This window comes from Pseudomonas sp. NPDC087614 (assembly GCF_044743485.1).
GTDB classification, from domain to species: Bacteria; Pseudomonadota; Gammaproteobacteria; order Pseudomonadales; family Pseudomonadaceae; genus Aquipseudomonas; species Aquipseudomonas baetica_A.
In genome coordinates, this window is sequence record NZ_JBIUWN010000023.1 from 12503 (window position 1) to 61187 (window position 48685).

General features: G+C 54.2%; 40 protein-coding genes and 3 pseudogenes. 24 read left to right on the plus strand and 19 right to left on the minus strand.

What is annotated here, in order from left to right:
• Positions 1 to 72: 72 nt before the first annotated feature.
• The 7 genes from ACIOWA_RS11505 to gloB all read right to left on the minus strand — a co-directional run bounded on the left by ACIOWA_RS11505 (position 73) and on the right by gloB (position 9960).
• Positions 73 to 1683 (minus strand): ABC transporter ATP-binding protein, encoded by a 1611-nt coding sequence (locus tag ACIOWA_RS11505; RefSeq protein ID WP_401159843.1) that lies wholly within the window; start codon positions 1681 to 1683, stop codon positions 73 to 75.
• 1 nt (position 1684) lies between these two features.
• Positions 1685 to 2704 (minus strand): ABC transporter permease, encoded by a 1020-nt coding sequence (locus ACIOWA_RS11510; protein WP_339433732.1) that lies wholly within the window; start codon positions 2702 to 2704, stop codon positions 1685 to 1687.
• A gap of 1 nt (position 2705) precedes the next feature.
• A complete protein-coding gene (locus ACIOWA_RS11515; RefSeq protein WP_095190979.1) occupies positions 2706 to 3779 on the minus strand; it encodes a microcin C ABC transporter permease YejB in 1074 nt (357 codons plus the stop codon).
• Positions 3780 to 3783: 4 nt separating this feature from the next.
• Positions 3784 to 5625 (minus strand): extracellular solute-binding protein, encoded by a 1842-nt coding sequence (locus tag ACIOWA_RS11520; protein WP_401159846.1) that lies wholly within the window; start codon positions 5623 to 5625, stop codon positions 3784 to 3786.
• Positions 5622 to 7454, minus strand: a complete 1833-nt coding sequence (locus tag ACIOWA_RS11525; RefSeq protein WP_401159848.1) for an extracellular solute-binding protein — start codon at positions 7452 to 7454, stop codon at positions 5622 to 5624. The genes ACIOWA_RS11520 and ACIOWA_RS11525 overlap by 4 nt, the downstream gene beginning before the upstream one ends.
• Positions 7455 to 7629: 175 nt before the next feature.
• The gene (locus tag ACIOWA_RS11530; RefSeq protein WP_401159850.1) at positions 7630 to 9093 is read right to left on the minus strand and encodes a transglycosylase SLT domain-containing protein; all 1464 of its coding nucleotides are present in this window, start codon (positions 9091 to 9093) and stop codon (positions 7630 to 7632) included.
• 99 nt (positions 9094 to 9192) lie between these two features.
• Positions 9193 to 9960: a hydroxyacylglutathione hydrolase gene (gene gloB / locus ACIOWA_RS11535; protein WP_339495874.1), complete on the minus strand. Its 768-nt coding sequence runs from the start codon at positions 9958 to 9960 to the stop codon at positions 9193 to 9195.
• 66 nt (positions 9961 to 10026) lie between these two features.
• On the opposite strand from gloB, the gene ACIOWA_RS11540 reads away from it, so the two are divergent.
• Positions 10027 to 10785, plus strand: a complete 759-nt coding sequence (locus ACIOWA_RS11540; RefSeq protein WP_339433737.1) for a methyltransferase domain-containing protein — start codon at positions 10027 to 10029, stop codon at positions 10783 to 10785.
• A 94-nt stretch (positions 10786 to 10879) separates the two neighbouring features.
• On the plus strand, positions 10880 to 11341 hold the full coding sequence (gene rnhA / locus ACIOWA_RS11545; protein WP_123532078.1) for a ribonuclease HI: 462 nt from the start codon (positions 10880 to 10882) through the stop codon (positions 11339 to 11341).
• A gap of 545 nt (positions 11342 to 11886) precedes the next feature.
• Here the strand turns inward: rnhA and ACIOWA_RS11550 are convergent.
• The gene (locus tag ACIOWA_RS11550; protein ID WP_401159852.1) at positions 11887 to 12516 is read right to left on the minus strand and encodes a hypothetical protein; all 630 of its coding nucleotides are present in this window, start codon (positions 12514 to 12516) and stop codon (positions 11887 to 11889) included.
• A 528-nt stretch (positions 12517 to 13044) separates the two neighbouring features.
• Here ACIOWA_RS11550 and ACIOWA_RS11555 point away from each other — a divergent pair.
• Complete coding sequence (locus tag ACIOWA_RS11555; protein WP_401159854.1) at positions 13045 to 13221, plus strand: hypothetical protein; 177 nt, start codon at positions 13045 to 13047, stop codon at positions 13219 to 13221.
• A gap of 196 nt (positions 13222 to 13417) precedes the next feature.
• Positions 13418 to 17563, plus strand: coding sequence for an ATP-binding protein (locus tag ACIOWA_RS11560; RefSeq protein WP_401159856.1), 4146 nt, complete (start codon positions 13418 to 13420; stop codon positions 17561 to 17563).
• 212 nt (positions 17564 to 17775) lie between these two features.
• Here the strand turns inward: ACIOWA_RS11560 and ACIOWA_RS11565 are convergent, their stop codons facing one another.
• Together ACIOWA_RS11565 and ACIOWA_RS11570 are read right to left on the minus strand one after the other, a co-directional pair.
• Positions 17776 to 19026 carry a YcaO-like family protein gene (locus tag ACIOWA_RS11565; protein WP_401159858.1) on the minus strand — a complete coding sequence of 417 codons (1251 nt, stop codon included), beginning with the start codon at positions 19024 to 19026 and terminating at the stop codon, positions 17776 to 17778.
• 16 nt (positions 19027 to 19042) lie between these two features.
• Complete coding sequence (locus ACIOWA_RS11570) at positions 19043 to 19249, minus strand: hypothetical protein (protein WP_301556097.1); 207 nt, start codon at positions 19247 to 19249, stop codon at positions 19043 to 19045.
• 344 nt (positions 19250 to 19593) lie between these two features.
• Between ACIOWA_RS11570 and ACIOWA_RS11575 the strand changes: the two genes are divergently transcribed.
• Entirely contained in the window at positions 19594 to 19827 is a 234-nt protein-coding gene (locus ACIOWA_RS11575) for a hypothetical protein (RefSeq protein WP_401159860.1), read from the plus strand.
• Positions 19828 to 19900: 73 nt separating this feature from the next.
• Entirely contained in the window at positions 19901 to 20983 is a 1083-nt protein-coding gene (locus tag ACIOWA_RS11580) for an MvdC/MvdD family ATP grasp protein (RefSeq protein WP_401159862.1), read from the plus strand.
• A 544-nt stretch (positions 20984 to 21527) separates the two neighbouring features.
• Here the strand turns inward: ACIOWA_RS11580 and ACIOWA_RS11585 are convergent.
• Positions 21528 to 22307 carry a hypothetical protein gene (locus ACIOWA_RS11585; RefSeq protein ID WP_401159864.1) on the minus strand — a complete coding sequence of 260 codons (780 nt, stop codon included), beginning with the start codon at positions 22305 to 22307 and terminating at the stop codon, positions 21528 to 21530.
• 378 nt (positions 22308 to 22685) lie between these two features.
• Between ACIOWA_RS11585 and ACIOWA_RS11590 the strand changes: the two are divergent.
• The 7 genes and pseudogenes from ACIOWA_RS11590 to ACIOWA_RS11620 form a co-directional block, all read left to right on the plus strand.
• Positions 22686 to 22917: pseudogene (locus ACIOWA_RS11590) on the plus strand (catalase); the annotation flags it as partial.
• 216 nt (positions 22918 to 23133) lie between these two features.
• A complete protein-coding gene (locus ACIOWA_RS11595; RefSeq protein ID WP_301556103.1) occupies positions 23134 to 23937 on the plus strand; it encodes a hypothetical protein in 804 nt (267 codons plus the stop codon).
• A complete protein-coding gene (locus ACIOWA_RS11600) occupies positions 23928 to 24521 on the plus strand; it encodes a hypothetical protein (protein ID WP_401159866.1) in 594 nt (197 codons plus the stop codon). The genes ACIOWA_RS11595 and ACIOWA_RS11600 overlap by 10 nt, the downstream gene beginning before the upstream one ends.
• Before the next feature lie 261 nt (positions 24522 to 24782).
• A complete protein-coding gene (locus ACIOWA_RS11605) occupies positions 24783 to 26009 on the plus strand; it encodes a hypothetical protein (RefSeq protein ID WP_401159868.1) in 1227 nt (408 codons plus the stop codon).
• Positions 26010 to 26187: 178 nt separating this feature from the next.
• Positions 26188 to 27687 carry an IS21-like element ISPpu27 family transposase gene (gene istA / locus ACIOWA_RS11610; protein ID WP_100221057.1) on the plus strand — a complete coding sequence of 500 codons (1500 nt, stop codon included), beginning with the start codon at positions 26188 to 26190 and terminating at the stop codon, positions 27685 to 27687.
• A complete protein-coding gene (gene istB, locus ACIOWA_RS11615) occupies positions 27680 to 28483 on the plus strand; it encodes an IS21-like element helper ATPase IstB (RefSeq protein WP_401159870.1) in 804 nt (267 codons plus the stop codon). Before istA ends, istB begins: the two co-directional genes overlap by 8 nt.
• 617 nt (positions 28484 to 29100) lie before the next feature.
• Positions 29101 to 29244 (plus strand): annotated as a pseudogene (locus ACIOWA_RS11620) (hypothetical protein); the annotation flags it as partial.
• A gap of 1096 nt (positions 29245 to 30340) precedes the next feature.
• Here ACIOWA_RS11620 and ACIOWA_RS11625 read toward each other — a convergent pair.
• From ACIOWA_RS11625 to ACIOWA_RS11645, 5 genes are read right to left on the minus strand one after another with little or no spacing between them, the layout of a single operon-like run.
• On the minus strand, positions 30341 to 30766 hold the full coding sequence (locus ACIOWA_RS11625) for a hypothetical protein (protein WP_401159872.1): 426 nt from the start codon (positions 30764 to 30766) through the stop codon (positions 30341 to 30343).
• Positions 30744 to 31391 carry a hypothetical protein gene (locus ACIOWA_RS11630; RefSeq protein WP_401159874.1) on the minus strand — a complete coding sequence of 216 codons (648 nt, stop codon included), beginning with the start codon at positions 31389 to 31391 and terminating at the stop codon, positions 30744 to 30746. The genes ACIOWA_RS11625 and ACIOWA_RS11630 overlap by 23 nt, the downstream gene beginning before the upstream one ends.
• A complete protein-coding gene (locus ACIOWA_RS11635; RefSeq protein ID WP_401159876.1) occupies positions 31381 to 32823 on the minus strand; it encodes a hypothetical protein in 1443 nt (480 codons plus the stop codon). Before ACIOWA_RS11635 ends, ACIOWA_RS11630 begins: the two co-directional genes overlap by 11 nt.
• Positions 32816 to 34444, minus strand: coding sequence for a hypothetical protein (locus tag ACIOWA_RS11640; RefSeq protein WP_401159878.1), 1629 nt, complete (start codon positions 34442 to 34444; stop codon positions 32816 to 32818). The genes ACIOWA_RS11635 and ACIOWA_RS11640 overlap by 8 nt, the downstream gene beginning before the upstream one ends.
• The gene (locus ACIOWA_RS11645; protein WP_401159896.1) at positions 34441 to 35706 is read right to left on the minus strand and encodes a tyrosine-type recombinase/integrase; all 1266 of its coding nucleotides are present in this window, start codon (positions 35704 to 35706) and stop codon (positions 34441 to 34443) included. Before ACIOWA_RS11645 ends, ACIOWA_RS11640 begins: the two co-directional genes overlap by 4 nt.
• Positions 35707 to 35786: 80 nt before the next feature.
• On the opposite strand from ACIOWA_RS11645, the gene dnaQ reads away from it, so the two are divergent.
• From dnaQ to ACIOWA_RS11660, 3 genes are all read left to right on the plus strand, one after another.
• Positions 35787 to 36545, plus strand: a complete 759-nt coding sequence (gene dnaQ, locus ACIOWA_RS11650; protein ID WP_401159880.1) for a DNA polymerase III subunit epsilon — start codon at positions 35787 to 35789, stop codon at positions 36543 to 36545.
• Between the two features lie 116 nt (positions 36546 to 36661).
• Positions 36662 to 38917: an Orn/Lys/Arg decarboxylase N-terminal domain-containing protein gene (locus ACIOWA_RS11655; RefSeq protein WP_339466429.1), complete on the plus strand. Its 2256-nt coding sequence runs from the start codon at positions 36662 to 36664 to the stop codon at positions 38915 to 38917.
• 14 nt (positions 38918 to 38931) lie between these two features.
• A complete protein-coding gene (locus ACIOWA_RS11660; protein WP_339433741.1) occupies positions 38932 to 39546 on the plus strand; it encodes a GNAT family N-acetyltransferase in 615 nt (204 codons plus the stop codon).
• Here the strand turns inward: ACIOWA_RS11660 and ACIOWA_RS11665 are convergent.
• Together ACIOWA_RS11665 and ACIOWA_RS11670 are read right to left on the minus strand one after the other, a co-directional pair.
• Positions 39512 to 40405 (minus strand): LysR family transcriptional regulator, encoded by an 894-nt coding sequence (locus ACIOWA_RS11665; RefSeq protein ID WP_339495878.1) that lies wholly within the window; start codon positions 40403 to 40405, stop codon positions 39512 to 39514. The two genes, ACIOWA_RS11660 and ACIOWA_RS11665, sit on opposite strands and share 35 nt — an antisense overlap.
• Before the next feature lie 85 nt (positions 40406 to 40490).
• Positions 40491 to 40727, minus strand: coding sequence for a hypothetical protein (locus ACIOWA_RS11670; protein ID WP_221733433.1), 237 nt, complete (start codon positions 40725 to 40727; stop codon positions 40491 to 40493).
• A gap of 183 nt (positions 40728 to 40910) precedes the next feature.
• Between ACIOWA_RS11670 and ACIOWA_RS11675 the strand changes: the two genes are divergently transcribed.
• Positions 40911 to 41468, plus strand: a complete 558-nt coding sequence (locus ACIOWA_RS11675) for an NAD(P)H-dependent oxidoreductase (protein ID WP_339495879.1) — start codon at positions 40911 to 40913, stop codon at positions 41466 to 41468.
• 161 nt (positions 41469 to 41629) lie between these two features.
• Complete coding sequence (locus ACIOWA_RS11680) at positions 41630 to 42913, plus strand: arsenic transporter (RefSeq protein ID WP_401159883.1); 1284 nt, start codon at positions 41630 to 41632, stop codon at positions 42911 to 42913.
• Between the two features lie 61 nt (positions 42914 to 42974).
• Here ACIOWA_RS11680 and ACIOWA_RS11685 read toward each other — a convergent pair whose 3' ends face one another.
• The gene (locus ACIOWA_RS11685) at positions 42975 to 43925 is read right to left on the minus strand and encodes a DUF1853 family protein (RefSeq protein WP_401159885.1); all 951 of its coding nucleotides are present in this window, start codon (positions 43923 to 43925) and stop codon (positions 42975 to 42977) included.
• 115 nt (positions 43926 to 44040) lie between these two features.
• On the opposite strand from ACIOWA_RS11685, the gene ACIOWA_RS11690 reads away from it, so the two are divergent.
• The 6 genes and pseudogenes from ACIOWA_RS11690 to pepN all read left to right on the plus strand — a co-directional run.
• Positions 44041 to 44931 (plus strand): NAD(+) kinase, encoded by an 891-nt coding sequence (locus tag ACIOWA_RS11690; RefSeq protein ID WP_221733429.1) that lies wholly within the window; start codon positions 44041 to 44043, stop codon positions 44929 to 44931.
• Positions 44928 to 45902 (plus strand): metallophosphoesterase, encoded by a 975-nt coding sequence (locus ACIOWA_RS11695; protein ID WP_401159898.1) that lies wholly within the window; start codon positions 44928 to 44930, stop codon positions 45900 to 45902. The genes ACIOWA_RS11690 and ACIOWA_RS11695 overlap by 4 nt, the downstream gene beginning before the upstream one ends.
• The gene (locus ACIOWA_RS11700; protein ID WP_401159887.1) at positions 45899 to 46780 is read left to right on the plus strand and encodes a rhomboid family intramembrane serine protease; all 882 of its coding nucleotides are present in this window, start codon (positions 45899 to 45901) and stop codon (positions 46778 to 46780) included. Before ACIOWA_RS11695 ends, ACIOWA_RS11700 begins: the two co-directional genes overlap by 4 nt.
• Positions 46781 to 46801: 21 nt before the next feature.
• Positions 46802 to 47062, plus strand: coding sequence for a DUF1315 family protein (locus tag ACIOWA_RS11705; RefSeq protein ID WP_339466422.1), 261 nt, complete (start codon positions 46802 to 46804; stop codon positions 47060 to 47062).
• A complete protein-coding gene (locus ACIOWA_RS11710; RefSeq protein WP_339433748.1) occupies positions 47059 to 47889 on the plus strand; it encodes a DUF2797 domain-containing protein in 831 nt (276 codons plus the stop codon). Before ACIOWA_RS11705 ends, ACIOWA_RS11710 begins: the two co-directional genes overlap by 4 nt.
• Positions 47890 to 47899: 10 nt before the next feature.
• Positions 47900 to 48685, plus strand: a pseudogene (pepN, locus tag ACIOWA_RS11715) (aminopeptidase N); the annotation flags it as partial.

Here is a 48685-nt window from a genome sequence, read left to right on the forward strand (position 1 = left end):
AGCTTGCTGGAGACACCGACGATCAGTACGCGCTTACCGGCGAGAAAACCCATGTGTTGCTCCTCTTTCAGGTTATTGCGCAGTGGCTGGTGCCAAAAAAGCGGCTTCCAGCAACTGCTGTGTATACGGATGTTGAGGGGCGGCAAAGATACTTTGCGCGTCCCCCTGCTCGACCACTTGGCCATGCTTGACCACCATCAACTGGTGGCTCAGCGCTTTGACGACAGCCAGATCATGGCTGATGAACAAATACGTCAGGTTGTACTTGGCTTGCAGTGAACGCAAGAGCTCCACCACTTGCCGCTGCACCGTCCGGTCGAGCGCCGACGTCGGCTCGTCCAAAAGGATCAGCGCCGGTTTGAGCACCAAAGCCCGGGCAATGGCGATTCTCTGCCGTTGCCCACCGGAAAATTCGTGGGGGTAGCGGTGCCGGGTTTCCGGATCCAGACCTACCTCCTTCAATGCCGCAATAATCGCCGCTTCCTGCTCGGCGGCGGTGCCCATCTTGTGAATCCGCAGGCCTTCGCCAACGATGTCGCTCACGCACATTCGCGGGCTCAGGCTGCCAAACGGGTCCTGAAACACCACCTGCATCTCCCGACGCAACGGACGAATCTCGTTCTGCGTCAGGCAGTCTAGCTGCTTGCCTTCAAAGCGGATCGCGCCTTTGCTGCCGATCAGCCGCAAAATCGCCAGACCCAGCGTGGATTTACCTGATCCGCTTTCGCCAACAATCCCCAGCGTCTGCCCCTGAGGCAAGCTGAAATGGATACCATCGACTGCCTTGACGTAATCCACCGTGCGCTTGAGCAAGCCTTTCTTGATCGGGAACCAGACTTTCAGGTCCTCGACCTCAAGCAGCGGCGCCCCGATTTCATTGGTCGCCGGGCCTCCGCTGGGCTCTGCGCCGAGCAATTCCCGAGTGTACGGGTGCTGCGGCGAACGGAACAGCTCTTCGCACGATGCCTGTTCGACGATGCAACCGCGCTGCATGACACATACGCGATGCGCAATTCTTCGCACAAGGTTCAAATCGTGACTGATCAGTAGCAGCGACATGCCCAATCGCGCCTGAAGCTCCTTGAGCAAATCGAGGATTTTCAGCTGAACGGTCACGTCCAGGGCGGTGGTCGGTTCGTCCGCGATCAGCAGTTCCGGCTCATTGGCCAGGGCCATGGCGATCATCACCCGCTGGCGCTGGCCACCGGATAATTCGTGGGGCAGGGCCTTGAGGCGCTTGTGGGGCTCGGGGATGCCAACCATCTCCAGCAATTGCAGCGTGCGCTGGGTCGCGACTTTGCCGGTCAGGCCCTTGTGGATGCCCAGCACCTCGTTGATCTGCTTCTCGATCGAATGCAGCGGGTTGAGCGACGTCATTGGCTCCTGAAAGATCATCGCGATGCGGTTCCCGCGGATGTGACGCAGGGTCTTTTCGCTCAGGCTCAGCAGATTTTTCCCGGAGTAATTGATGCTGCCGGCCGGATGGCGGGCCATCGGGTAGGGCAGCAAGCGCAGGATCGAGTGCGCGGTCACCGATTTGCCCGAGCCGGATTCGCCGACCAAGGCCAGGGTTTCGCCGCGTTTGATGTCGAAACTCACACCTTCGACGACCCGGTGTACGCGCTCACCGAAACCGAATTCGACGGCGAGGTCGCGCACTTCGATCAGATTGTCCTGACTCATTTCACTTCCTCGGGTCGAAGGCATCGCGAGCGGACTCGCCGATAAACACCAGCAAACTCAGCATCAGCGCCAACACGGCGAAGGCACTGATGCCCAGCCACGGCGCTTGCAGGTTGGATTTGCCCTGAGCGACCAGTTCACCCAGCGACGGACTGCCGGCCGGCAAGCCGAAACCCAGGAAGTCCAGCGCGGTGAGGGTGCCGATGGCGCCGGTGAGGATGAACGGCATGAAAGTCATGGTCGAGACCATGGCGTTGGGCAGGATGTGGCGGAACATGATCGCGCCGTTCTGCATGCCCAGTGCCCTGGCTGCGCGCACGTACTCGAGGTTGCGGCCACGGAGGAACTCGGCGCGTACCACGTCGACCAGACTCATCCATGAAAACAGCAACATGATCCCCAGCAACCACCAGAAATTGGGCTGGACGAAGCTGGCGAGAATGATCAGTAAATACAGCACCGGTAAACCCGACCAGATTTCCAGAAAACGCTGGCCGGCCAGATCGACCCAGCCGCCGTAGAAGCCCTGCAGGGCCCCGGCAAGTACGCCGATGATCGAGCTGAGTACGGTCAACGTCAGGGCAAACAGCACCGAGATACGGAAGCCGTAAATCACCCGCGCCAGCACATCGCGGCCCTGATCGTCAGTGCCCAGCAGGTTGTCCGCCGACGGTGGGGCCGGGGCCGGGACTTTCAGGTCGTAGTTGATGCTTTGATAGCTGTACGGAATCGGCGCCCACAGCACCCAAGCCTTTTTGGCTTCGAGCAGTTTGCGGATGTACGGGCTCTTGTAGTTGGCTTCCAGCGGAAATTCGCCGCCGAAGGTGGTTTCCGGGTAGCGCTTGATTGCCGGGAAATACCAACTGTTGTCGTAATGCACCACCAGCGGTTTGTCGTTGGCGATCAGCTCGGCGCCCAGGCTCAGCCCGAACAGGATCAGAAACAGCCACAGCGACCACCAGCCACGTTTGTTGGCCTTGAACAATTCGAAGCGGCGGCGGTTGAGAGGGGACAGGTTCATCTCAATGCTCCCGGCTTTCGAAGTCGATGCGCGGATCGACCAGGGTGTAGGTGAGGTCGCCGATCAGTTTCACCACCAGCCCCAGCAGGGTGAAGATGAACAGGGTGCCGAACACCACCGGGTAATCGCGGTTGATCGCCGCTTCAAAACTCATCAGGCCCAGGCCGTCGAGGGAAAAAATCACTTCCACCAACAACGAGCCGGTAAAGAAGATGCCGATGAACGCCGACGGGAAACCGGCAATCACCAGCAGCATGGCGTTACGGAACACATGGCCGTAAAGCACGCGATGGCGGGTCAGGCCCTTGGCCTTGGCGGTGACCACGTATTGCTTGTTGATCTCGTCCAGGAAGCTGTTTTTGGTCAGCAGGGTCATGGTCGCGAAGTTACCGATGACCAGCGCGGTCACCGGCAATGCCAGGTGCCAGAAATAATCGAGGATCTTGCCGCCCAGGCTCAGCTCATCAAAGTTGTTCGAGGTCAGCCCCCTGAGCGGAAACCAGTCCAGATAACTGCCGCCGGCAAACACCACGATCAACAGAATCGCAAAGAGGAACGCGGGGATCGCGTAGCCGACGATGATTGCCGAACTGGTCCAGACGTCGAAATGGCTGCCGTGTCGTGTGGCCTTGGCGATCCCCAGCGGGATTGACACCAGGTACATGATCAACGTGCTCCACAGCCCCAGGGAGATCGACACCGGCATCTTTTCCTTGATCAGGTCGATGACCTTGGCATCGCGGAAAAAACTGTCGCCGAAGTCCAGCGACGCGTAGTTCTTGACCATGATCCATAGCCGTTCCGGCGCCGATTTATCGAACCCGTACATGTGCTCGATTTCTTTGATCAGTGCCGGGTCCAGGCCTTGCGCGCCGCGATAGGAGGAGCCCGCCACCGACACTTCGGCGCCACCGCCGGCAATGCGGCTGGTGGCGCCTTCGAAGCCTTCGAGCTTGGCGATCATCTGCTCCACCGGCCCACCGGGCGCGGCCTGGATGATCACGAAGTTGATCAGCAAAATGCCGAACAGGGTGGGAATGATCAGCAGCAGTCGCCGAAAAATATACGCCAGCATCTGATTACTCCGTGCCCGCAGGGTCGGCTTGCAGTTGGGTTTCGATTTCTACGGCTGGCTTCGTTTCCGGCTTGACCCACCAGGTATTAATGCCGATGTCGTACTTGGGGGAAACTTTCGGGTGACCGATGTGGTTCCAGTACGCCACGCGCCAGGTCTTGATGTGCCAGTTGGGGATCACGTAGTAGCCCCACTGCAACACGCGATCCAGCGCACGGGCGTGTGCGACCAGGCTTTTGCGCGAATCGGCATTGATCAGGCTCTCGACCAGTTGATCGACGATCGGATCCTTCAAGCCCATGGTGTTGCGGCTGCTGGGCCGGTCGGCGGCGGCGCTCATCCAGAATTCGCGCTGTTCGTTACCTGGCGAATTGGACTGTGGGAAGCTGCCGACGATCATGTCGAAGTCGCGCGAACGCACACGGGTGATGTACTGCGAAACGTCGACGCGACGGATCACCAGATCAATGCCCAGGTCGGCGAGATTGCGCTTGAACGGCAGCAGCACCCGTTCGAATTCGGTCTGGGCCAGCAGAAACTCGATCACCACCGGTTTTCCGGTGGCATCGACCATTTTGTCGTCCACGACCTTCCAGCCCGCTTCTTGCAGCAGTTGATAGGCCTCGCGTTGCTGAGCGCGAATCATGCCGCTGGCGTCAGTCTTGGGGTTTTCGAAGGCTTCGCTGAACACCTGGGCCGGCAGCTTGCTACGCAATGGATCAAGAATCGCCCGTTCTTCGGCGTCGGGCAGGCCGGTGGCGGCCATTTCCGAGTTCTCGAAATAACTGCGTGTGCGCACGTAGGCGCTGTTGAACAATTGCTTGTTGGTCCATTCGAAATCGAGCAAAAGGCTCAATGCACGACGTACCCGTATATCCTGGAATACCGGACGACGCAGGTTGTAGACGAAGCCTTGCATGCCGGTCGGGTTGCCGTTGGGGATCTGCTCCTTGATCAATCGGCCTTCGATGACGGCGGGGACGTTGTAGGCGTTGGCCCAATTCTTCGCGGTCATTTCCAGCCAGTAATCGAACTGGCCAGCCTTCAGCGCTTGCAGTGCGACGGTGTTGTCGCGGTAGTAGTCGGTGGTCATCGAGTCGAAGTTGTAGAAACCACGATTGACTGGCAGGTCCTTGCCCCAGTAGTTCTTGTCCCGTTCATAACGCACGGAACGGCCAGCGTTCACTTCGGCCACTTTGTAGGGGCCGCTGCCCAGCGGGATTTCCAGATTGCCCTTGGTGAAGTCGCGACCGGCCCACCAGTGTTTTGGCAGCACCGGCAACTGGCCGAGGATCAACGGCAATTCGCGGTTGTTGGTGTCCTTGAACTTGAACAGGACTTTGAGCGGGTCCTCGGCAATGACTTCGGCAACGTCTTTGTAGTAGCCGCGAAACAGCGGTGAACCTTCCTTGGTCAAGGTCTGGAAACTGAACACCACGTCGTCGGCGCGCACCGGGTGGCCATCACTGAAGTGTGCTTCGGGGCGCAGGTAGAAACGCACCCAACTGTTGTCCGGAGCCTTTTCGATCTTGCCGGCGATCAGCCCGTACTCGGTGAACGGCTCATCGAGGCTGTGCTTGGTCAGGGTGTCGTAGATCTGGCCGATGTCATCGGCCGGCACACCTTTGCTGATGAACGGGTTGAGGCTGTCGAAGCTGCCGAATCCGGCCTGACGGAAGCTTCCGCCCTTGGGCGCGTCGGGGTTCACATAGTCGAAATGCTTGAAATTGGCCGGGTATTTGGGCGGCTCGTTGTACAGGGTCAGTGCGTGTTGCGGCGCAGCGCAGGCCAGCCCGGCAAACAACAAGCCGCTGGCCTGCACGATCAGGGCGCGGAAAGGTTTCATTGATCTTTCTCCGAAGATTTCAGCCACCACGCGCTCAGGCCCAGGGTGTAGGGCGGCGTGGTGACGAAGGCCAACCGGCTACGGTAGGCCAAACGGTGATAATTGAGGTACCAGTTGGGAATGCTGTAGTGCTGCCACAGCAGCACACGGTCGAGTGCCTTGCCGGCGGCGATTTGTTCATCGCGGGTGCGTGCGGCGAGCAATTGTTCAAGCAGGTGATCGACCACCGGGTTGGCGATGCCGGCGTAATTCTTGCTGCCCTTGACCCCGGCCTGACTGGAGTGGAAATACTGCCATTGCTCAAGGCCCGGGCTGAGGGTCTGGTTGAGCGTCATCAGGATCATGTCGAAATCGAACTGATCCAGACGTTGTTTGTACTGGGCGCGATCCACGGTGCGCAGGCGGGCGTCGATGCCGATGCTGTTGAGGTTTTCGATGTACGGCTGGAGGATGCGTTCCAGATTCGGGTTAACCAGCAACAGCTCGAAGCTCAGTGGCTGCCCGGCGGCGTTCTGCAAACGCTGGCCATTGAGCTTCCAGCCAGCCTCGGCGAGCAGCGCCAGGGCTTTACGCATGGTTTCTCGAGGAATACCACGCCCGTCGGTCCGCGGCAGCGTGAACGGCTCGGTGAACAGTTTGGCCGGCAGTTGATCCTTGTAGGGCTTGAGCATCAGCCATTCATGCCCGATCGGCAGGCCGCTGGCGGTGAATTCGCTGTTGGGGTAGTAGCTGGCCGTGCGTTTATAAGCGTCGCTGAACAAGGCGCGGTTGGTCCATTCGAAGTCGAACATCAAGCCCAGGGCTTCGCGGGTTTTGACGTCGGCGAACGTCGTGCGCCGGGTGTTCATGAACAGGCCTTGGCTCTGGGTCGGGATCTGATGCGGGATCTGTGCCTTGATCACGTCGCCGCGGCGTACTGCGGGGAAGTTGTAGCCGTTGGCCCAGTTCTTCGCCTGATGCTCGATGTAGATGTCGAACTCACCGGCCTTGAAGGCCTCGAACGCCACGTCGCTGTCGCGGTAGAACTCGACCTCCATGCGATCGAAGTTGTATTTGCCGCGATTGACCGCCAGGTCCTTGCCCCAGTAATCCTTGACCCGCTCGAAAATCAACTGCCGACCCGGCGTCACCGAGGTGATTCGGTATGGCCCGCTGCCCAGAGGTGGTTCGAAGGTGGTGGCCTTGAAATCGCGGTCTTTCCAGTAATGTTGCGCCAGCACCGGCAATTCACCGAGGCGCAAAATCAATAGCGGGTTGCCGGAGCGTTTGAGCGCGAAACGAATGCGCTGCGAGTTGAGGATGTCGACCCGCAACACCTCCTGAAGGGCCGTGCGATACAGCGGATGGCCTTCTTTGAGCAACAAGCGGTAGGAGAACGCCACGTCGTAGGCAGTGATTGGCGTACCGTCGTGGAAACGCGCTTGCGGGCGCAGATTGAATACCACCCAGCTGCGATCTTCGCTGTACTCCACCGATTGTGCGATCAACCCATAGCTGGACGCCGGCTCATCACCGGACGGCGAGTATTGGCCGGTACCGACCATCAACGGCTCATTCAGCTCGTTGATGCCGTATTGGAGAAAATTCGCGGTAGTGACCGGGCTGGTGCCTTTGAATGTGTATGGATTGACCGTATCGAAGGTGCCGAACGCCATCACCCGCAACGTACCGCCCTTGGGCGCTTGCGGGTTGACCCAGTCAAAGTGGGTAAATCTGGCCGGGTACTTGAGCGTGCCGAATTGCGCATAACCGTGACTTTCGGTAATCGTCGCGCTTGCGGGTGAGCTCAAGGCCAAGCTGATCAGGAGCAGGAGGAGGGGACGCTTCAAGTCAGATCCGATCCAGGCGGCTGGGGCTTTGTGGGCCGTACAGTAACAGCTTGTATGGACAGGAAAAAGATAGCGGCTTAATGCTGTGTTAATACAAAAAAAGATCGCAGCCTTCGTCAGCGCCTGTCGGGGTCAATACAGGCGCTGACGAAGGCTGCGATCTTTTGATATCAAATCAATGCGGCTGATAAACCGTGAGCATCTGCCCAGGCTTCAAGGCCTTGCCAGTGCCCGGATTCCAGCGCTTGAGGTGCTGCATCTCAACGTTGAAACGCTTTGCCACGATGTACAGCGAGTCGCCTTGCTTGACCTTGTACTGGGTCTGCTGCTTGCTGGTGTTTTTGCCTTTGGTCTTGCTGTTGGCGGCGACAACGGTATTGACCCGGCCACTGCTGCGCGAAGGGCTGCGCCTGGTGGTGTCCCGCATGACCAGGGTCTGGCCGATCTTGAGGTTATGGCCGGTCAGTTTGTTCCAGCGTTGCAGGTCCTTCACCTGGACCTTGTTGGCCTTGGCAATGGAACCGAGGTTGTCTCCACGCTTCACGCGATAGGCGCGCTTGAGTTGGGCCACTTCGCCAGGGGCGGCACCGTCGAATACCGGCTTCAACGAACGAGGACTCATCAGCTCTTCAGGTCGCATGGTCTGCAGGCTGGCGGTCAGCAGTTGCGCCTTGGACGTAGGCACCAGCAGATGCTGAGGACCGTCGATGGTGGTGCGCTGCTTGAAGGCCGGGTTGAGCTGGAACAGTTCGTCTTCGTCGATGTTGGCAACGGCAGCGACCTTGGACAGGTCCATGCGGTGGTTGATTTCGACGACCTGGAAATAGGGTTCGTTGGCGATCGGGTTGAGGTTCACACCGTAGGCTTCCGGCGTCAGCACCACTTGCGACAGTGCGAGAAGCTTTGGCACGTACGCCTGGGTTTCCGCTGGCAATGGCAGGTTCCAGTAATCCGTTGGCAGGCCGAGTTTCTCGTTGCGCTCGATCGCGCGGCTGACCGTGCCTTCACCGGCGTTGTAGGCCGCAAGGGCCAACAACCAGTCACCGTTGAACATGTCGTGCAGGCGGGTCAGATAATCCAGCGCCGCCGTGGTCGAGGCGGTGATGTCTCGACGGCCATCGTAGAAGCGGGTTTGACGCAGGTTGAAGTAACGCCCGGTGGAGGGGATGAATTGCCAGAGGCCCACCGCATTGGACCGGGAGTAGGCCATCGGGTTGTAGGCGCTCTCGATCACTGGCAGCAAGGCCAGTTCCAGCGGCATGTTGCGTTCTTCGAGGCGTTCGACGATGTAGTGAATGTAGAGGCTGCCGCGTTCGCCGGCATTTTCGAGGAAAGAGGGATTGCTGGCGAACCACAGGCGCTGCTGCTCGATGCGCGGGTTCACGCCCAGGCCATCCTGCAACTGGAAGCCTTCGCGCATGCGCTCCCAGACATCCTGAGGCGCCTGTTGGCTGGCCTTTTCGGTCAGCCAGATCGGCTTCTGTTTGGCTCGCGCAGCGATGTTCGGCGTATGGGTCGCTTCAGTCTGCGGTGCATGGCTGGAGCAGCCCGCCAGCGTGGCGGACACAGCCACCGCGATGGCTTGCGCCAAGCGGGTCAATGCGTCTGAATTGACGGACTTACGTATTGATGACGACATTGGCTGGAAGTAAGTTCCGGGCAAAAATGTCGGGCGATTCTAGAAAGCACACCCCCTGAGGTCAACCTTTCAGAATTTTTGTACCAAGCGGTGAGGTACTTAGAACTTATCTTTCCAGGCCCGCAGAGCCGCAAAAACCTCACTCGGCGCCCGGTTTTGAGCGCCTTCCCGTTCGTCCACTTTTTGTGTAACCAATCTTTCTCCGGTGCGCAAAAAGGGATTCGTGAGTTTTTCAAGGGCCAGGGTCGAAGGCAGGGTCATGACGTTGTTCTGCCGTTGCTGAATGACTTTTTCCAGACGAGCGGCGATGTCCGGGTTGCTCGGCTCGACCGCTGCGGCGAACTTGAGATTGCTCAGTGTGTATTCATGCGTGCAATAGACCAGCGTATCTTCCGGTAAAGCGGCGAGGCGGCTCAGCGAGTGGTGCATCTGCTGCGGCGTGCCTTCGAACAACCGGCCGCAACCAGCGGCGAACAGGGTGTCGCCGCAGAACAGCAAACCGTGGTGGTAATAGGCAATGTGTCCCAGTGTGTGACCGGGCACCGCGTAGACATCGAAGTCCCAGCCGAGCACGTTGACGGTGTCGTTGTCATTGAGCGCCACATCCCGCGCTGGAATGTTTTCGCTGGCCGGGCCGTAAACGGTTGCGCCGCAGGCGTTCTTCAAGCGCTCGACGCCGCCGACGTGGTCGTGGTGATGGTGGGTGATCAGAATGTCGCTCAACACCCAGCCCGGATGGGCAGCAAGCCACGCCTGGACCGGCGCGGCATCGCCCGGATCGACCACGGCACAACGCTGGGTACGGTGATCCTGTAACAACCAGATGTAGTTGTCGGTGAAGGCGGGCAGGGCACTGATCTGTATCATCGTCGGAATTCGCCAAGCGGAAAACATTGGCGCATCTTAGTGGTTCCTGGCGCGTTGGAGAATGACATGACCGATAAAGCGTTCGCTCAGGCTGATCCGGACTGGCTGGCGTTGATCAGCGCCGCCCGTGAATGGCTGTCGAGCCCGATCGGGCAATTTCTGCTGGATGAAGAGCGGCGCATGCTCGAAGACGAGTTGGGTCGCTTTTTTGGGGGCTACCTGGTTCATTACGGCCCGTCCGCCGACAATCCGCCCTCGGCACCGCAGGTGCAGCGCAACGTCCGTCTTGGTGCGCCATTGCCCGGTGTCGAGATCGTCTGCGAAGAGCAAGCCTGGCCGCTGAGCGAGCATGCCGCCGACGTGGTGGTGATGCAGCATGGGCTGGATTTCTGTCTGTCGCCCCACGGCCTGTTGCGTGAAGCGGCGAGCAGCGTGCGCCCCGGCGGGCATCTGCTGATCATCGGCATCAATCCCTGGAGCTCTTGGGGTTTGCGTCACGTGTTCGCCCATGACGCCTTGCGCCAGGCTCGCTGCATCTCGCCCTCACGGGTTGCCGACTGGCTCAATCTGCTCGGCTTTGCGCTGGAGAAACGCCGCTTCGGGTGCTATCGTCCGCCGCTCGCGTCGCCCAAGTGGCAGGCCCGTCTGGCGGGTTGGGAACGCAAGGCCGGTGACTGGCAGCTGTCGGGCGGCGGCTTCTACTTGTTGGTGGCGCGCAAGATTGTGGTCGGTCTGCGGCCGGTGCGCCAGCAACGTCGCGAACCGATGGGCAAGCTGATTCCGCTGCCGATGGCCAAGGTCAATCGTCGCCGTATCGAACCGTAAACCTTCTTTTTCTAAGTGGCCGGACTCGCTCCGGCCGCGGCCATCATCGATCCACGATGGGTGGGGCCACGCATTTTTTTCTGGATAGATTTGCATGAGCGAAAGCGTCGATAGCGTAGAACTTTTCACTGACGGCGCCTGCAAGGGCAACCCCGGACCGGGCGGCTGGGGCGCGTTGCTGGTATGCAAGGGCGTCGAAAAGGAACTGTGGGGCGGCGAAGCCAATACCACCAACAACCGCATGGAGCTGCTTGGTGCCATCCGTGGCCTCGAAGCATTGAAGCGTCCGTGCGAAGTGCTGCTGGTGACCGACTCGCAATACGTGATGAAGGGCATCAACGAGTGGATGGCCAACTGGAAAAAGCGCGGCTGGAAAACCGCTGCGAAAGAGCCGGTAAAGAACGCCGATCTGTGGAAAGAGCTGGATGAACAAGTCAATCGCCACAAGGTCACCTGGAAGTGGGTGCGTGGGCACATCGGCCATCACGGCAACGAACGGGCTGACCAGTTGGCCAACCGTGGTGTAGACGAAGTGCGCGGGTACAAGCAGACCTGATTTCACCGAAACGGTGTACCTGAAACACCTTGGTGAGCGTGTTAACATCGCCGCTTTTGCACGATTGCCCCCGTTGAGAGCTGAACACTGATGGCCACCAGATCCGTTGTACTTGACTCCCCTGTCAACCCTTTTGTAAAAACTGAATGGTGGTTAACTTGCTGATTTATATGAAATTATTATTTTTGCATTAAAAAATAGATCAAATTAAGTAAAAATAACTGGATCAATCGGAGCAGTGACAGCAGATCGCCAACCGCTCCGGTGAAGCCATGGCGATGTGGACTTCTCGCTTGAGGCTCCAATCCTCTTCCTATCTCGTAAAAGTCTAGCAATCCTGCGTCGCTATCTCCGACGACATCTTGTCAAACGAGTGGGCTACGTACGGTCATCTGTTTCGAACCGCGGTTGCAGTACCCTTTTCCCTTCGATGACCCCCTTCAAACAAAGCTAGGTTCGCGCTTTGAGTGACAACCCCATTTGGTCAGTTGGCATTGAAGGTGAAATTGCGGGCAAGAGAGCGCCGCGCATCGCTAAGTCGGTGTTCAGATTTTATCCGTCAGTACAGTCTCAACAAAAAATCTATCCTTGGATTTTGTGTACTTTGCCGTCAGCTTATATAGTTTGCCGTTATGCCTAAATTTCCACTCTCGGGAGTCGCCTATTTTATCCAGTCTAGACCATGCGCCCTTTCCATCAAGAAAGCTTGTGCCGACAAGAGCTACAACTTGCTGCATATGGTATTCAACTTGATTGAACTCGATATAAAAATCTGGGTTGGTACTTTTCCAAGCTTCCCCTTCTGCTAGTAACCTTGAATCATTAGTAATTGCATTGTCGGCGTCGGCTACTTTCTTTAAAAGTATTTTCTGCTCAGATTCTAGCTTGGTATACGTGTCAATGGGGACGTAGGTCTTTTCGACCAATCCTTTGGAGAGATAGTTTTTAGTCACTTCATCGTTCGAAATGAATTTCGAGTCAATATCAGCTTTCAATACATATGATCCTTCAACAAGAACTTTGGAGTTTGTGTGCTCCAGCCACCACTCTTTAGCGTTATAACCACCCACAAATGCACCCGGAACCAATGTACAAAGAATCCAGTCTCTAAAGTTCATGTAAAAATACGGCCTTAAATTTTTGTTGGCTAATGCGTGTCCGAGTAACGCTACCACGAGTCATGATTCCTAGCCACTATCTAAAGAGCAGGAGTTTTCCGCGAAGCAGGCCATCCAGGCAATTGCAAACCGGTAGCTAAGCCTCACCTCGTGCTTGTCTCATTTAATTACGTAGCGGGATTAGGAGGGGGGCGTAGCTTGCACATTGGCCAATCGGTCCGCCGCAGCGTTGATTTAGGATTTCGCGGAATTAATTTGCAGCGGTGCTGGGACTTCTGGAGCGGTTGATCAGATTTCTCAAATCTATTCTGTCGGTCCTCCGGGGGAGGTTCCACATGCTGAAAATTGACCCTTGATAGTCAGTGGTGAGTATCCCTACTGTGCCAAAATTTCGCCGGTGTATGGGGCGGTGGTGTACTTGAGACGCGTTAAAGGGATGCGACACTCGATATTAAAGTCTTTATGAAAAGGTCGGCCATTCAAGCGCTGAGGATCAAATATGATTTACATATTCCATCTTATGACCACCTGGAAAAAACGTCGCTTCGGGCGGATATCCGGCCCTTACACAAGGCGTACCTAAGCATGAAGTTCGATCAGATCGCATTTGCGGGCCTCCTGATGAGGGAAGACGGAGCGACAATGGTGGGGAGCTTGCTTTCAATTGATTTCGATAGCAAAGACGACACCATTGCCTGGCTGGCTGATGAGCCATTTAGTAAGGCAGGCCTGTGCGTTGAGCAACGAAGCTACGGGTTCTAAAACTTGTGGAGCCAAAAAAGCGGGGTTTCCGCCGGTTTAATTGAGAAACTGAGTGTTCTGCGCTTTCAGCAGTGAATAGGACGCCATTTTACGGTTGCGATGCATCAGTGAAAGAGTACCTGCTACCTAGAGTCCATGCCCTAAATACCAGTAAAATGGTTTTAGGATCCAAAAAATCTCAAGCGGAGCAGCAGGTATGCCAACGATCGACTTCACCAATATTCGCAGCGCTCAAAAAAGCAAAAATGACAGCTTTGAAGCGTTGGCGGTACAGCTTTTTCGCTTCAGCTGCGATGTTCCTGAAGGCTCAAGCTTCTTCAGCTTGCGGGGTGATGGCGGGGACGGTGGTGTCGAGGCCTATTTTCGGGCACCAAATGGGTTCGTCTTAGGGATTCAGGCGAAGTATTTTTTCCAGCTTGGGTCCAAGGAGCTTGGACAGATAGAAAAATCGTTCACGGCTGCCTATTTGAACCATCCGACTTTGACGGAATATTGGATCTACATTCCATTCGATCTAACTGGAAGAGTCGCCGGAGGCACACGCGGGCAGGGTGAGGTCGAACGATTTGAGGCGTGGAAAAAGGAACTAGAAGAGCGTACCGAAGCTAAGGGTCAAGGCGTCAAAATCACTTTGTGTAGCGCCACCGTGATGCGTGAACAACTCCAGCGTTTGGATACGCATGGAGGGATTCGTCGCTACTGGTTTGACGATTCTTTACTTACCCTCGCCCACGTTCAGCAGTGCCTGGAGCAAGCTCGTGAATTTGCTGGTCCACGTTACACGAGCCAACTGGATGTAGTGACCGACGCCCACGATATTCTGGATTTTTTCGGCGGTACCGCTGATTTTTCAGACTGGCGACGCCAGACATTCTCGCCAATCCTGAGCGAACTCAGATCCCTACGCGGACGCACGGACAGCGTTTTCAACCTGCTGAACGACGACAAAAAAACAGAGGCAGAAAGCCTTCTTCAAAAGTTGTCTACTTTCTTGACCCAAGTTCGGGAGGCAGAGAGGCCCGAGCAATCAGTCGCCCAGGCGTTGAAAACACTCACACAGCTACAACCAATTTTACTCACGGCAAAGGAAAGCCAAGAGGCTGCATTTGTCCAGCAGCATGGTCCTGACAAAGACACCCCGAGCTTTCGGCAATTCAATGCTGAGTACATGTGCGCGTTTCCCGCTGGATCGATGGACTCGGCGAGAGAGCTTTTCCGGCTTAGCGAATCTATTGAAGAGCTACTGACCTCTCCCAAAATGAGTGTCACAGGGGGCAATTCTCTGCTGCTCGTCGGCCCAGCGGGTGTCGGAAAAACTCATGCAATAGTGAGCGCTGCCTATCGTCGTTTCGCTGAAGGTGGAATGTCTCTCGTAGTGTTTGGAGACGACTTCAGCGGTGGTGAGCCGTGGGAAATCATTAGAAGCAAGCTCGGCTTCGGTGCTCAGATTGGGCGTGATGAGCTGTTCCAGTGTTTGAGCGCATCCGCTGAGCACGCAGGCCTGCCCTTCGTTATTTTTATTGATGCACTTAATGAAAGTAGGGCAGATGCCCGCTGGAAGGCGAAGCTGCCCGAGCTGATCCAGCAGTGTAGGCCGTACGCTGGAGTGAAAATTTGCGTATCTGCTCGTGATACTTATAAAGATTTGGTCACCGATTCCAGGTTTCCTGGCTATGCATTTGAGCACCGAGGATTTAGTGGCCAAGGCGTGGAGGCACTTCAAGCATTCGCTGCTTTCTATGGGCTGGACTCGGAGATTACCCCTCTTTTTTCGGAAGAATTAAGCAACCCTTTGTTCCTACACTTGGCGTGCAAAACCTTGAAAGAAGAGGGCAGCACAACCCTCGACGTATCCTTGCCGGGCTTTTCTGCTTTGCTTGAGCGGCATCTCAAACACAGTAACGCCGCAGTGAAAGAACGCCTTGGCTTTGCAAGTCCAAAAAATTTGGTCCGTCTATCAATGCTAACCCTAGCACAGCGACTCACGAGTGCATCTGCGAGCAATCGGCTTTGGGAATCGTGCGCTGCCGGACTTCGTGATGTGGTGGGTCCGGAACTCTCGCCCGAAATATTCATTCGAGAGCTTCAGCGCGAAGGGCTGGTCATCCTCACCGAAGGACCAGATGACACATGGACGGTAAGGCTTGGATATGAGCGATACGGCGATGTCCTTCGCACGACTGCATTGATAGATGGTTGCACGGATGAGTCCGGCGCACTTGATGCGAAAAAATTAGGCGTCAGTGTGGTCTCACTTCCACCTGAAGATAGAGGTCTGTTGGAAGTGCTCGCTGCGGTTCTTCCCGAAAAGACTGGAATTGAAATCGTAAATCCCGATATTGGGTTGGAGACTGAACTCGCTAACCGTCTGTTCGTTCACGGATTGGCGTGGCGCTCACGCAAAAGCTTCGAAAATAACAGCTTGGAAGATGAAGTCTTTGCAGCTCTGAATGTACCGGGGCTTTGGGAGGATTTGTACGAGGTCTTCGTAAAAGTCAGCCTTGTGCCTAACCACAGCCTGAACGCAGAACAATGGCTGGACAACTTCCTGCTTCGCCAGCCTTTGGTTAACAGGGACGTCTACTTTTCGCGTGCAGCATTCAAGTCGTATGACAACAATGGCGCGGTCAAGTCCTTGCTGAATGCTTCACTCAATGCCGACGTAATGCTTTGGCCAAGTGAAAGTCGGAGGCTAGCTACCATTATTTTAGGCTGGCTGACGTCTTGCGCGGACCGCAGAGTCCGTGATCGAGCATCGAAAGGTTTGGTACGTTTGATAGTGGCTGATACGGCGCTCGCAGCCGTGTTAGCCAGAAATTTCTTGGCGTCTGACGATGATTACATTCTTGAAAGTGTGACAGAAGCCATATACAGCGCATGCTTGATTGCGCGTGAGCAGCGTCCCGCATTCATTCCAGCTCTCAGACTATTGGTCTCTCATGGCTATGATCGGCCCAACGTGATCATTCGAGATTCGATTCGGATGCTTGCGGCGCTACTCGAAGATCACGATGTCGGCGAGCCGTTGAAAGAGCGACTGGGGCGTTTTCCGAGTAAAAGCCCAGTCATCGAGGCGTGGCCAACGCTAACGGATGCCAAGCCACTTCTTGATCTGGAGCATCTTCCCTCAGATATGAAGCTTTGGGGCTCAAACATTGGACCTGATTTTTGGCGGTATCAGGTGGAGGGCAAGGTCTCAGGGTTTGATCTCAGGGCTGCTTCGGTAACAAAGGAAAACATTGCTTGCTGGATTATGGTCGAGACTTTGAGACTCGGGTATCCAGGCTACAAGGAAGGAGCACTAAATTACGACCGGGCCTTGAACAGTGAGTTCGGCTCCGGTCGTGCCCGAGCGAGCTATGCCGAACGGCTGGGCAAAAAATACTACTGGATCTCACTCCATAGGCTGCTCGGGGTCCTTTCAGATCACATTCTGCCGTGTACGTCATATCAGGGCATTGTGCCTGGCCCCGAGCATTACTGGTCAGTGGAAGTGCGCAAGCGCGATTTAACCGACTTTAGAGATGTGATCTCCGAGAGAACCTATCCCGACAGCATCCTGCGCCGGCGTGAATACGCTTTTCCTTCTCAAGAAAGCGACATCAAGAAATGGGTGAAGACTGATGACTTCGCGACACATGAAACAAGCTTATCTTGCACTGATGCCAAGGGTGTAACGTGGATTGCTCTAGAGCGCAGCGAAGCCGGCAACGATAGATCGGATGAGGACGATGCGTGGACAACACCTTATTTTGGGTTTGATGTTTTTTACACATCAGTGTTAGCCGATGAAGAGATTTTCGGTACGAGACCCTACGATCGTCTCGACCGTGCATTCTCCGATCGGGCGAGTTGCTACAGAAGTTTTTTAGGGGAGTATCCGGACGGCGCAGCTTTTGATCAGTTGGTAGAGGAGGGCACGACCAATACCCACTTTGATGGGGTAGCGCGCACCATGGTAACGCTCAGTAGGGGCAGCGAATGGGAGTACGAGTTCACATCCGAAACTGATCAACTCAGCCTTGATGTACCGTGCCAAGATCTCGTTAGGGCATTAGGTCTTATCTGGGACCAGCAGCGTGGATGGCAAGATGAGACAGGTGCACTCATTGCATTCTCATCAGGGCCATACCGCAACAGTGCGTTGTTCATACGCAAATCGGTGCTGGACTCCTATTTGAAAAAAACTGGGAAGATCCTGCTGTACCGGCGGTTCGCGAATCGTGGCTTTTTTGACCTGAGAGGCGACACTGGCTCTCAAATCGATCTTCGCGCCTTTCTGAAATATATTCCACAGGATGGTTTCGCGGTCGTGCATGAAGAGTCGCAATCGTTCGATTGATGATTCGTCTTGTTGCGACGATGGGTAGCGAAGGTAAGACTTCGGAATCCTTCGCTGACTGCTTGGGCAACATCTACCCTTCGTGACAGGCAGAAAGCGGCCAATTGCTACCCTTCATGAGCAATAATCCACCACGTATAGATAAGTCGATGTAAGTGAATACCGCAGGGCCCAATGAGTCGAATATTTAGTTAAAATGAAATATATATTATCTAAACGCTTCCTAGAATAGATCGCCCGCGAGGACCGGGGGCGACAGGTACACCACGTGCCACCAAGTGAAAACGCTCCAGCCGTGGAACCACCACCTGCATCACAACTACAGGGCCATCTGATAATGAGCGCCAGTAGGATTTAAAACCGCATGCCTTCAACTTTCCGACAATTAATGACAACTGTTTATCTGGTGTTTGAGTGGCGTCTGATTCAGCGTCCCAAATTTTAGCGTGATTCGCTAGTACCGTTCCTCCTCGATAGCCGAAAAAACCAGCTTCAAGGAAGCACTGTACATATGTTGGTAAGTTAGTTTGCATTTGTGCTCCGGATCTTGGTTTGACCTTGCCATTTAATAAGTGCAGTTGATAATACTGGACTGATTCGAGAACTGCCCTTTCTATCGCATATGAAGGTGACAGTGAAGCTCCCGAACCAAAATACCTACTTCCTTGCATCCCCCCTACAGTCAGTGCGGCCAAAGCAGTGGGTAATCCAATTTCGCTTGAAATATCCCATACGTGCAGATCTCCCCCGGTCTCAACTTTGACGTTGTTGAAAAGAAGCTGTAAGTTTGGGGTTAGTAAGTCGTATTTGTACTTCTTTACTGGTATGGGTTCTTTCTTTAATATTGTGGCTAACAACGCGATCCCAATAGAATCTCTCTCGACCACTTCAAGCAATCCGTGCAGCAACGCTTCAGATTTGTTTGTTCCCGACGCGGTGCCGGAATTGGTGCTATAACGACGTAGAGAAAATGACTTTAGAACTTTTACTTCTAGTTTGTCTACTGGCTCAAAATAAGGGTTAGTCAAAAAATATGGATAGTCTAATATCTCTGAGCTATTATTAAACTCAGTGTATTCTGTCCTGGAAAATAGGGACGGATGATTGCCAATAATTGAGTGTAGATCGGGGCATGACTCAATCAGTAAGCTGTCTCTTCCGTTTATGTCTAGCTTTAGAAGTTTTAGTCCGCAAGAGGAAACTTTTCCGATAGAAAAAAGGTGCTCGTGCGCTTCAAAAATAGCCGACGCCATTGATTGTCGGCCTATACCTTTACCCATTCCAATGGACGCTACACCAACCCCAGCATTCTTATCTACAAACTCACAAATCGTGGTTTTAATATTATCGCCAATGCTTCTTAGGTTAACGGAAAATCCTTGTGCGGCCGCTGTTTCTAGTCCGAGCGTAATCGCGGCCGCCGCCTCAAGTTCTCTTTCATGCGCTCCATATGTAAGATACAAGAGGCTCTACTCCATATCAATCAACATTAAGCTTTAGTATCTCAACCAATTCTCGTGGGTGATCGATTTTACAAATCAAAGTCTTTTGACTTTGCCCCTTAACGGTAATTTCCAGCTCGATCGAGCCATCACTCTGCTCACCAACTTCCGAAATGGCGTCATGCACTTGAGCCAATGTCGATTGAAATCCTGATTCTGAACTTTCAAATAATAAATATCCCATCCTAACCTCCGCTATTGGATTTCTATTAAAAGTCGCACATCTCGCACCCTGCGAACGTACTCCAGTACGGCATGCATGGTTTGTCAAGTTTTAAACCAGCGAGAGCTGTGCACAAGCATTAACTCACTAGAATAATAGGAAATAAGTGTGATCGATATAATTTCTAAAGAGAATTTACGACATAAAACGTGATATTTATCAGTTGGTTGGCTTCCTGGGCTTTCGCTTTGCTAATTATTTAATGCTGATCTAGCCTTAGTTCGTTATGGCTCACAAAATGGATATCTGACCAGTTTTTTGTTACTGGGTTTTATGCCTTTCCTAATAGAATTGGAGAATGCAAAATGAAGAAAAAACCAGGCTTAGAAGAGGTCAGCTTTAATGTTAAGGTTAAAAAGCCGCCAACTGAAGGAAAACCTTTCGTATTGATTTGGGCAGATGAAGTTGCTTTGGAAACTCTTCGCTCAAAAGATGCTGTTTTTTCAGAGGCTCTTGGTGGAATAGCTAATGCAGAAATATCTGAAAGCTTTGAAACTACCAATGGCCCTCAAAACGAAGGAGCAGACACGACCTTTTAGATTTCTATAAGTACAACGGAACAGCGACATAGCAGCAAGCTCAGTAGTTGACTTTGGTTGCGGGGGTGTGTAATTGAAAGAGAGTATCTTAATTATATCTCATCTATATGAGCCCAGTGTTAACGCTGTTATTCGAGAATTAGATCGGAACGGAGTGGCTTGGAATAGACTGAACACAGAAATGTTTCCTCTCCTCTCAAGTGGTGTGGTTAATTTTAGCTCGGAGGATGGTGTTTCTGGGAGTTTTGTAAGTTGCGATGGTTCGCGCATTAATCTGGATGGCGTTGGCGCTGTATGGTTTAGACGGGTTGGGAAGTGGGTTTTACCTAGCCATTTAGAAGGGTATGAACTTGAGCATGCAGAAGCAGAGTGCAGGTCGTTCATGCAGGGTTTTTTTCGTTTGCTTTCTCACGTTCCCTGGATGAACGACTACGGGAACGAACAAGTGGCTAGTAGTAAAATGTTTCAGCTAATGAAGGCCCAAAGCATTGGCTTTAAAATTCCTCGAACTTTAATAACTAATTCTGTCGACTCAGTTCGGGATTTTTTTGAGCGTAGGAAAGCGGAAGTCATATTCAAGCCTATTTCTGGAGTTTCCATTGCAGGGGCTGATTTTTCAAAAGAACTTTTTTCAAAATATGAAAATCATCTAGGATATAGCATAAATGTCAGATCGGACTCGATAAACTCCAAGGTGATATTTACGCAAGTGCTAGACGAAGAAAAAATTGAATTTTTAGGCTCGATTGAATTTGGTCCAGTTATATTTCAAGAACGTATCGATAAGCTTGTGGAACTAAGAGTTACTGTTGTTGGTGATGATATATTTTCGGCGGAAATTCACTCTCAGGAAATAGATGATACCAAACTGGATTTTCGGCGGATGACATTCGTAGATCCTGGGAAAATGCCTATACATAAAGTTCATGTCTTGCCAGCTAGAGTACAAGAGTTGATTATGCTCTTGATGAGGGAGCTTGGTCTTGTATTCGGTTGTTTTGACCTGATATTAACCCCTGAGGGAGAATATATTTTCCTTGAGGTTAATCCTAATGGTCAGTGGCTTTGGATTGAAAGCTTGACAGGAATGAAAATCACTTCGGCCATAGCCGCGCTGCTTGCGAGGAGTGCAACTGCAAATAGTTCCTGCTGGTGAATGATATTAGATATTTTTGTTTGCTTTTGGTTTTCTGAATCGAGTCATCGATGGAACACGACTAGATGCTTTACGGACTGTTGTCTCTCAGTAAGAGCCGCTATTGGCTGACTCTATTGAACAGGTCGGGGCGCCCAAACGGCCCGATCATTACTGGTCAAAATGCCTTTTTTCGCACACTACTTCGTAAAATATGAGTCCGGAAGGCTCCGCCGAAAGTAAAGATTTCAATTTTAGACGCTTACTTTTTCGTTACGGAAACCATGGTCGAGTGTTTTCAACAGAATCGGCTGATCCGTCGTCCGTGAAAGGCTGCAATGGGGCGAACGCTGTCGTGCATAGCGACTGCCTTCAACCCAAAACGACCCTTCAGACGTCGGCCAATTTACTCCAGCAGTTCAATCTTGCAATGTCGCTTCAGCTTAAATCTTTGCCTAGTCATGGAATTAATGTAAATGAGCCAAATTGGCTGGGCGCTTTGATCTCGCAATCGGCATCTTGCCTGCGCCTCACAGTTGAACCAGCCAAAGCTGGATCGAATACTTCATTCATCGTCATCGTCATCGTCATCGTCATCGTCCTCTTCATTTTCTGGATAGAATTCATTTTCTCCAGATCTATTAGTTACGAAACACACGAAATTGTACGCTGCTAAAGTGTAATCGAATACCCGCAGTGGAATGGCGTCGATTCTCTTATTGGCGTGGTTTTTGAAAAAAACGAATGATGAGAGATCGTCATCAACAAGGTAGGAGTGCTTGATTTTGTTATTTAGCACTCTCAATTCATCAATGGTGGCATAGGAGGTGGCATTCTTCAGAATGACATTCTGATCTGTGTAGTGGCTTTCAATATCTTTCCATTTGTGCGGCGCACGTTTCCCAGGAGCAGCATTCGAAACAATTGCAAGGCAGCGAGTTGAGATTTGCTCTATTGTGGCCCATAAGTTAATGACCAAACTCTCGTTAGCGATGCACTCTACCTGACGAAGTTGGGCTGCGGCGTTGAAATTCCGGAATGCCATTCGGGCTGATGAAATTTTCTCCTGGTCGTCTCTCATGTGGTCGAACATTAGATTGTAGTGCTTGTTGAAGGCTTCAAAGACTGGTGCAACGACTTGGTTGCTTTGCATATGAGTAAACATCGCAAATCGGTGAAACATCACGATGTCGTCGATGCGTTGGATAGCCTGTAGTCTTAGCGAGTTGCGCTCGGCTCCCAGAGTGCCGCAAGGAAACCTAAAAGTTTCTCGCAGAAACGGTTTCAAACTCTCATCATCGCTACTAAGAATTTCGATTGCATTTAAAGTCAGCGGAGGCTTCATAACATCTCTTTGTCGTAAGGGCTATTTGGCCAAGGAGTGAGTGTGATGTTCTCTCACGGTTCAGCCGGCTCGATTCGCGTAAGCGTTTCGTTTTGTTTTCACGATCAGACTAACACTAGTAAACTAGGCACCGATATGCGTTGGCTGGGCAGGGGAAGGTGCCCATTCCAATGTGGCGCGTTTCGGCAACGCAGCTCATGTGCAGGGCTGTAGGTAACTGCGTGGTGCTGTGCGCGTAATTTGGCCTGCTGGTGAGTGCAGAGTCAAACAAGCACCCGTAAGGCGGCGCGCAGCCCTATGGCGCCATGGATTAGGACTTTCGCTTTCGCGGGCAACGCGTTTGCTTTCCGCCGACAGTGCCGGAGGAGACCATTTAAAACCACCGTCATGAGCGACCGCGGCATACCTTTCAGCTTTCGCCACATGCACGGTTTCGATAGCCAAAAATTCAGCTTTCTAAACGCCGCAAATGAACGCTTCGGGGTCAAATTCACACTCAAGACCCAGCAAGGAATCATGAACTCTCTCCGACGCCGAAGCGGGACAACGTATCGCCGGTGACCGTGAAACCCAGCGGGATATGTACGAAAGCGTCGATCGTGGCGACTTCCTGTTTGCACCTGTACGATGAACCATTTCTTCGGAAAAAACGGTACTTTTGTGTTTGAGATCCTCTTGCCTCGCTCTTCTGTGGGGAACGTACGTTGGTGACATAATGAGGGCTGGGTAGTTGTTCGATGCGAATCTATTTCTTGGAGTAGCAAGGCTCTATGTCTATGCGCGTTTTGGCGGTTAATGTAATTACCCCTCAAATTGAGGCCAGCCAATGCTAACGGCAATCCTGCACGGGAAGGCAGGCCGCGTTGAGATCGATGGACACCAGCAAAGTTGGCGCACCTTGTTTCGCAAACGTGAAGATCTCCTCACGAGTGTGCTGTTCGGACGCATGCCCTATTTGTCTGACTGTGTCCACGATGCGTTTCTACGCGTCCTGCTCGGCAACGAATGTGCGGACGATCTTGGACAGTTGAGCGATATCCAGTTCTGGCCAAGGTTGAGTGAAAGTGAAGGTCGCAGATATGTCGAACCAGATGTGCTGATCGAGTATCCCCATCATCGCCTGCTGATCGAAGTGAAGCCGCCATTTGGTGGTATGCAGACCTCCAAGCAATGGCGAGCGGAGATCCAAGCCCTTCACAGACAAAACGATGAGCCAAAACAAATCATCTTACTTGCCCTAGGCCGCAATCATCCCAAATGGAGGAGTTCGGCAGACAAGCTCGAAAGAGAATTTTCATCGATAGCCCTCCGCGTGTTTTGTCTGGATTGGCCAGAACTTCTGAGAAGCCTCGGGGTCATTCGAAATCTAGCGGACAGTCGGGATGAGCGCATATTCCAAGACTGGTTCGAGGCTTTTCGATTGTTCGGCATGGTGAGCGATACGATGCCGTTCAGCGACCTGCTGCCGTTGTGTAATGCACGAGAAGGTTTCCGCAAACAGCTTGAGCTTGTTCAACACTGGAAGACCATTGCAAAAATACCAACGCCAAGCGCCATCACCCAAGACTGGGCCGCTCTTCTGCCGATTACGCAACTTTTAGATAAGGAAGACTTAGTACCATGGACATGACTCGCGAACAAGTCACTTCTCTCGTAAACCAGGTACAGAACTCTCATCGCTTACTGGCAGGGTTCTACAGACGCCTCCTACCGGCTCTGGATGAAATGGCTGCCAAATTCGGAGCCGGCTTCTGGTTCTGGGACCCCATCAATTTCGACCGTCCATGCCGGTCTGCCACCAAACCTTCAAGCAAGTGGGCGTGGGATTATTTACCCCTGCTTAATGCTCAATTTGTGTATGCACGAACTGATGAAGAACAGCAGGCTGTTATCCAATTTCAGCTGCATACGGATCCATCAGTTCTCAAACGGAATCGTCAAAGTAATGGGCAGCCTGATCCGCTCAGCCTACCCGATGTGACACCAGCCATTCGCATCTATGCCTATTGGCTGAATGAAAGTTCGGTTGAGGATATCAAACAGCAGTGGGAGGAAGCCGAATACCCCAAGGGGGATGCGTTTTCAATTTCGACGCTGACCAGTGAGTTGCAAGGGACTTGGTGGGAGGTTGATCTGGCGGACTTTGTGGTTGCGCCACAGGATACGGAAGCGGCTATTGGCAAGTTCGTTACGTTACCTGCTTCCGAAATATGATGAAATTGCTGGGCCTCATGTCGTCCGCGATTGCCAGTGCGGCCCGGTCAAGTTGGCGCTCCGCTCTAGAAATCCGGGCCCAAAGAATATCCCGATAGATTGTCAGCTTAGAGCCTAGAACGAATCGGTCCGGGGCTGTTGTCGGCCAAAAGCGGTGATCACTGCTTGCAAACACTGCCCGGGGTAGATTGACTCGCAAGATAACTCTGGAAAGCAAAGCAAAATCAGGTAATGATGGCAATTTGATGCTGGGAGGTTCTCATGGCCGAATTTATTGCCATTCCTGTGGGGCAGGGAGACGCGTTTTATCTGGAACGAGATGGACACACGATTCTTGTCGACGGAGGAAAAAACAAAACAGCGTTTCCTGGTGTGTTTTGTCGAGTCACGGGCAAAGACTCAATCAATACTCTCGTATGTACGCACAACGATTCCGATCACGCTAACGGTATAATTGGATACCTCAATAGTGCAATGCGATGTGACGAATTATGGTTGCCTGGCAGATGGCTTGAAGTATTGCCGGATGTACTACAACCAATCGAAAAAGTAATTCGCTTGGTATGTGAGGAAATCAGCGAGATGAGTGCGCGTGATTGTGCGTCAGCGTTGCGGATCTTTTCAAATTTACCGAACGACGATCATTCTTCCTTCGCAGGCGAATCATCAAACCGCGAAAGACGCCCACTTGGCAGCACTGATGAGGAATTACTTGGTCGGAAGGAGGAGAAGCTGGATTGCGGTGGCTGGCCATTATCGATGATCAGCTGCTTAGAAAACGCGGAAAATTGGGGCGATGAACCTGTAGTTGGTCATTGGGGATGGCATTGGCATACATACCATTATGGGTCTCTGCACGGTAGGCTCACTGGTTTCGTAATCGAGGCAGCATCCCGCATTCGAGAGGCTGCATTACTTGCGTTCCAGCACGGAATTTCAATTAGGTGGTTCGAGTACTGTCCCTCGGCCCCATCAGGTGGCTTAGTAGGTATTTTGACACCTGTTAATGCCAAAGAAATTTTTGCAATGCGCAGGAGGTGTAAAACCTCACTTACCGACGCCCTTTCTCTAACAGTAGCCAACCAAGAAAGCTTAGTTTTTTGGTCACCTCCAACCTCAGACATGCCTGGGGTATTGTTTAATGCGGACTCTGATTTGGTTGGTGTTTCACTATCCTCGGAGTTGGAAAACGCCATTGCTACTGCTCCACATCACGGGTCTGACGACAATGCAAACACATATGCTGTAGTCATACGGGATGCGGCTGGATGTGATAGTACGATGACTTGGGTCCGCAGTGACTGTCGCTCTCGAACACGTCCAGGCGAAGTCTATCTAGGCCAAGTCGGTAAGCGCTACTGCACACTTTGCCGTCCCAAAAATACAGAAAGACATAAGCCAACCCGAGAAGTGAGGTTTATCTCCCAATCAAGGCAATGGATCCCCGATATAGAGAGCAGGGAGTGCGAGTGCAAGCGTGCGGTTTAGGATGCAAGCAGCAACGACGAGCGATTCCTTAGTACATGCCAATTCAAACGAGGCCCCAAGCAGTGTTGCCGCTGACCGAAAACTGACCCAGTAAAGGCTGTTCTGCCGACTGAAAACTGACCCAGGTGTTCAACTGCTTCTGCTCACTTTTCGAGCAGGAGAACACAGGGTGATCAGCATGGAAATGTTGGGAAAAATCCGGCGGATGTACTTCCGCGACAAGCTCTCGCTGCATCAGATAGCCAAGCGTACCGGACTGTCGAGAAACACCATTCGAAAATGGGTCAGAGCACCCGAAGCCACCCAGCCGGCGTACCAACGGTGTGCAACCTTCAACAAACTCAGTCCATTTCACGAGACGCTGGAGCAGGCGCTCAAGGCCGATTCGTTTCGGGCAAAGCACAACCGCAGGAGTGCCAAAGCACTCTTCGAACAGATCAAGGCCGAGGGCTACGACGGCGGCTACAGCCAGCTCACCGCCTTCATACGCGCGTGGCGCGGCGAGCAAGGCAAGTCTTTACGGGCCTTTGTGCCGCTGACCTTTGCACTCGGGGAGGCCTTTCAATTCGACTGGAGCGAAGAAGGTCTGCTGATCGGCGGCCTGTTCCGACGCATCCAGGTCTCCCATATGAAGCTGTGCGCCAGTCGCGCATTTTGGTTGGTTGCGTATCCCAGCCAAGGCCACGAGATGTTGTTCGATGCCCATACCCGCTCGTTTGGCGCGTTAGGTGGGGTGCCGCGTCGCGGCATATACGACAATATGAAAACGGCTGTCGACAAGGTCAACAAAGGCAAAGGCCGCACAGTCAATGCCCGGTTTGCCGTCATGTGTGCCCACTACCTATTCGATCCGGACTTCTGCAACGTGGCCTCCGGCTGGGAAAAAGGCATCGTTGAAAAGAACGTTCAAGACAGCCGACGGCGCATCTGGCTCGATGCTCAAAACTGCATGTTCCATACCTTCGAGGAATTGAATGCCTGGCTCGGCCAACGCTGCCGTGCGCTCTGGGACGAACTGGTGCACCCGCAGTACAACGGGCTGACAGTGGCGGACGTCCTGGAGCTGGAACGCGCCGAATTGATGCCGATGCCGACTGCCTTTGATGGCTACGTCGAGCGCACCGTACGGGTCTCCAGCACCTGCCTGATCAGCGTGGCGCGAAATCGCTACTCGGTGCCGTGTGAGCGGGTCGGTCAGTGGGTCAGCAGCCGTTTGTATCCCACACGGGTGGTGGTCATCGCCGATGAAACGATGATTGCCAGTCACGAGCGCCTGTTTGATCGAGATCAGGTCAGTTTTGACTGGCAGCATTACATCCCGCTCATCGAACGCAAGCCCGGTGCGCTGCGCAATGGCGCTCCGTTTGCCGATCTGCCGAAGCCGTTGCAACTGCTAAAACGCGGTCTGAGGCGGCACACCAATGGTGATCGAGTCATGACTCAAGTACTGGCGGCTGTTCCCATCGCCGGGCTCGACGCCGTATTGGTGGCTGTGGAGTTGGTACTTGAATCCGGCAGCTTGAGTGCTGACCACATCCTGAATGTCCTGGCTCGACTGACATCGACAGCAGCCCCTCCGTCCGCCGAAACCAGCCTTCAACTCAAGATAGCGCCTGTCGCCAATACGGCACGCTACGACCGGCTCCGTACCACCGATGAGGAGACTCGCAATGCGTGATCTTATGGCGGAACTCAAAGAACTGCGTCTGCATGGCATGGCCAGCGCCTGGGAAGAACTAGCCTCGCAAGGAGAAGCTTCGACGGCATCCTCGAAATGGCTGCTCGAACATCTGCTTCAACAAGAACATGCAGATCGAGCGGTGCGCTCAGTGAATCATCAGATGAACATGGCCAAACTGCCCATGCATCGTGATTTGGCCGGCTTCGACTTCAGCGCTTCCAGCGCAGATGCCCGCCTGATCAGGGATCTGTCCAACCTGGAGTTCACCGATACCGCGCAGAATGTCGTGTTCATCGGCGGGCCTGGAACAGGCAAAACACACCTCGCCACCGCCTTGGCCGTTTCCGGGATCACGACGCATCACAAACGCGTGCGCTTCTACTCCACGGTGGATCTGGTCAATCTGCTGGAGCGCGAAAAGTACGAAGGCAAGACGGGCCGCATCGCTCAAGGGCTGCTACGAACAGACCTGGTGATACTCGATGAACTGGGGTATTTGCCCTTCAGCCAGAGCGGTGGAGCCCTGTTATTTCATTTGCTGTCCAAGCTGTACGAGCACACCAGCGTGGTGATCACCACCAACCTCAGCTTCTCGGAATGGTCGAGCGTGTTTGGTGACGCCAAGATGACAACGGCGTTGCTGGATCGGCTGACACACCACTGCCACATCGTCGAAACGGGCAACGAGTCCTACCGCCTGCAACACAGCAGCTTGGTCGCCCAGACCAAGATCAAATCACGTGAACGAAAGCGCAAAGACAATGATGGTGCCGAGGACGATGAGCTGTTTTGATCCGCACCGAAAATACCCTGCCGCATGCCCACATGCGGTGGGGCTTTAATGCCTCTTCCACCGGGACACGACTGCTAAGCTTATCCACAATTGCTGATGCCAAAGTCAGCAATCCGCCCTGGGTCAATTTTCAATCGGCAGGGTGGGTCAGTTTTCAATCAGCGCCGACAGACAGGCCCACGAGCAGCGCCAAATCGTCATAGAAGCTCACATCAAGCCGGCCCCGAATGAGGTCTGCGCATGCATGCGGATCTGGCCGTAGGGTAAGGGCATCAGAAAAGCATTTAGATAGGGGGCGACAAGACGGGGGGTGTCCGGTGGCTTTGTGCACGGTTCGTTTCCCTCAATATTTTTTGAAAGGCTTGGCAGCCCCGCGCCTGCACCGCGACATGACCCCAAGGAAAAAGGGTTGAAGCATTCGGGATCCAATATATAGTGGGTGCGCTGTAGGAAGAAAACAGCATTTTCCCTAGGAACCTAGCACCATGAACCGCCCTGAACCTATCATGATAATTAGCAAGGAGGACGCTTCCAGCGTCGCTCAGGCTGAATCCTGGGGCGAGAAAGAGGTATCTCGCGAAATCGCGCTTCTCGAAGCGAGTGTTCACCAGGACAACATTACCCGTACGGTCGAAGCACTTGAGGCTTTAGATCGAGCAGAAACCACTGGAGAGCTAGCACGAAACATACTTCCCGTAAACTTAGAGGACGAACTCAAACAGAGCTACCTCGATTACGCGATGTCCGTAATCGTAGGGCGAGTCTATTCACCACACGAAGCTGTAGGGTATATCCGTGGTCTTTCTCAGCGCGAGATGAGACTGCATTCGCGTCGAAGCCATTTATTCGCACTCTGTAATGGGCTTACGGCTGCCCTTGCTATCCGCCTTCTCGAAAAGGCTGCTCGATCAACTGCCAACCTGCTTCTTAAACTCAAAAAAGCTTCTGATTCCGCCTGCTTTAGAATGCCTCTCTTCGCTTATGGTCCTGAGCTAAGCAAGTTCCGGCACCGACTTCGCTAATACCCCTCCAACAAAAAAAAGTCATTACGTCATCTTTTTTTGAGGAAGGGCCATCATGCCTATCTTTTCCATCACGGCTGACCTTGATTCAGCCGGAGCTATCCGTTGTGAGCATTGTCGGGATTGTAACGCGACCCATATTGAGCTTTCCCGAAACCATGAACACGACCCGGATGAACACGTTGTCGTCTGCGCTCACTGCGCCTATTTGGCTGGCCTGAAGTACTGCAACTGTGGCAGTGAGGTTAGTGTCTTGGTAGATGCAGGTGTCGGTCGTGTCGAGTTCATTCCGGTTTATGCTCCAGACCATCTCCCAGGAGGGGGGGACAATAGTTGCAACTGCGGCCATCTCCGCCTTCGTCTTCAACCCGCGAGAGTCGAAGCGGTTGCGCAGCCAGCGCTCCGCGCCGGGTAGTCCTGGATGAAATCTGCAAGGTGGTCCAGCCGGCCACCTTGTTGCTGTAGCGAAAACGAAGCCTGCGTCCATATTCTTACAGACAGTTCGGACAAGCCGAAAAGTGACCGGGGCAGCAGGAGCATGCAGAACAATGGAAAAATGAATCTGAGTCACCTTATTTTTACTCGACCTCATGAAGGCGAACGATTCAGTTGAAATGGGGGATTTGAACAAGAATTAGCCCATCGATATTACGTCCTCTAGAGACAGCAGGTTCGTTCTTTAACGCGGTTTCCTGCCATCCACATCTACTTGCCCAACCCTAGCAGTCGCCTCCTAGTACCCCCAGGAACCCCTCCTGCTGATTCGCGCGGCCCCCGTCGCGGTGCTACCCTGCCATATTCGGCACACCCTGGCCCGCGTTAGCCAACCAAGCCCTCAGCATTTAATAATTTTTGATTGAGATTTGTCTTTTGTAGGGATTGGCTTCATTAACTCGACTTTAGATAATTTGTGAAGTGCCGAGTTGTAGATCATTCTCTGTAGGGTTTCATGGAGCATGTCAATCTGAAATTGTAGTGAGTTTATGTCTTTCTCAAGCCGTTGAATTTTATGAACGGCGGTGGCCATATTTTTAGGCTGATTTGGAGTTTTTTGAGTTCGTGCGCGAATCTCTTCCTTCTTGGCTTTATATTCAAAGCTCAGAATGGATTTAGATGATAGCGCTTGTCTGGTTGGTATGTAATCTAAATACAGCTTAGAGGACTGGCATATGGCATCCCAAGAAAGTCGTTCTTCGCTGGGCCAGGAACGGATGGTTTCGGCAATTTTTTTTATGACTTTATTGGGGATTGGTGCTGGCATTGTTCTCTTCCATTAATAATTTTAAGCAGTCCAGTACATCGTCACTGAGGGTGTTATTAGTAAGTGAAGGCCTTTCTATTGGCGTAGGTGAGATTTTTTGGATAATCCGATGCTCGTGACTGAAGTCTAGTGCAGTACTTTGGATTGGAGTGCCGTCAGGGATTTCGGGAGATGTCATGATTTTCACCAGTTCAATATACCGGTTGTAGCGAATATAATGCGACTCATACCATCGATCTGCCGCACGGTTGCCAGCCTTTATTTCTACGAATGCGGCGTCAAGATTTTCTTTGATTGAATCTCGCTCAAACTCAATTTCTTTAATTGAGCGCTTATGTCCTTTACAAAAAACGTGTTCTGAGCAGTTCAAACAATCCTTAAATTTATTGCAATAACTCACGGTCCAGTCGTGATTGCAAATTCCATAAGGAGTCACAATGGTAGGTCCTTTTGGCCGTGCGTTTCGATACTCCTCCGGTGTGATCGGTTTATGAGAAATATTGATCGCGGGGATTCGGTTTTCTGCAATTTTTTGTGCAATTCGCTCCGGATTTTCATGCATGTAGGTAGCCGTCTGCCGCTTCGAGGCACGAGTGCTCCATTCTGTGATGACTTCAATCGGCACGCCTGCCTGCTGAGCCATTGTATTTAGAAGATGGCGAAACTGATGTGAGTTTAGCTTGATATCTCCATAATGATGCTTGTGAAAAAAAACTCATTGTTACTTCCTTGTCACCGCGTTGTAGTATCTGGTTAGTCATCCTTTTACTGTAATAATCGCGGTTGTAGGGTGCGAGAAACACAGGGCTGGTTGACAGATAGGATGAGAGTTGATTGTATCGAAGGCACATCATCGACTCAGACATCTTTAGTCGATGATGGCCTTTAATTTCTGGTGCTTGGTAAGGGAAATTCGGGTTGAGCTTTTGGTTGTGTTTTACCACGATTTGCCAAAGTGAATTTAGGGTGAATCCGGTTAAAGAGTAATGGCCGGTGTACTTAAGTAGAAATGTTTCAGTCGAGCCGATAGTTTTGAATCCAAGCGCGTCTTTTACCTGGGTCGGTGTCAGCAATGCGTTGTCTGCAACATCAGGGCAGCTTTCGTGACGGTAGAAGCGTTTATTTCCGCTTTCTAGATATAGTGCAAGCTTTCGCCCCTCATTAGTTATTTCTTGAAGCCGACGAATAGCCTCCTCGGTCACGGGGGCCACAACGTCGATGACTGCTTTCACCATGTATCTTTTTGTCTTTGGAGAAAAGCCTTTCAAAATTAATTCAGGCTCTCCATTTTTATTTAGTTCATAGGTGTGGGGTGTCGTTCGAAAAAAAGCTAGCTCACCGATGCGAACTGGAAACGACAGCAAGAGAGCCGTGGTACAGGTAATAAAAACATCTTCTTCATCTTGCTCGGTGGTATAGCCATTGGCGAACACTTCAGCGATAGCCCAAATAGCATCAGAGCAGGGGAGTTTTGCCTCTTTTTGCTCTTGGCTCAGATTTTCTGGTGCGCCAGGATTCTTCAACTTACCAACAAATGGGTGGGTCCATATGATCCGATTGGTTGTGAGTTTGTTTGCGGATATGGTCAAACCTAGCACCTCCAAGGCACCACCCACTCCGGAGCGATCTTGAATGTTTTCTTCTAGCAAGATGTGGCCCGCTGTAACAAAGTGTCGAGACTCAGCATTGCAGATAGACGCTTGGCCATCTAAACGAATCATCGCTTCTTCAAGTAGTTGAAGCGCCAAAATGCTTCGTGTGAATGTTTGAGTAGGTTTGAGATGCTGGGTATACCGAATGTAAGCTTTGGCAAAATCTCCAAATTCAGTCGACATAAGGTCCTCAGGCTGAGGGGATTTAGTCTTATGTAGTTTTCGACCGTAGAGGTTTAAAAAGCGAATTTTCCTCAACGGAGTTTGCCAGCAGTAGTCAGACCAACTGAATCCAGGAAAAGCCGACCAAAGTGTTATTTTATTTTTTGCGAGGTCAATAAATCGCGCCAAATTTTCTTCAGCGACCAAAGAAGCCTTTGCTCTAAAAAGTACAATGTTATCCAAGGTCCTGGTCCTCAAGGATAAGTTCGCGTGCCTTGCACATAGCAATTACGTGTCTTACGGCTTCTTTTTCTCGTTCATAGTCGACATGAGCAAGTATGTTATGGCCGCTACCGAAGAGGGGGACTTGACGCTGCCGTTCTTCTTTTTCTATCAGCATCTCTAAGACCTGCTCATGTGGACCATGAAGCCAAGGCTCGAAGTTAGGGCAGCGATAACACCCGATTGGAACACCTGCGGCGCAGGCATCGCGCTCACCGCAATTTCCTAGGCTTGAGTCCGAGCGACCGTTGAGCGCGACCCTACTAGCTTTGTCGTTGCCACGTGTTGCGTCACTTTCCTTGTCTCGAATGGGGCCGGTAAATGCCCTTACAATCGGAGCCATAGCTGTGCCCATGACTCGCAATTCTCTAGCTTGTTCGGCAAAATCTTTATAGTAAACATCAAGGGTTTTGTCAGTCTTGTGACCAATCCAAAATTGCAGTTGTGCTCTCGGAACCCCTGAGCGTGCAAGTTGCAATATTCGAGAATAGCGGTTTCGGTACGCACCTTCCCTTAGGATTTTGCCTGTCCTTTCGGAAACGATCTTCGTTCCATGCTCTCGCCGAGCGATCAGTTTAGAAATGCTAGCTACAGGGCAATGGAGGAGTCGACTGGAATAAATGAACTCAAGTTTGCTCTCGTATTTTTTTACCCTTTTGATGCGATGTTCTATCCACCCAAAGCTAAACAATGGGAGTTGAAAAATTTCCTCCGGGGTTAAGGTGAGTCCGGTTAGGTTTTGAAAATCACCTATAGTTTTTTGTGCGGTTTTCTGACAAAGCGTCCATAACTCGTCATTTAACGGATGTATTTCGGGCGCGGACTGACGAAATCCACCGGCTCCCTTTTCTTTAGCCCCTGGAAACTCGAAGCGCTTGCCGCTGACTCCTTGAGCTTCGCCATGTTCTTTCAAGTCGCCGATCTTGGCATGCGCAAATTGAATGGGACGCCTCCCATACTGTGCGGATAGTAGGCATAACGTCGACTTATCTAGGAGTGATATCCCGTTCTCTAAATCATGCCAGAGGGTGTACACAAGGTCGTCGTACTCCTGCTCGGTGTACCACCCCTCAGTCGGATCGTCGGACCGAATCCTGCTGCCAGCGGGGCGGGTTGGAATCGGTGACTGCAAAATGGAAAGCAGTTCAGCAGCCTCCCCGGATATCCCGGAGTAACCCAGCTTATGCCACAATAATAATATTCGCTTTACATTATGGAAGAAGCCAGCAGGCGAGAGATGCGATAGTGCCTGTAAGGCGTGGATGCAGTCCTCTTCAATACTCTCGCATGGATAGCTCAAGAGAAGTCTATTCAAATCGTTGATGCTTGCCCAGATTACAGCGGGTGCATATCTGCCATCGCTGCACATTCTAGTTATGGTGTCAGCAAATCCTTTATAGGACTCTAATGATAAATTTTCATATATGGCGCCGGCTTTCGCGTGACCAAGTCCTACTATCTCGATTGATTCATCATGGTATGTGATAAAAACCGAATTGTTGGTGTTTTTCCGCTGTTGGTGGGAAAAATGCTGTGGTTGTTCGAGAGTAGTGGTTTTGATGACGGCGTTCGGGCTTTTCAAGGGCGGCGCTTCCTGCGCTCAGAAACGTGATTCGCCGTACTGAGACCTGTTTTAGCAGCGCCTTCCATGATGTGGCGGAAGTTATAGAGGTTTGGCATATCTGAGTCAGGTACCCATCCCATCAAGTAACAGCGCTGTGACGCCTCCTCAGCTTCACTTAGGCCTTTTTCTTTCGCAGACTTAGAGAAGCGATAGTTCCAGTCATGACGTAGCAGATGCGGGTGAAGACCACGCAAAGCCGGGTATTTTTTGCGAAGCAATCCCAGTGCATTATAAAAGGCACTCAATTCCAAAGGTTGGCCTTGGTGTTCGTTTGGGCGATGGTTGATGAAGATGAAGTCATCGTCACGGAATTCAGTGTTTGGAACGTCTGCACGTATCTTAAGGTAATCTTGAATTTTCTCAGACATCTGCTCGGTAATTGGCAATTCCCGGCCTAATGTTTTGGCAACAGGTTGACGCAATCGCCGGTCGAGCGCGTCGTCGTGATTCCGTTGAATGCGCAACACTGCGTGGTCGCCACCACGGGCGGGCGTGAAGTCTTTGAGTTTGAGAGTGAGTACTTCGCCAATCCGCATACCGGTTTCGTACAAAATTTCTAGCATTGTGGCATTGCGGAACGCGGCACCAAAATTTGCTGGTCGATCAACATGAGCAGTCGGATTACTGAACAACTCGATCAGTGCCTCACTCATGTCAACCGTCAGGTGTTTGGTAATCATCTCCCTGTTTCTCTGGTGTTTCGAGCCGGTAGGCACAGGCAGGGTGTCCAGCGCGTTGAGCATGCAAGTGATGCTCTCGCTGATCTCAGTATTCGAGTTACGGATCAGCTGATGAGCAAGCCACTCCAGATAATTGGTGACATGTCTGCATCGGGCGTTGAACTTGGTCGCATCGATCGATTCGGTGGGTGACATACGGTTGCGGGCAAGAAAATCGCCCAGGGTGCCGATCTCGGCAGGAGTTAGAAGCTGTCGACTTGTGAAGCGCTCATCCAGATCGATCCCATGCTTATCGGCCCACTCATAAACGCATTTCACCGAGCGCAGGATTTCACGCTGGCTGTTGTGCGTCAGCCCCCACAGTTTCTGCCCGCAGTACAAGGTCGGATAGAATAGGGGGATTCCTCCTTGCTCAAGGTCGCAGAGCTGGGAGAAATGTACGTGCTGTGTGGAGATGTAATCGAGCACTGACAGCTTCATCGTTTTTACATTTCCTTGAGTGAGCGGATTTGTAAGAAGGTTTTTACATTTTTTAGGCATGCCATGCAAGTGGAATTCTCCGTAAAAGCCTGGTATAATTGGCCTTAAGGGTGGTAAGTCGAGTGAGGTATTAACAAAACATGGTTAACAGGATAGTAGTACTCGATACCGAAACCACCGGCATGCCGGTGACCGATGGTCACCGGATTATCGAAATCGGTTGTGTCGAACTGATCGGTCGGCGCCTGACGGGCCGGCACTTCCACGTTTACCTGCAACCGGATCGCGAGAGTGACGAAGGCGCCATCGGCGTCCACGGCATCACCAATGAATTTCTGGTGGGCAAACCGCGGTTTGCCGAAGTCGCTGATGAGTTCTTCGAGTTCATCAAAGGCGCACAACTGATCATCCATAACGCGGCGTTCGACGTTGGCTTCATCAACAACGAATTTGCCTTGATGGGTCAGCAGGATCGTGCCGACATCACGCAGCATTGTTCGATCCTCGATACCCTGATGATGGCCCGGGAGCGTCACCCGGGGCAGCGCAACAGCCTCGATGCGTTGTGCAAACGTTATGGCGTCGACAACTCCGGCCGTGAACTGCACGGCGCCTTGCTCGACTCGGAGATTCTCGCCGACGTTTACCTGACCATGACCGGTGGCCAGACCAGCCTGTCGCTGGCCGGCAATGCTTCCGACGGTAATGGTACGGGTGATGGCGCGGACAACTCCGCCACGGAAATCCGTCGGCTGCCGGCCGATCGTCAGCCGGCACGAATCATTCGTGCGACGGAAGATGAACTGGCGGCACACCAGGTACGCCTGGAGATCATCGCCAAGTCGGCTGGTGGCCCGGCGCTTTGGACGCAAATCGCAGAAGCGGACGCACAGGGCTGAAAGATCATCGCCTCGTGGAAGTACTGACAAGTGGCCACCCTCGCCACTTTCGCTGCAACCCTCTACCCTGAGTGCATGGGTGGATTCAAATCCGCCGCCTCAGGACACTGAGCCTCATGTACAAAGATTTGAAGTTTCCGGTGTTGATCGTCCATCGCGACATCAAGGCCGATACGGTCGCCGGCGAGCGTATTCGCGGTATCGCCCGGGAATTGGAACAGGAAGGTTTCAATATCGTTTCGGCCACCGACTATGCCGAAGGGCGCCTGGTGGCATCGACTCATCATGGTCTGGCGTGCATGCTGATCGCCGCCGAAGACGCCAGCACCAATTCACATCTGTTGCAGAACATGGCCGAACTGATCGGCCTGGCCCGGGTGCGCGCGCCGGACCTGCCGATCTTTGCCCTGGGTGAACAGGTCACGCTGGAAAACGCCCCGGCCGATGCCATGGCCGAACTCAATCAATTGCGCGGCATCCTTTACCTGTTTGAAGACACGGTGCCGTTCCTGGCCCGACAAGTCGCACGGGCGGCGCGCAAGTATCTCGACGGTTTGCTACCGCCGTTTTTCAAGGCGCTGGTGCAGCACACCGCTGATTCCAATTATTCCTGGCACACCCCCGGTCATGGCGGCGGCGTGGCGTATCACAAGAGTCCGGTAGGGCAGGCGTTTCACCAGTTCTTTGGCGAAAATACCCTGCGTTCGGATTTGTCGGTTTCGGTGCCAGAGCTCGGTTCATTGCTTGATCACACGGGGCCGCTCGCTGAAGCGGAAGAGCGTGCAGCACGAAATTTCGGCGCTGATCACACCTTTTTCGTGATCAATGGCACCTCGACGGCCAACAAGATTGTCTGGCATTCGATGGTGGCGCGCGACGATCTGGTGCTGGTGGATCGCAACTGCCACAAGTCGGTGCTGCACGCGATCATCATGACCGGCGCGATCCCGTTGTACCTGTGTCCGGAGCGCAACGAACTGGGGATCATCGGTCCGATTCCGCTGAGCGAGTTCAGTCGCGAATCGATTCAGGCGAAGATCGACGCCAGCCCGCTGACCCAGGGTCGTGCGCCGAAAGTCAAACTGGCAGTGGTGACCAATTCGACCTACGACGGCCTCTGTTACAACGCCGAATTGATCAAGCAAAGCCTTGGCAACAGCGTCGAAGTGCTGCATTTCGACGAGGCGTGGTACGCCTATGCAGCGTTTCACGAATTCTTCGCCGGACGTTACGGCATGGCCACCTCGCGTAGCGCCGACAGCCCATTGGTGTTCACCACCCACTCCACCCATAAGCTGCTCGCTGCGTTCAGTCAGGCTTCGATGATTCATGTGCAGGACGGCGGTGCGCGGCAACTGGATCGCGACCGCTTCAACGAAGCGTTCATGATGCACATCTCCACTTCGCCGCAGTACAGCATCATTGCCTCGCTCGACGTGGCGTCGGCCATGATGGAAGGCCCGGCCGGGCGCTCGCTGTTGCAGGAAACCTTCGACGAAGCGCTGAGTTTCCGTCGGGCGCTGGCCAATCTGCGTCAGCACATCGCTGCTGATGACTGGTGGTTCTCGATCTGGCAGCCGCCAGGTGTCGAGGGCATCGACCGTGTGCAAACCGAAGACTGGTTGCTGCAACCGGATGCTGACTGGCACGGTTTCGGTGAGGTCAGCGACGACTATGTACTGCTTGACCCGATCAAGGTCACGTTGGTGATGCCGGGGTTGAATGCCGGTGGCGCGTTGAGCGAGAGGGGGATTCCGGCCGCCGTGGTCAGCAAGTTCCTCTGGGAGCGCGGGCTGGTGGTGGAGAAGACCGGTCTGTACTCGTTTCTGGTGCTGTTCTCCATGGGCATCACCAAAGGCAAATGGAGCACGCTGATCACCGAGTTGCTGGAGTTCAAACGCAGTTACGACGCTAATGTCGGTCTGGCAACGTGCCTGCCGTGCGTTGCACAGGAGGACACCGCACGCTATCGCGGTATGGGCCTGCGTGACTTGTGCGATCAATTGCATGCCTGCTATCGCAGCAATGCCACTGCCAAACACCTCAAGCGCATGTACACCGTAATGCCGCAAATCGCCATGAAGCCTGCCCATGCCTATGATCATCTGGTGCGCGGTGAAGTCGAGGCCGTACCGATCGACGAGCTGGAAGGGCGGATTGCTGCGGTGATGCTGGTACCGTATCCACCGGGAATCCCGTTGATCATGCCCGGCGAGCGTTTTAGCGAGTCGACTCGCTCGATCATCGATTACCTGAAATTTGCCCGCACGTTCGATAGCAGCTTTCCCGGTTTTGTCGCCGATGTGCATGGACTGCAACATGAAGACCAAGGCAATGGACGGCACTACACCGTCGATTGCGTCAAGGAATGAGGACTTTTCCCAGTATGCAACCGGTCATGAATCCGAAATACCCAGGGCTGTCGGTGCGTGTCGCCGATGAAGGCTTTGCGGCTTATATCTGGGGCAGCGACTTCAGCTTTGAGGTCGCAGCGTATGGCGCCGCGGTGATCGGCAAGCCCGTGGAGCAGTGGTCGATGACGACGATTGTCCCTTACCGCAAGTGTTACGGCATTGATCCGGAGGAGTTCAGCAGCTACCGCGATGCGGCGGACAGCGCGATTTTCATGGCATACCTCGACGACGAACCGGTCGGCCATCTGGTCATCAGCACCAACTGGAATGGCTTTGCCCATATCGATGAGTTGGCGGTGCACGCGCCGGCCCGTCGCCACGGCGTAGCGAAGGCGTTGCTGGATGTGGCGCAATTCTGGAGTCGCAAAAAGAAGCTGCCGGGGATCATGCTGGAAACCCAGAACAATAACCTCGGTGCTTGTCGGCTGTATGAGCGCTGTGGGTATGTGATCGGTGGTGTCGACCAGTTACGCTATCGCGGCATCGACCCGAACACCGCCGAGGTGGCGCTGTTCTGGTATCGACTGTTCGATAATCCGCTGGAAAATTCAGTTAGCTCGTCAGCATCGCCTCGGCTTGTTCCGTGACGATGGCCAGTAAGGTCTGGATCGCCGATGACGGCGCGGCGTGCTTGAAGGTCAAGGCGTAGAGGCTGATCGTGATGGCGGGCGATAGCGGGCAGGTATCAAGCCCGGCGGAGCGTGCGCCCAATGCGGTGAACGGATCGACAATGGCCAGACCTTCGCCGGCCTCGACCATGCTGCGCATCATTTGATGGGTTTGCACGCGGGTCTGGATGCTCGGCGCCGGGCGTAAGGCCTGGAGTTTGTTTTCCAGTGCCGGGCTCAGCGGATCCTCACGTTCGAGGCCGATCATCGCCTGTCCCGCCAGGTCCTGCAGGGAAATGTACTTCTGCTTCGGTTGCAGCCAGCCATGGGGCGCAAGCAATTGCAGCTTGCCCTGGGCCAATGGCTGGCAATGAATGTCGGGATGGTCGGGATCGTGCAGGCTCAAACCCAGATCACATTCACGCAGCAAAAGGCTGCGGACGATGTCGCGGGTCGGGGCACTCAACAGGCTGCAAGGTGCATCCGGCAGGCGTCGACGCAGTGAGGCGAGGCTTTGTGGCAATAATTGCTGGGCCAGCGCAGGGGTGCCGATGATGCGCACCGGCGGGGCAAGGTATTGTTTGAGGCTGCTGGCCAGGCGTTGCACAGGTTCCAGCGCTTCATAGACGTGAGCGATTTCCACCTGCAACGCCCGAGCCTCGGGCGTCGGTTGCAGGCGCCCGCGAACGCTGGCGAACAGCATGAACCCCAAATGACTCTCGGCCTCGCGCAAACGCTCTTCGACCTCGGCCAGCGGCAACTGCAACCATTCGGCGGCAGTGCCCATATGACCGGCCTGCAAAAGCGCCTGAATCACTTCGATATGACGTAAACGCATGCGTGAAGTCCATGTTCAGCAGGTGGGGTCAGTGGCTGAATCCTACCCCAAGTCTGCGCATATGACTTCTGCTCATAACAGTCAGTTATGAAGCGACGGTTGGCTCAGGTTCGCGAGTCAGGGTGACACCCGATTGAACCAGCAAAAACTCGTTGTCACTGACCTTGTTGACGCGATCGCCAATGGCCAGTTTGTATGTGGTGACAGGCTCCGAGCCGGTAAAACCGTCCGCTGACGGAGTGGATTCCTGGAACTCATGCACCGAATAAACGCGGCCTTCCGCATCTCTTGCATGGAACTGACCGACCAGTACTGCTGCCATCTGCTTAGAACCTCTGGAGATAAAACGCTTGATTTGCGGCTTGGTAGACCGTCATCAAGGCCTGTAAGTTTTCCTACAGGAGAAAAATAATCAGCACGCGGGTATTTCCCGAGTCCGCTGGTGAAACTGTCATCGAATCATCTATAACTACTGGCTTCTTCCACTGACAATCGAGAGTCTTCCATGAGCAATGTCTACAACGTCGCCGTAGTGGTCGGTAGCCTTCGCAAAGCGTCGATCAACCGTAAAGTCGCCCTTGCACTGGCCGAGCTGGCTCCGGCTAACCTCAAGCTTGAGATTGTCGAAATCGGCGATCTGCCACTCTATAACGAAGACATTGACGGTGATTCACCGCCGGCAGCCTACAGCACTTTTCGACAAAAGGTGGGTTCATCCGACGCGGTGCTGTTTGTGACGCCGGAGTACAACCGCTCGGTGCCTGCACCGTTGAAAAATGCGATCGACGTTGGCTCGCGGCCTTACGGCAAGAGCGTCTGGGGCGGCAAGCCGGGCGCGGTGATCAGTGTTTCGCCAGGTGCGATCGGCGGTTTCGGCGCGAACCAGCATCTGCGTCAGTCGTTTGTGTTTCTCGACGTGCCCTGCATGCAGCAGCCAGAGGCCTATCTGGGCGGTGCGGGGTCGGCGTTTGATGAGGCGGGCAAGCTGAGTGAGACGGTGAAACCGTTTCTGCAGAAGTTCATCGATGCGTACGGGCTCTTTGTGGCACAACACAAGAAATGAGTTAATCGTTTCTCCGGATGTACACCGGAAACTGTGGGAGCGGGCTTGCTCGCGAAAGCGTAGTGTCAGATAGCAACTTTTTGTCTGACCTGCGGCCTTCGCGAGCAAGCCCGCTCCCACATGTGGATCCCTACCCATTTGATTGTTGAAGGCTGTCGAGAATGCTCGCTGCGTCACTGATTTTCCTGCTGACCATCACCCTTGTCATCTGGCAACCCAAAGGTCTTGGCGTCGGCTGGAGTGCGACGTTGGGCGCCGTGCTGGCGCTGATCTTCGGCGTGGTGCATCTGAGCGACATCCCCCTGGTATGGCAAATCATCTGGAACGCCACCGGCACCTTCGTCGCGCTGATCATCATCAGCCTGTTACTCGATGAGGCCGGGTTTTTTGCCTGGGCCGCGCTGCATGTGGCGCGATGGGGGCGGGGCAGCGGGCGCAAGCTGTTTGCCTTTATGGTGTTGCTCGGTGCGCTGGTGTCGGCATTGTTTGCCAATGACGGTGCCGCACTGATCCTCACGCCGATTGTGATTTCGATGTTGCTGGCGCTGCGCTTTTCTCCGGCGGCCACCCTTGCGTTCGTCATGGGTGCCGGGTTCATTGCCGATACCGCGAGCCTGCCGCTGGTGGTGTCGAATCTGGTCAACATCGTTTCGGCAGACTTTTTCCATATCGGTTTCAATCGCTATGCGGCGGTCATGGTGCCGGTGAACGTTGTCAGCGTCGCCGCGACGCTGGCGATGTTGCTGTGGTTTTTCCGTCGTGACATTCCCAAGGCGTACGCCCCCGAACAGCTTGAACTGCCGCACACTGCGATTCACGACAAAGCGACGTTCTACGCCGGTTGGGGGGTGTTGGTGATCCTGTTGATCGGCTGCTTCTTCCTCGAACAACTGGGCATCCCGATCAGCGCGATATCGGCGGTCTGCGCTGCGCTGTTGCTGGGTATCGCCGCCCGTGGTCACAAGATTTCAACGCGCAAGGTGCTGAAAGAAGCACCGTGGCAGATCGTGATTTTCTCGCTAGGCATGTATCTGGTTGTCTACGGCCTGCGCAATGCCGGGTTGACCGGGTATCTGGCGGGTTGGCTGGATGTTTTCGGCGGTCATGGCGTATGGGGTGCGGCAATGGGCACCGGTGTGCTGACCGCGTTGTTGTCCTCGATCATGAACAATCTGCCGACCGTTTTGATCGGGCTGCTCTCGATTGATGCCAGTCAGGCGAGCGGGGTGGTCAAGGAGGCGATGATCTATGCCAACGTGATCGGCAGTGATCTGGGGCCGAAGATCACGCCGATTGGCAGTTTGGCGACGTTGCTGTGGCTGCATGTGCTGGAACGCAAGGGGATCAGGATTGGCTGGGGGTATTACTTCAAGGTGGGGATTGTGCTGACGGCACCGGTTTTATTGGTGACGTTGGCGGCTTTGGCTGTGCGTTTATCCCTTTAGGCCGAGTCGGCACCCATCGCTGGTTTGCCAGCGATGGGTGGCGAACAGGCACTGCAAATTTTCAGGCTTGGCCAGGCACATTCGGCCAAAGATCCGACACCAGAAACAACCGCTCCGCTTCCTCCCATTCGCCCTGCACATTCTCGATCAGCCGCACCATTAGCTGCGCCGGGGCTAGCGGTTCCAAACCCTCCAGCCACATTTGCAAGTGTTCTTCCTTCCAGGTCTGTTCCACCGGATAGTGCGCCGGTGCCAGCCAGGCATGGCGGGGCAGGGGTTGCCAGCGTCCGGCCGGGCGTTGCGCGACGAACGCCGGCCAATCCTTCTGATGCAACCAACTGCCGCGCAAATGTTGTAGGTGGGCACCCCGCGGCGATTGCGCTTGCCCTGGCCACGGATACAACAGATAACCACCGAGCCACAGCTGCGCACTGAACACCTCGATATCCAGCGCTGCCAGGACTTCGCGACTTTCCGGGCGCGTGGAAATCGGCAGTTGATGCTCGGCCAGATGCGCCAGCTTGCGATCCAGTCGATCATGGCAGCCGGGCCCCAGCCATTGCGCCGGATCATGACCGTCGCCGTTTTGCGGGCCGAGGTAGAGCTTGATTGCTAGCTCCAGGTGATGCACGCCGTCGCGGTCACGCAGCAACATGTCCAGTTCACCGAGGGTATGGCCACCCCGGCGAATCGGCAGGTTGGCGGCGATCAGTTCGATACCCGGTGCATGTTGCACAGCAAACTGCCACAACCGCTCGTAATAAAGGCCCAACCGCCGCGTGCGTGCCTGGGACAGCCAGTGCAGCAATCCGTAACTGTCACGGTCGAGCTGACGCAGCCAGTGTTCCAGGCGCTCGGGATCGGCGACCCAATCGCTGCCGGCCAGCGGATGACGCTGCGGCCATGGCGTTGTGGCCAGCATCGGCGGGGCGAGGATCACCCACGCCAGATCGCGCACTTCGGGATGGCGTAACTGGTGGGGCAACTGGAGCAAGTCAGGAAATAGGATCATCTTGCGAGCATAGCCTTAAACACGGGCACACCCTTGAGGCTGAAAGGATTTTGTCTATCGCAGGCTTTCGCCCATAATCGTGCTTTTCGCGTTTTCGATTGTCCGCAGAGGTCCCATGGAGCAATTTCGCAATATCGGCATCATCGGTCGCCTGGGCAGTTCCCAGGTGCTGGATACCGTCCGCCGACTGAAACGGTTTCTGCTCGATCGTCACCTGCATGTGATCCTCGAAGACACCATTGCTGAAGTTCTGCCCGGCCACGGCCTGCAGACTTCGTCGCGCAAGATGCTCGGCGAAGTCTGCGACATGGTCATCGTCGTCGGCGGCGACGGCAGCCTGCTCGGCGCTGCCCGGGCGCTGGCGCGGCACAACATTCCGGTGCTCGGGATCAACCGTGGCAGCCTCGGGTTCCTCACCGACATTCGCCCCGATGAGCTGGAAGTCGAAGTCGCCAAGGTGCTCGACGGCCATTACCTGGTGGAAAACCGCTTTTTGCTGCAAGCCGAAGTCCGCCGCCATGCCGAAGCCATCGGCCAGGGCGATGCGCTGAACGACGTGGTGTTGCACCCTGGCAAGTCGACGCGGATGATCGAGTTCGAGCTGTACATCGACGGCCAGTTCGTCTGCAGCCAGAAGGCTGACGGCCTGATCGTCGCCACGCCCACCGGTTCTACCGCCTATGCGCTGTCTGCCGGCGGACCGATCATGCATCCCAAACTCGATGCCATTGTGATCGTGCCGATGTACCCCCATATGTTGTCGAGCAGGCCAATTGTGGTCGATGGCAACAGTGAGCTGAAAATCGTCGTGTCGAAAAACATGCAGATCTACCCGCAGGTCTCCTGCGATGGGCAGAACCACTTCACCTGCGCGCCGGGCGACACCATCACCGTCAGCAAGAAAGCGCAGAAGCTGCGACTGATTCACCCGCTCGACCACAACTACTACGAAGTCTGCCGCACCAAGCTCGGCTGGGGCAGCAAGCTGGGTGGTGGAGGCGACTGATGCTCGATCCCGCGCGCAGTTATGACCTGATTGGTGACGTGCACGGATGCGCCCTGACCCTGGAACACTTGCTTGACCGACTCGGTTATCACAAGCAGGGCGGGGTCTGGCGGCATCCATCGCGCATGGCCGTGTTCGTCGGCGACATCATCGACCGTGGCCCGCGGATTCGCGAGGCGCTGCACATCGTTCATGACATGGTCGAGGCCGGTCAGGCGTTGTGCATCATGGGCAACCACGAATTCAATGCGCTGGGCTGGAGCACCCCGGCGCCTCCGGGCAGCGGCAAGCAGTTCGTGCGTGAGCACACGCCGCGTCATGCGCGTTTGCTTCATGAAACCCTGACTCAGTTCGAAGATCATCCCGGCGACTGGCACGACTTTCAGCAGTGGTTCTATGAACTGCCGCTGGTGGTGGACGCCGGGCGTTTCCGTGTCGTGCATGCCTGCTGGGACGCCGGCCTGATCGAACCGTTGCGCGGCCTGTTTCCCGATGCGCGTATCGATGAGCATTTCCTCCAGGCTTCGGCGGTGCCCGGCAGCTTTGCCTGCACGGTGTTCGACCGCCTCCTGCGTGGCACCGACATGCGCCTGCCCGGGGGCCAGACCATGACCAGTGGCGACGGTCTGGTGCGTTCGTTCTTCCGCACCAAGTTCTGGGAAGACGATCCGAAAACCTACGGCGACATCGTCTTCCAGCCTGATGCGCTGCCGGAACCGGTGGCACGGACGCCGCTGACCTCTACCGAAAAAAACTCCCTGCTGCGCTATGGCGTCGACGAGCCGTTGCTGTTCGTCGGCCACTACTGGCGCAGCGGCAAACCGGCGCCGATCCGCCCCAACCTCGCGTGTCTGGATTACAGCGCGGTGCTCTACGGCAAACTCGTCGCCTATCGCCTGGATCAGGAAACCCGCCTCGATCCGGCTAAATTCGTCTGGGTCGATGTCGAGCGGCCGGAGGTGCTGCAATGAGTGCGATAGCGGTATTGCGTTTGCCACTGGCGGTGGATTTGAGTGGTTTTGTCCAGTTGCTGCAACGGATGCAAGTGCCACATCGAGTCAGCGAAGAGGCGGGCGAGCAAGTGCTGTGGGCGCCTGCGGAAATCAGCGAAGACGTGCGCTCGCTTTACGAACGCTTCCCGGCCGGCGATCCAGATCAGCAACTGGACGTTCCCGTGGCCCAGACACTCAAGCGTCCAAGCTTCGTCGAACAGTTGAAATATGCCAAAGCCACGGGGTTTATCCTGCTGCTGTGCCTGATTGTGGGCGGCCTGACTTACCTGGGCGAAAACCTGCAGACCTTGCGCTGGCTCACCTTTCTCGATTTTCGGGTGGTCGGCGATTACATCCATTTCACGCCGCTGGCTGATAGCTTGGCGGCGGGGCAGTGGTGGCGCTTGTTTACGCCAATGCTGATTCACTTTGGCATTCTCCACCTGGCCATGAACGGCATGTGGTACTGGGAACTGGGGCGGCGCATCGAGTCGCGTCAGGGCAGCATCAATCTGCTCGGCCTGACGCTGCTGTTCAGCCTGGTGTCGAACTACGCGCAGTTTGCCTGGAGCGGCCCGAGCCTGTTCGGCGGTCTGTCCGGTGTGCTCTACGGGTTGCTGGGCCATTGCTGGATCTTCCAGTTGCTGGCGCCGAACCCGGCCTATCGTCTGCCGCGTGGCGTGCTGGTGATGATGCTGGTGTGGTTGCTGGTGTGCATGTCCGGGCTGATCTCGATGATCGGCTTCGGCGAAATCGCCAACGCCGCCCACGTCGGCGGGTTACTCATCGGATGCTTCACCGGTTTGTTGGGCGGTTTGTATAACCGCCGTAAACTGGCCGCCTCAAATTTTCAGTGAATAAAGAGCACGGAGACCCTGATGTCCTCTTTTAACGACATGATCAAAAACATCACCCCGGACATCTACGAGAGCCTGAAACTGGCCGTGGAAATCGGTAAGTGGTCCGACGGTGGCAAACTCACCGCCGAACAGCGCGAATTGTCCTTGCAGGCCATGATCGCCTGGGAAATCCAGAACCTGCCTGAAGAACAGCGCACCGGTTACATGGGCCCGCAGGAATGTGCGTCGAAGTCGATCGAAGTGCCGAATATTCTGTTCAAGTCGGATGCCATCCATTGATCGAGATTGGCCGCGGTGCAATCAGCAAAATGTCGGCGCGCCTGGACGGGCCGAACGTGCAATACGCGTTTCGTCTGGATGACGTCGAGGTGCCGGTCAATCCCATGATCGGCACCACGGTGCGTCTTGAATACCTGGGGGCGATCCATTGCACCCATTGCGGGCGCAAGACCAAAACCAGTTTCAGTCAGGGCTACTGCTATCCGTGCATGACCAAGCTGGCGCAGTGCGATATCTGCATCATGAGCCCGGAGCGCTGCCACTATGACGCCGGCACCTGCCGGGATCCGGCGTGGGGCGAGCAGTTCTGCATGACGGACCATGTGGTTTACCTGGCCAATTCGTCGGGGATCAAGGTTGGCATCACTCGTGCTACCCAATTGCCGACGCGCTGGCTCGATCAGGGGGCCAGTCAGGCGTTGCCGATCATCCGCGTCGCCACGCGGCAGCAATCGGGCTTCGTCGAAGATCTGTTGCGTAGCCAAGTGGCTGACAAGACCAATTGGCGTGCACTGCTCAAGGGCGATGCCGTCGCCGTGGATCTGGCACAGGTGCGTGATCAGTTGCTCGACACCTGCGCCGAGGGCCTGCAAGGCTTGCAGGAGCGATTCGGCCTACAGGCCATTCAGACGATTCCCGATGTCGAACCGCTGGAAATCCGCTATCCGGTCGTGCAATACCCGGCCAAAATCGTCAGCTTCAACCTGGACAAGAACCCGATTGCCGAAGGCACGCTGCTGGGGATCAAGGGCCAGTACCTGATCTTCGACACCGGCGTGATCAACATTCGTAAGTACACGGCTTATCAGCTCGCCGTGCATCAGTAAGGACTCCAGCATGCGCACCGAACAACCGAAGATGATTTACCTGAAGGACTATCAGGCGCCCGAGTACCTGATCGACGAAACACACCTGACCTTCGAGTTGTTCGAGGATCACAGCCTGGTCCACGCGCAATTGGTGATGCGCCGCAATCCGGCGCGTGGCCCGGGCCTGCCGCCGCTGGTGCTCGATGGCCAGCAACTGGAATTGCTGTCGGTGACCTTGGCCGATCAGGAACTGAGCGCTGCGGATTATCAGCTCAGTGAAAACGAACTGACCCTGCAACCGACCAGCGAAACCTTCACGCTCGACACCAGCGTGAAGATCCATCCGGAAACCAACACCGCACTGGAAGGACTGTACAAGTCCGGCACGATGTTCTGCACCCAGTGCGAGGCCGAAGGTTTCCGCAAGATCACCTACTACCTCGACCGCCCGGACGTGATGAGCAAGTTCACCACCACGGTGGTCGCCGAACAGCACAGCTATCCGGTGCTGCTGTCCAACGGCAATCCGATTGCTTCCGGCCCGGGCGAAGACGGCCGGCATTGGGCGACCTGGGAAGACCCGTTCATGAAGCCGGCGTACCTGTTCGCGCTGGTGGCCGGTGACTTGTGGTGCGTTGAAGACACGTTCACCACCATGACCGAGCGCAATGTGGCGCTGCGCATTTACGTCGAGCCGGAAAACATCGACAAGTGCCAGCACGCGATGAACAGCCTGAAGAAGTCGATGCGCTGGGACGAAGAGGTCTACGGTCGCGAGTACGATCTGGACATCTTCATGATCGTCGCGGTGAAC

Coding starts and splice junctions, on each gene's coding strand:
- ACIOWA_RS11505 (WP_401159843.1), bottom strand. CDS start 1,683: ATGAGTCAGGACAATCTGATCGAAGTGCGCGACCTCGCCGTCGAATTC.
- ACIOWA_RS11510 (WP_339433732.1), bottom strand. CDS start 2,704: ATGAACCTGTCCCCTCTCAACCGCCGCCGCTTCGAATTGTTCAAGGCC.
- ACIOWA_RS11515 (WP_095190979.1), bottom strand. CDS start 3,779: ATGCTGGCGTATATTTTTCGGCGACTGCTGCTGATCATTCCCACCCTG.
- ACIOWA_RS11520 (WP_401159846.1), bottom strand. CDS start 5,625: ATGAAACCTTTCCGCGCCCTGATCGTGCAGGCCAGCGGCTTGTTGTTT.
- ACIOWA_RS11530 (WP_401159850.1), bottom strand. CDS start 9,093: ATGTCGTCATCAATACGTAAGTCCGTCAATTCAGACGCATTGACCCGC.
- gloB (WP_339495874.1), bottom strand. CDS start 9,960: ATGATACAGATCAGTGCCCTGCCCGCCTTCACCGACAACTACATCTGG.
- ACIOWA_RS11540 (WP_339433737.1), top strand. CDS start 10,027: ATGACCGATAAAGCGTTCGCTCAGGCTGATCCGGACTGGCTGGCGTTG.
- rnhA (WP_123532078.1), top strand. CDS start 10,880: ATGAGCGAAAGCGTCGATAGCGTAGAACTTTTCACTGACGGCGCCTGC.
- ACIOWA_RS11555 (WP_401159854.1), top strand. CDS start 13,045: ATGAAGTTCGATCAGATCGCATTTGCGGGCCTCCTGATGAGGGAAGAC.
- ACIOWA_RS11560 (WP_401159856.1), top strand. CDS start 13,418: ATGCCAACGATCGACTTCACCAATATTCGCAGCGCTCAAAAAAGCAAA.
- ACIOWA_RS11570 (WP_301556097.1), bottom strand. CDS start 19,249: ATGGGATATTTATTATTTGAAAGTTCAGAATCAGGATTTCAATCGACA.
- ACIOWA_RS11575 (WP_401159860.1), top strand. CDS start 19,594: ATGAAGAAAAAACCAGGCTTAGAAGAGGTCAGCTTTAATGTTAAGGTT.
- ACIOWA_RS11585 (WP_401159864.1), bottom strand. CDS start 22,307: ATGAAGCCTCCGCTGACTTTAAATGCAATCGAAATTCTTAGTAGCGAT.
- ACIOWA_RS11595 (WP_301556103.1), top strand. CDS start 23,134: ATGCTAACGGCAATCCTGCACGGGAAGGCAGGCCGCGTTGAGATCGAT.
- ACIOWA_RS11600 (WP_401159866.1), top strand. CDS start 23,928: ATGGACATGACTCGCGAACAAGTCACTTCTCTCGTAAACCAGGTACAG.
- ACIOWA_RS11605 (WP_401159868.1), top strand. CDS start 24,783: ATGGCCGAATTTATTGCCATTCCTGTGGGGCAGGGAGACGCGTTTTAT.
- istA (WP_100221057.1), top strand. CDS start 26,188: ATGGAAATGTTGGGAAAAATCCGGCGGATGTACTTCCGCGACAAGCTC.
- istB (WP_401159870.1), top strand. CDS start 27,680: ATGCGTGATCTTATGGCGGAACTCAAAGAACTGCGTCTGCATGGCATG.
- ACIOWA_RS11625 (WP_401159872.1), bottom strand. CDS start 30,766: ATGCCAGCACCAATCCCCAATAAAGTCATAAAAAAAATTGCCGAAACC.
- ACIOWA_RS11645 (WP_401159896.1), bottom strand. CDS start 35,706: ATGCCTAAAAAATGTAAAAACCTTCTTACAAATCCGCTCACTCAAGGA.
- dnaQ (WP_401159880.1), top strand. CDS start 35,787: ATGGTTAACAGGATAGTAGTACTCGATACCGAAACCACCGGCATGCCG.
- ACIOWA_RS11655 (WP_339466429.1), top strand. CDS start 36,662: ATGTACAAAGATTTGAAGTTTCCGGTGTTGATCGTCCATCGCGACATC.
- ACIOWA_RS11660 (WP_339433741.1), top strand. CDS start 38,932: ATGCAACCGGTCATGAATCCGAAATACCCAGGGCTGTCGGTGCGTGTC.
- ACIOWA_RS11665 (WP_339495878.1), bottom strand. CDS start 40,405: ATGCGTTTACGTCATATCGAAGTGATTCAGGCGCTTTTGCAGGCCGGT.
- ACIOWA_RS11670 (WP_221733433.1), bottom strand. CDS start 40,727: ATGGCAGCAGTACTGGTCGGTCAGTTCCATGCAAGAGATGCGGAAGGC.
- ACIOWA_RS11675 (WP_339495879.1), top strand. CDS start 40,911: ATGAGCAATGTCTACAACGTCGCCGTAGTGGTCGGTAGCCTTCGCAAA.
- ACIOWA_RS11680 (WP_401159883.1), top strand. CDS start 41,630: ATGCTCGCTGCGTCACTGATTTTCCTGCTGACCATCACCCTTGTCATC.
- ACIOWA_RS11685 (WP_401159885.1), bottom strand. CDS start 43,925: ATGATCCTATTTCCTGACTTGCTCCAGTTGCCCCACCAGTTACGCCAT.
- ACIOWA_RS11690 (WP_221733429.1), top strand. CDS start 44,041: ATGGAGCAATTTCGCAATATCGGCATCATCGGTCGCCTGGGCAGTTCC.
- ACIOWA_RS11700 (WP_401159887.1), top strand. CDS start 45,899: ATGAGTGCGATAGCGGTATTGCGTTTGCCACTGGCGGTGGATTTGAGT.
- ACIOWA_RS11705 (WP_339466422.1), top strand. CDS start 46,802: ATGTCCTCTTTTAACGACATGATCAAAAACATCACCCCGGACATCTAC.